The organism is Pseudomonas bijieensis (assembly GCF_013347965.1).
In the GTDB taxonomy this organism is placed as follows: Bacteria; Pseudomonadota; Gammaproteobacteria; order Pseudomonadales; family Pseudomonadaceae; genus Aquipseudomonas; species Aquipseudomonas bijieensis.
Window position 1 is genome coordinate 1,268,775 of the sequence record NZ_CP048810.1, and the last position, 57,671, is coordinate 1,326,445.

Genomic DNA, 57,671 nt, shown 5'->3' on the forward strand with positions numbered 1-57,671 from the left:
AGCTGGTGGCGACAACCACGCCGTTCTGCTCGACCCGGTGCCCGGTGAGGGTGATGTCGCCGGTGCTGGCCTGGATCAGGCCGCTGTTGATCACCGTGCCGGCGCTGCTGCCGGGCTTGAGAGATGTCGCGACCTCGTTGCCACGGGTAGTAGAACGCAGGTTGCCGCTGGTGCCCTGGCCGCGCCGGATATAAAAACTGTCACCCGCCGCCAGGGTGGTCTGGCCCTTGGAGGTGATGATGGAGCCGGCGTTCTCCACTTCGCTACCCAGCAGCAAGGCATAGCCGCCCCCGGCCGTGGAGGTGGCGGCACGATGGGTTTCGATCAGTGCGCCCTGCTGCACTTCGACCTTGCCGGCGGCGTCGGTGAAGGTCGGTTGGCTGCCGGTGGCATCGACGTACAAGCCACGCTTGCTGAATTGCTCATCGCTGACATTGGCCGCCACCGCCGCCAGGTTGCGCACGTTGACCTGGCTGCTGCCGCTGAAAATGATGCCGTTGCGGTTGACCAGCATCACCGTACCGTTGCCTTTGATCTGGCCCTGGATCTGGCTTGGCCGGGCCTGGGGGTCGTTGACCCGGTTGAGCACGGCCCAGTCCGATTGCTGCTGGAAATCCACCGTGGTATTGCGCCCGACGTTGAAGGTTTCCCAGTTGAGAATCGCCTTGTCGGCGGTCTGCTCGATGGTCACCGTGGTCTTGCCGCCGGCCTGGGTCTGCTGCGGTCCCTTGGCGTTGTGCCAACCCTGGGTCAGGCTGTTGTCGACCTTGAGCCCTCCCTCGCCCAAGCCGTCCGGCACGGTCTGCACCTGCCCGAACGCCGCTTGGCGTCCCGCGGCCTGGGCCGCCTGCTGGGCCGCGATGGCGGCCACGGTGTTGTTGAGATTGGTCAACGACCGCTGCAACTGCGCATTGGCCCGTTGCTGCTGCGCCAGGGGCGGCGGCATGCCTGGCTGCGCCGTCGTGGGCCGCCCCGCGCCACCGGCCTGGGACGCCCCCTTGGCGGCAAACCAGGCCGAACTGAACGCCGTGGCCGCGTGGGCATTGCCGGCCACCATCAGCAGGGCAATGGCCTGGGCCAGCGGTTTGAGCCGCAACATCGACAACTGGTCATCGCGACGTGGAGCATTCAGGTTCGTCTGGGGTTTGCAGCGCAGCATCCTACTCATCCTTTCGGGTTCGCTCTAAGGGGCGCAACGCAGTGCCATCAAGCTGCCAGCGTTGGTTATAGGGGATAGGCGGTTACAGAGGGGCGGGACCGAACGCTTGTCATGAAAATTTCATGTGGCTGTGTCGGTACGGATGTCAGGCAAAGATCGCAACGACTTGCGCCGTTGCTGATCGATGTTTTGAGTTGCTCCCAGCATGGTTTTACAGCGGACGACCTATGCCATTGCATACGTTAGGGTTACCGATGCTTAAGGGGTTGGCAGCCGTCAGGAAAGTGGTGCGGATTGCGGTTTTCCAGGCGGCTGGTAACGGCACCAGACGGTTGGCGGTGATAGCCGCGTCGTTATTGATGGTAAGGAAAGCGTTGTAGTGACGGGTAAAGAAGTTACGCACCTGTGTGCTCTGGGCGACGTCGGCATAGCACTGGCTAAAGATCACGTTGGTGAAGCCAAGAATGGGGTAGCCGGTGATTGGGAAAGGCACCACGCTTGGGTCATTTGGGCTGGTAGTCGCGGAGAATACCGGCACCCAGGCGTTTGGATTCGAGCGATTAGCGGTGGCAGGAACAGCGATTGCGGCTATAGCTGCCGAAATATTCGCTGGCGCAGGAGAAACACCGGCAACCCGGGCCACTTTTGTGGCGTCATCCAGGCCAGCCAAGGTCGATGCCGCATACGCCGGGCTCATGTAAGTGATAGCACCTTGAGTCGCGCTCACTGCATACATGGCTCCTTCACTATGAACGGCCGATAGAGCACCGGCCGGCGGCCCACCGCTGTAACTGGAGGCAAAGTTGGTGGTGACGGAGAAGGTGCCTGTTTCCGCGCACTTGGCGTTCAGGAAGCGGGTGAATAGCTCCGTGGTTCCGCTGCTCTCGGCACGGTAAACCACAGTGATTGGACCTTTACGGCCAGAGCCGGTGATCTGGCTCCAATCGATCAGACGACCGGAGAATACACCGCACAACTGGTTGACACTCAAGTCGATGCCTGCCGCGCCGGCCTTGTTGAACGGAATGGCGATTGAAGTGGCAGCCGAAGGCACCTGGATCAATGGACCCCAGGCCGCGCCATGAGCGAAGGCATAAGTGTCCAACTCGACGGGTCTGAGCTTTGAGTCACTGGCGACCCAATGCACGTTCTTGGTGGTAATCCCACCCACGAACTTGCTGTAATCGTTATTCAGAAAAGCGATCTTGCCCGCACCGCTGCCCACACCGATGTAGGGAGCGAAACCAGCGGTCAACACTCCGGCTGTCTGGTAAAGCGGCTGAGGCAAGGTCGTTCCACCGCCATTGATATCCGCCATTGCCAACGGCGCGCATAGGCCGCTGCACAACACTGCAACCGTTCGGAAAAAATGCTTGGGCATGACAAGACTCCTGTCTTGAAATGCTGCGCCCTATCCGAGTCGTTCGGGCTGTAGCGCAGCTGAAAGGGGCGAAACGAGCACCATTAACTACGAGGAAATCAGCAACGGCTTGCGCCGTTGCTGATTGGTATTGCGTGTCGCTCAGGCGTGGTGTGTTACAGCGGACGACCGATACCGTTGCAGACGTTTGTGTTACCGATGCTTTGCGCGCTGGAAGTGGTCAGGAAGCTGCCACGGATGGCGGATTTCCAAGCACCTGGCAGTGGTACAAAGCGGTTAGCGGTGATAGCCGCATCGTTGCTGCTGGCCGCAGTGGCGTTGTAGTGACGGGTGAAGAAGTCACGCACCTGCGTGGATTGGGCAGCGTTGGCATAGCACTGGCTGAAGATCACGTTGGTGAAGCCCAGGATCGGATAGCCGGTGGTTGGGTAAGCCACGACGCTCGGATCGTTAGGGTTGGTGGTTGCAGCGAACACCGGCACCCAGGCGTTCGGGTTGGCGCGGTTGGCGGCGGCTGGTACTGGAACAGCAGCGATGGCAGTCGAAACGTTAGCTGGGGCTGGGGAAACACCGGCAACACGGGCGACCTTAGTGGCGTCGTCCAAGCCGGCCAAGGTGGTGGCGGCGTAGTCCGGGCTCATGTAGGTGATACGACCCTGAGCAGCGTTCACAGCAGTCATCACAGCCTGGCTGCCAGTGGCGGAAACGGCACCGGAGGGCAGCCCGCCGCTGAAACTGGACGCGAAGTTGGTGGTGATTGCGAACTTAGCGTTGTTAGGTTCAGCGCACTTGGCGTTCAGGAAACGAGTGAACAGCTCAGTGGTACCGCTGCTCTCAGCACGATAAACCACGGTAATTGCGCCAGTACGGCCCGAACCGGTGATCTGGCTCCAGTCGTTCAGACGGCCGGAGAACACGCCACACAACTGATCAACGCTCAAGTTGACGTTAGCAGTGCCGGTCTTGTTGAAAGGAACGGCAACCGAAGTGGCGACCGAAGGCACCTGGATCAACGGACCCCAGGCAGTACCATGATTGGCAACGTAGCCATCCAATTCAGCCTGGCTGAGCTTCGAATCGCTGCCTGCCCAGTGCACTTTCTTGCCGCTGGTGTCGCCAGGCACCAACTTGGTGTAGTCGTTGTTCAGGAAAGCCAGTTTGCCGTTACCGCTGCCCACACCGATGTAAGGGGCAAAACCGGTGGTGAGTACACCAGCAGTCTGGTACAGCGGCTGAGGCAAGGTAGCACCACCGCCATTGACATCAGCCATGGCGGCCTGAGCGGCGCAGAGGCCGGCGAGGGTCAGGGATACCGCGAGAACGTTGCGCTTAAACATGAAGAATCTCCTTTCATCGTGTTCGTACGTAGGTTGGGTGACGCGTGCTTGCCGTCATGGCGCTCGGTCCTGTGCCGATGGCGATGGGGTGAGGCCATGGGTTAGAAATTCGCAGTTTCCGGTGACAGATAAAGGAAAAAACCTCGGGAGCTGAGGGCTGTTTTTCGGGTTTTTTCCTCGGGTGTTCGAGGGCTCTGGACCGTGGGTTCAGGCGGATTTTTCGAGGGGATGGCAAGGGCTGGTCGTGGAGGTGGCGGCGGACGGTTGGCGGGCGGCGGAAGATGACAGAACGAGGAACCCGAGTTTGGCAACGGGAAGGCTCGGGAGGTGTTGCATCCCTGCAAAATAACTGGCTGCTTTTTGTGGCGAGGGAGCTTGCTCCCGCTGGGTTGCGAAGCGACCCCAAACAGGTCGAACGCGCTTCGCCTGATGTACCGAGGTGTCAGGTTTTGGGGCTGCTGCGCAGCCCAGCGGGAGCAAGCTCCCTCGCCACGGTTTTTGCGCGGCGGCTATTGCACCAACTGGTTGATCTCGATAATCGGCAACAACACCGCCATGACGATCACCAGCACCACGCCGCCCATGACCACAATCATCAACGGCTCCAGCAGCGCGGTCATGCCCATGGCCCGGCGTTCGATGTCTCGGGACAGGGTTTGCGCGGCGCGTTCGAGCATCGGTGGCAGGCAGCCGGTTTTCTCGCCACTGGCGATCAGGTGGATCAGCACCGGCGGGAAGACTTTTTCCACCCGCAACGCTGCGGCCAGGTTGACCCCTTCGCGGACCTTGGCCGTGGCATCGCTGACACTCAGGCTCAGGCGGTCGTTGGACAGCGTCTGGCGCGCCGCCTCCAGGGCCCGCAGCAACGGCACCCCGGCGCCGCCAAGAATCGCCAGGGTCGAGGCAAAGCGCGCGGTGTTGAGGCCCAGCACGAAACGCCCGATCAGCGGCAGGCGCAACACCCTTGCGTGCCAGCTCAAGCGTGCCTGCGGGTTGCGCAAATACATCCGCCAACCCCAGAACCCACCGGCCAAAATGCCGAAACACAGCCAGCCCCAGGCACGGATGAAGTCACTGGCGGTCAGCATCGCCACGGTCAATCCGGGCAGGTCCTGCCGAGCCTGGGAAAACGCGCTGACCACCTGCGGCACGACGTAGCTGAGGAGGAAAATCACAATGGCGATCGACACCAACCCCACTACACCCGGATAGATGAACGCCGTGAGGATCTTGCCCCGCAGGTTGTTGCGCTCCTCGATGTAATCCGCCAATCGCTCCATGACCTGGGCCAGGTCGCCGGACTCCTCTCCGGCGGCAATCAACGCCCGGTAGATTTCCGGAAAATCCCGTGGCCGCGCAGCCAAGGCTTCGGCCAGACGCATGCCGCTGCGCACATCGGCGCGCACTGCGCTGAGGGTCTGGGCGATGTGCTTGCGCTCGGCCTGCTCCACCGTGGCGCTCAACGCCGCCTCCAACGGCAGGCTCGCCCCCAGCAGGCTCGCCAGTTGCCGGGTGGCCCAGGCCAGGTCGTTGTCCGATAGCTTGGCGCTGAATAGTCCACCGCCATTGGCCTGCGTCGTGTTGCGCTCCAACTGCACCTGCAACGCGGTCAATCCGCGACTGCGTAACAGGTTGAAAGCGGCTCCCTGGCTGTCGGCTTCCAAGTGTCCGGATTCGATCTTGCCCTGGGCGTCGGCGGCCTCGAAACGGTAGCGATTCATCAGGCGTCCCGTGTCACGCGCAGGATTTCTTCAGGGGCGGTGGCGCCGCTGCGCACCCAGCGCTCACCGTCCTCGCGCATGCTGAACATGCCGGCCTGGCGAGCGGCGGCGCGCAGGGCCTGCTCCCCTGCCCCCTGGTGGATCAGCGTGCGGATGTCGTCGTCGATGCAGAACAGTTCGTGGATGCCGGTGCGCCCGCTGTAGCCGGTCTGGTTGCAGCTCGGGCAGCCCACCGGACGCCACGTGCCAGGCGTGGCCGGATCGGGCTGTTTGCACTGCGGGCAGAGCCTGCGGACCAGGCGCTGGGCCAGTACGCCGAGCATCGACGAGGCCAGCAGGAACGGCTCGACGCCCATGTCGATCAGGCGGTTGATGGCCGACACCGCATCGTTAGTGTGCAGCGTGGCCAGCACCAAGTGACCGGTGAGGGACGCCTGCACGGCGATTTGCGCGGTCTCCAGGTCGCGGATTTCACCGATCATGATGATGTCCGGGTCCTGGCGCAGGATCGCGCGCAGGGCCAGGGCGAAAGTCATGTCGATCTTGGCGTTGACCTGGATCTGGCTGATACCCGGCAGGTCGTACTCCACCGGGTCTTCCACGGTGAGGATGTTGTGCACGCTGGCGTCCAGCCGGGCCAGGGCGGCGTAGAGGCTGGTGGTCTTGCCACTGCCGGTGGGGCCGGTGACCAGCACGATGCCGTGGGGCTGGCGGATCAGGTGGTCGAGCTTGCCCAGCACGTCCGGGTCCATGCCCAGGGTTTCCAGTTGCAGGCGCCCGGCCTGCTTGTCCAGCAGGCGCATCACCACCCGTTCGCCATGGCCGGTGGGCACCGTCGAAACCCGGATGTCGATCGGACGTCCGGCCACGCGCAAGGCAATGCGGCCGTCCTGGGGCAGGCGTTTTTCGGCGATGTCGAGCTGGGCCATGATCTTGATCCGCGACACCAGCGCGCCGTGCAGGGCCTTGCGTGGCGAAACCACGTCGCGCAGGGTGCCGTCGACCCGATAGCGCACCACCGAATGGCTTTCGTAGGGTTCGATGTGAATGTCGCTGGCCTCGTCCCGTGCGGCCTGGGTCAGCAAGGCGTTGATCATGCGGATCACTGGCGCGCCGTCCTGGGTGTCCAGCAGGTCGGTGATTTCCGGGATGTCCTGCATCAGCCGGTCGAGATCGACTTCGTTTTCCGCCGCGCCCACCACGGCGGCGGCACTGCCGGTGTCGGCGTAGGCGCTGTTGAGCAGTCCGTCGAGCTCCTCGTCGCGCACCCGCTCCAGCCGCACCTCGCCAAACTGGCGACGCACTTCACTGATGGACCAGCCCGGAGTGGAGGGACATACCATTAGCACCGCGCCTTCGGCGGACTGACGCAGCACCAGGCGCTGGGCCTTGGCCCAGGCGTATGGGAGGGGTGTTCATGCCGACGCCTCCTCTATGACTGACATGCACCCCGTGGCGAGGGAGCTTGCTCCCGCTGGGTTGCGCAGCGACCCCAAACAGGTTGAATACGATCTGCCTGACGCACCGAGGCGCCAGGTTTCGGGTCTGCTGCGCAGCCCAGCGGGAGCAAGCTCCCTCGCCACGGTACTCATTGTCCAACCGGCTCCGTTGCCGGCACCGCCTTGATCACCGACCTGGGCGCTTGCAGACTCACGGGCGCCGCCCCCCGGGATCGCCCGGGCCGAGGCTGGCAGTTGCGGCGCCTGCATGTCCGGCAACGCCCAGCTGCGATCCGGTTGCAGCAGGCCCTGGGCGCGGCGCATGAAGTCGTAGCGGTTGAGGGTGATGCCACGGCCCGCCGCCGTGTCGCGGATGATGTAAGGCCGCAGGAACACCATCAGGTTGGTCTTGGTGATCTGTCGCCGCTCATTGCGAAACAGCGCACCGATACCGGGGATGGTCGACAGCCACGGCACCGCGTCGTTGCTCTGGCTGTAGCCATCCTGCAGCAACCCGCCAAGGACCATGATCTGCCCGTCGTCCAACAGGATGCTGGTGTCGATGGCACGCTTGTTGGTGACAATCCCCGTGGTGCTCGAGGCGCGGTTGTCGACGCTACTGACTTCCTGATAGATATCGAGCTTGACCGTACCGCCCTCGGAAATCTGCGGCCGGACATTGAGCTTCAAGCCCACCTCCTCGCGGGTCACGGTCTGGAACGGGTTGTTGCTGGTACCACCGCCACCGGTGACGTAGCTGCCGCTGACGAAGGGAATGGTCTGGCCGACAAAAATGCTCGCCGCTTCGTTGTCCAGGGTCAGCAGGTTTGGCGTCGACAGCACGTTGGTGCCGCCCTTGCTCTTCAGCGCCCGGGCCAGGACCTTGAGGTCGAGGATCTTGCCGATGCCGGGAATGTCCACCGTGCCATTCACCACACCAAGGTTCAGGCCCTGGGGCAACACGTCGATGCTGGTCTTGCCGTTGAGGTTGAGCCCGGTACCACCAAGGTTGACCCCGCCGATCACCCCGCTGCCACCGAGGTTGCCGGTCTGCCATTGCACGCCGAATTCGCTGGCGTCGTCCTCGCCAACCTCGACGATCAGGCTCTCGATCACCACCTGGGCGCGGCGCTGGTCCAGCAGGTCGATGACTTCCCGCAGGTTGCGGTACAGCGGGTCCGGCGCCGAGATCAGCAAGGTGTTGGTGGTGGCATCGGCCTGAATGGTCACGCCGCCAGCGCTGAAGGCGGTGCCCTGTTCGTTATTCGTCGAAGTGGTGGTGGAACCGTTGCTGCCCTGGGTGTAACCGTTGCCGCTGGATGATGCACTGCCGCTGGTGGTGGTGCTACTGGTGCCATCGCCACTGCTGCCCTGCCCGCTCTGGCCATTGGTGTTGCCACCCATGCCACTGAGCACCGAGCGCGAGTTGTCGTTGCCCTCGCCTTCGCTTTCCCCGGTGAGCAAGCCGCGCAGGGCCTGGGCCAGTTTGCCGGCCTGGGCGTTGCGCAGGTACACCACATGCAGGTTGCTCGGGTTGTTCTGGGCGTTATCGAGCTTGTAGATCAGGTTGCGCGCCAGTTCCGTACGCTCGGGGCTCCCCGCGCGAATGATGATGGAATTGGAGCGCGGGTCGCCGATCACGTTGATCTTCTGGGTCTGGTCACCGCCTTGGGTCTCCAGCAGGTCAGAGACCATTTGCGCGATGTCGACGGCGATGCCGTTGTGGACCGGTACCACGTCGGTGTCGATGGCACTCGGGGTGTCGATGCCTTCGATGAGCTGCGCCACCCGTGACAGGTTCTCGGCGTAGTCGGTGACGACAATGGTGTTGTTGCCCGGGTAGGCATTGATCGGGTTGTTCGGCGACACGATCGGGCGCAGCACCGGGATCAGGTTCACCGCGTTTTCGTATTGCAGGCGGAAGGTGCGGGTCAGCATGCCGTTGCCGGCCGGTTTGTCGGCGCTGTAGATCGGCCCGCCCAGCAGCTTGGCGTCGGCCTCTGGCACCACTTGGGCGACGCCGCCGACATCCACCACGCTGAAGCCTTGCATGCGCAACGCCGCCAACAGCATGTCGTAGGCCTGGTGAGCCGGGACCTGGCCTTCGGAAACCAGCGTCAGGTTGCCCTTGACCCGCGGGTCCACCAGGAACTGCTGGCCGGTGGAGCGGGACAAGGCCCGCACCACTGCCTGGATATCCGCCTCGACGAAATTCAGCGTCACCGGTTGGTCACCCAGGGGCGTGCGTACCGGCGCACTGCTGCGTGGCTCTCGGGCACGGGCGGTGAGATCGACCTGATGCCGCACCGCTGGCTTGCGTTCACGCAGGTCCTGGGCCCGCTGGCGATCCAGCAGTGCATCGCCACTGCGTTGGGTACTGCCCAGCGGAATGCCCAGTTCGCTGTCCACCAGCAACGATGGCTGCGACGCGGGCGGCGCGCTGTTGCACGCACCCAACGCCAGCAACAACAACGGTGCAGCCTTGCGCCAATGACGTGGGTATCTGGCCCCTTTCATGAAGCTTCCTTAGCGCCTTGCGCCTGATCCATGCGAACGGTTCCGGACAGTGTGCCGGCGGTGTTGTCGGGGTTAGCGAGGTGGTCGGAATCGGTCGGGGTACGCTGCAAGCGGGCCTCGATCACTTCCAGGGAGAATTGCCGCGGGTTGCCCAACAGCCAGCTGATCACAGCCTCGGCGGGGGCCTTGTCGAACGTGAGCTGCCAGGCATTGGGGAGCTCGGTGCCGAGCGTTTGCAGTTGGTAGTGCTGGCTCAAGCCACTGGCGTCCAGGCTCTGGCGCAAGGCGGCTTCGAGGGGCTGGCCTGGTGCAGGCCCAGCGACGTCACGCAACAGCACTTCGAGGGCTTCGGCCTGTGAACGCAGCTTCGGGGTTTCGGCTTGCCAATAGGCGATGGTCTTGAGCGGCGGCTGGATCAGGGCGAGCCAGACCAGGCAACCGCCCAACACCAACGCAGCCAGGGCCACGGCGGCTTGTTCGCGCACGGCAAGTCCCTGCCAGAACGTGCGCAATCGCGTGCGAACGGTTTGCCAGCGCCCCCACGCCAGCGCCAGGGAGTGCTTATTCATCATCGGCGTCCGGATTCTCGTCGGGGGCGTCCTGACTGTCCTGGCCGACCGTTGCCGCTCGCAGGGTCCAGCCCTGGTCGATGGCAACGACGTCGATGCCAGCCTGGGCCAGGGGAATTTTCCAATCCTCTTCGGCGGTGGTTTTCTGCGCCTCGGCCACGACATTCAGGCGCAATTCACCGTTCTCGAACACCAGTGCCTGGACATTGCCGCTCATGAAAGGCATGGCGCTGCCCGCCTGTTGCACCAGGCTGGAGAAGCGTTGGGCCGGGTCGCTCGCCGCACCGCTCTGGCGCGCAGCGATTTGCTGGCGCGCCTGTTGCAACGGGTTGAGGATCACCGGCAGCTCGGGAAACGCCTGCTTCACCCGTTGGCTCATCTGCACCTTGAGCCGTTGGCCCTGGGCCGCTTCGCGGGCGGCGTAGAGGTTCAGCCCGACCACCCAGACCGCCAGCGCTGTCGCGCAGATTGCCGCCGCCCGGCCCCAACCGCCGCGCTCGACTGCATTGCGTGAAAGACCGGCATGCAAGCCCCAGCCCGGCGCCGGACCAGTCCAGCGCTGGGTGTCGGCCAAGGTACTGATCGACGGTTGCGGCGGCGCCTCTGCGACCCAATGCAACCCGGCCCCAATTTCCAGCAGCCATTCATCCAGCGCCTCTTCCTGCAACGGTTGCACCACAGCGTACTGAAGATCATGGCGCACCAGCAGGTGGCCGTCCTCGATACAGGCCACCGGCCCCGACAGCACCGGCAAGGCGTAGGCCGCCGGATAGAGGCCGCGCAGCTTCATGCCGGCCTGGTGCGCAAGCCGGCCCAGGTGGGCGAGCGACTCACGGTCCAGCCAGGCGATTTGTACCTGCCCGTCGGTCCCACGCGGACTATGCGCCACTTGCATCTGCTCGCTGGCACCGAGCATCAGGGCCTGGGCCGCGCACGTCACCGCTGCGGTGATCCTGGCCGCTGGCAACAGTGGCAACTCCAGGCGGGTCAGCAAACTGTCGCGGGGATGAAGGAAGCATTCCACCGAAATATTCTTGGCGCCTTGGCCCAATGCTCGCAGGCTGCCGCGGCCCTGTTCGCGGACCTGGCCCTGACGATCCAGCCAGGCGAAGGCCATCTCGCTGTCGAGATCCAGGCTGCCCAGCGGTGCCAGGGCGATGCGCAAGCGCGTCATACGCCCACCCTTGACCAAATTACCTGGGGCAAGCGGTCCTCGGTACGTTGCAGCAAAGCTTCCAGTTCAACCCGCCGCTGACCGCTGCGCGCCTGGCCGCGCAGGCGGAACCAGTCGCTGGTGATGCCGACCTTGACGCTGGCAGTGTCCAGTTCCGGCATGCGCAGGCGATTGACGAAATCGCCGCGATTGATAAACCAGTGACCGCCGTCGCGCTCCCGGACCAGCGCCTCGGCCCGTTGCAGCGACAACCCCGGCACGTAGGCGGCCAGCACCGGAGCACTGGCGGTGTTGCCATTGAGCCAAGTGTTGGTCGGCAGGATCGTCACGTAAGGCGCCAGTGTTTCCAGCAACCGCGCCGTGACGCCCTTGACGCTGCGCAGGTCTTGCAAGGTGCGCAGCATCGGGCGCGTCGGCGCCAGCGCCCTGTTGGCGGCCTGGGGCGAGGTGTCCCGGCCGCTGTCGAAGGTATTGCCCTTTGGCGCTTGTTCCACCCGCTGCGGATTCAACAGGCGCGGATAAGCCTCGACGACCCTTTCGACGATGCGCCTGCGGACCGTCGCAGCAACCCCAAGCTGCTCGCACAAGCGTTCGAAGGCGCGCACTTGTTCCTCATCCACCTGTTCATTGGCGACGAGGTTGCGCAGGTTGAACTTGCCTTGCTCATCTTCCAGCTGGCCTTCGAACGGCGTGTCGATCTGGCCTGATTCCGGCATCACGATAGGTTTCGCCCAGGGTTGGCCGAAGCGCGTCAGTGGATCGCGCTGACGGGCGTCCCAGAGCAACTGGCGACTCAGTTGCAGGCCGCCCTGCAACCGCGCTGTACCCTGGACGCGCAACTGCTCGGCCTCCAGGCTGCGGGTGAACAGGGTCTGGCGGGTCAGCATGCCGCCAGCGATGACCGCTACCACAGCGGCAATCAGCAAGGCACTGATGACCGCCATGCCGCGCTGCTTCGCCGCGAGGGGCGAATCCGTTCGCATCACGGCCCTTACAACTGCCAGGAGCCAATGTCGGCATTCACGCCGTCGCCGTCAGGCTGGCCGTCGGCCCCCAGGGAAAAGATGTCGACTTCGCCGTTGGCGCCGGGGTTGAGGTAGTTATAAGGACGGCCCCATGGGTCGTTGGGCAAGCGCTCCAGATAAGAGCGCCAGGTGCTGTTTTTCGCATCGGCCGGCTTTTCCACCAGCACCTTGAGGCCCTGGTTCATGCTCGGGTAACTGCCGTGGTCCAGGCGATACAGCTTCAAGGCTTGCATCAGGCCGCCAATGTCCTGTTTCGCCGCCGTTGCCCGGGCCTGGTCGGGACGATCGAGGACCTTGGGCACCACCATCGCCGCCAGAATGCCGAGAATCACCACCACGACCATGATTTCGATCAGGGTGAACCCCAGTTGCCCGCGAGGGCCTTGGGAACGGGCGTTGTAACGGGCGATCTGCATCTCGACGGTCCTTCGCTGGATTCGATTCGAGGCGCAGTGTTGCAAGAAAATATGTCAGTGATATTGAAATTGCTCAGGAGCTTGCGTCGTCAATCGGTCATGAACGTGGACTAGCCTTGAGGGCTGCCTTCGCCCATCGAGCCCGCGCCATGCCACGCCCTGCGCTACAAGCCGGCTTCACCCTGATCGAAGTGCTGGTGGCCCTGGCGATCATCGCCGTGGCCATGTCGGCCGCTGTGCGCGTGGCCGCAGTGATGACCCAGAGCAACGGCCTGCTGCGCGACAAATCCATCGCCTTGTTGGCCGCCCGCAGCCAACTGGCACAGTTGCGCTTGGAAGGACGGTTTGCCCAGGGTTCGAAAGTGTTCGAGTGTGACCAGGGGCGACTGTTGCTGCGTTGCGAACAGAACCTGCGCCCGGCGGAAAATGGTCGGATGTTGCGGGTTGAGCTGACCGTGTCGGACCGCAGTCGCGAAGCACCACCGTTGGCGCGATTGGAGACGTTGGTCAGCCGAGAGAAACCTTGAGCGGTGTGGGCTAACACATCCTCTGTGGCGAGAGGTTTATCTGTGGGAGCAAGGCTTGTGTGGGAGCAAGGCTTGCCCGCGATACAGGCGCCTCATTTCTTCGGAGACTGCGTCGTCTTCATCGCGGGCAAACCTTGCTCCCACAGGGAAGGCAAACTCACTGAGTCCGGCAACCGGGCGAGGACCAGCCGGGTCTGCTCGTTACCCCGCTCGATCACCACCGCCTGTGCCTCGATCGCCACCAACCGTACCCCTTGGGCCACGCGTTCACCGACCAGGAAACTGCGCGGCGGTCCGTCGTTGAGGCTGAGGATCGCCACGGGTGCGCGAGTGCCGGCCATCACGCCGCTGACCTTGATGTCCACCGGTGCCGGCTGGTTGGAGAACCATTGCAGCGCCGGGTTATCGGAACGCTCGGCCAGGCGTTGCGGGGCGACATCCGGCGTGCGCGACTCGGCCGATGTCAGCAGCAGCGAAGACCAGGTCGCCACCCCGGCCAACGCCGCCAACAGGCCCACCGCCTGAACGATTTGCGCCGGGGACACACGCTCGATGAACGCCATGGCCTGAATCTCCTTTTTGATTCCAGCCTGCAGCGTACGCGCCAATTCTCTCCGTTTTATTTCACATCCCTATCATCTTCACCGTGCAGGATGACTCTCACGCAAAGGAGCGCCCATGAACCTCGGCAAGCAACGCGGTTTCACCCTGATCGAACTGATGGTGGTGCTGGTGATCATCGGCATCGCCAGCGCCGCTGTGAGCCTGAGTATCAAGCCGGATCCGTTGAAGTTGCTGCGTCAGGATGGCGAACGGCTGGTGCAGCTGTTGCAACTGGCCCAGACCGAAGCGCGCACCGACGGGCGGCCGATTACCTGGCGCTGGGACGCCAAGGGCTTTGGCTTCAGTCGCCGCTCCGATCAAGGCGCCGGGTTGGATCGCTTCAAGGACGACCCGCAACTGCATCCACGGCGCTGGCAGAGCCCATCGATGGAGGTTCGCGTGGAGCCCAGGCAACGGGTGGTGTTGAATGCCGAATGGATCGGCGAACCCTTGCAGATCCGTCTGTCGGACGGCCAGAACAGTCTCACTGTGCAACGCAGTGCCGCCGGGCGGGTGCAACTCCAATGAGCACGCGGCAGACGGGTTTCACCTTGCTGGAAGTGATGGTGGCGATCCTGCTGATGGCGGTGGTCAGCCTGATCGCCTGGCGCGGGCTGGACAGCGTGACCCGTGCCGACAGCCACTTGCAGGCCAGTACCGAACAGACTGAAGCCTTACTGCGGGTGTTGAACCAACTGGAACGCGACGTCGCCTTGCGCGCCAGCATCGAACTGAGTGAACCGGTAAAACCCGACGTCGACGACCAGCCCTCGACCGCCCCGCCCGCCCTCACCGTGCGCAGCACTGAAGGCCGGGGGTTTCGCCTGGATGTGATCCGCGTGGCGGCGGCCCGGGAAGGCGAGTTGCAGCGAGTGCGCTGGTGGCTCAAAGGCGACACGCTTTACCGCGCCCAGGGCCAGGCTCGCGATCGCTACCCATTGCCAGCACCCGGCCCGGGCGTGGCCGTGCTCAGTGACGTCAGCGACGCCGGGCTACGGTTCTGGGACACGGAAAAAGGTTGGCGCAAGCTCAGCGGCAACCGTCAGGAAAACCCGATGGGCATCGAGGTCAGCCTGACCCGCCAGACACCTCAAGGCGTCGAGGAATATCGGCAAGTACTAGGGCCACTGGAATAAGCCAAACAACACAGTCCCTTGTGGGAGCGAGCTTGCTCGGGATAGCGGTGGGTCTGTTAGAGGTGATCTCGGATGTGCCGGCCCCATCGCGAGCAGGCTCGCTCCCACAGGGTTATTGGATGACCTCAATATTTCGGCACAACACAGGCCCTCTGTGGGAGCGAGCCTGCTCGCGATAGCGGTGGGTCTGCTGGAGGTGATGTCGAATGTGCCGGCCCCATCGCGAGCAGGCTCGCTCCCACAGGGTTATTGGATGACCTCAATATTTCGGCACAACACAGGCCCTCTGTGGGAGCGAGCTTGCTCGGGATAGCGGTGGGTCTGTTAGAGGTGATCTCGGATGTGCCGGCCCCATCGCGAGCAGGCTCGCTCCCACAGGGTTATTGGATGACCTCAATATTTCGGCACAACACAGGCCCTCTGTGGGAGCGAGCCTGCTCGCGATGAGGCCCGCCCAGGCGCCGCCGGCCTCAGCTCAGCACCACCACCCCACCTGGCAATTCCGTGCATTTGGCGCCGTAGGCATCGCGGATCAACAGCGCCACGCCCGCCAGCTGGTCGAGGCGAAACCGCGCCTGGACCTTGCGCTGGCCCAGTTCGCGATTGAGCAGCAACAACATACCGGGCCGATAGCGATTGATTTCATCGATGACGCTGGCCAGGGTCGCGTCGTTGAACACCAGCACCTGTTCGCGCCAGGCGACGGCCGCCGACACATCGGCACGCTTGGGAGCGCCCACCCGGCCAGGGTCGTAAGTCAGTTGCATGCCCGGCTCCAGGCGAAACCGCTGGCCTTGCACTTCAACCTGCACCACGCCCTCCAGGCAGGTGGCGCAAACACTCTGGTCGGTGTAGCGAATGTTGAAGCGTGCCCGGGCGGCGCTGATCCAACCGGTGCCGGCCTGGACGCTGACCACCTGCGCACTGCGTCCCTGCACTTCAATCTCACCACTGAACAATTGCAACCCTTGTCCGCCATCGGCCAGCGGGCGACGGCTGAGGCGGGTCTGGGTGTTGAGTTCCAGGCTGACGCCCTCGGCCAACTCTACCCGGCGCTGCTCACCCACCTCAGTGATGTAATCGGCCCCCAGCCCGGAAACACCGCCGGGCACCGTGGCGCGGATCAACAGGAAACCGGCCGACGCCGCGATTGCGCCGCCCAGCAACGCCCGCCGCCCGAAATGCCGGGGTGCCTGCAATGCCGCTGCGGCGGGTTGCAGCCCATGCCACAGCGCCTTGGCCTGTTCGAAAGCCTGCGCGTGTTCGGGACTTTGCCCGCACCACAGGCGCAAGGCCCGGGCATCGGCCACTGTGGCGCGTCCCGAGGTCAGCAGGATCAGCCAGTCTCGGGCCTCGCTGGCCAATCGGGCCTGGGGCGTGGCGTCAGGGGAAGCGATGCTGAAGATGTTCAAGCGCACACACACTCACGAAAGGGTCGGGTCTCTACTCTCAAGACGGTTTTCCCGCGCCGGGACCGAACCGCTGAATGACTTTTCTTTCCAGGCGCAGGGCGCAGTGCCCCAGCGCAGCCTTGATTTCTTTCTCCACCATGCGGGTGGAGATACCAAAGCGCTGGGAGATTTCCAGGTGCGGCGCCTCTTCCAGGCGGGCGGCGATAAAGATCCTGCGACGGCGCGCCGGCAGTTCGTACAAGGCCTTGAGCAGGATCTGCAACTCCTTCTGCCCACCCACCACCCGGGCCGGGTCCAGCGCTTCATCAGAGACCTGCAGCAGCTCCTCGATTTCATCGCCCGTGAGCAGGCGCGCGTCGGCCTGTCGACGGTCGGCGGCGATGTTCAGGGCCATGCGATACAAATAGGCGTTGGGCTGGGCGATCTCCTGCGTATCGACCATGCGATCGACCCGCAGATAGGTTTCATGCAACACATCGTTGGCCAGCTCTTCGGAGCCCAGACGCCTGCGCAGGCGCACCTTGAAATCCTCATAAGAGGTGAGAAACAACTTCACCAACGGGCTGCGACCGGAGTCTTTCATCGCCCGGACACCCCTTCCCCTGCTGTGCATTCCATGCTTCTTCCTGATGAGTCGGGTAACAAAAGCAGGGTCACCGGCTGGCGCAACGAACTGGGCGCCGGGCGGTCGATCCTGAGGTTTTGCAAACTGTTGACCAAGGCCTTGTCCCGCATCAGATCGCCCGTGGAACTGACCAGGCGGCTGTGCTGGACCACACCGTCCCGGCCGATCCACACTTGCAGCACCGCCCGAAAACTGCCCGGGCGGGTCAACGGTGAACGACACAAGTTGCGCTGGATGACCGCCTGGATGGCTGCCGCGTAGTTGCTGTCACTCAAGCCCGGAGTAACACCGGGAGGCAGCGGCACCTCACGGACCCGCACCGGCTGCAACGTGAACGCATCCGCCCGGGCATAGTGCGCCGCCAGCCCAGTGCCGCTGAGCAACACCCGCAACCCTTCCGAGGGTGTGAACTGCCCCTGGACGCCCAGCGTATGACGCTGGCTCGACAACTGGTGGTCCACCAGCACCGCCATGCCCGTCGCACGGCTGAACTGCTCCAGCGCCGTGGTCAGTTCCTGGGGCGCGATGTCCAGGTCCACCAGGCCGACCGCCTGGATCGGCGCGGCCAACAGACACAACAACACCATCAGCCAGCGCAAGGGCGCCCTGGTCAATCCACGCCCGCGTCCGCCCCCGGCTCTGCCCTGCTGCACGACTGACGTATCCGTTGAAAACCGTCATCCTGAGGGGTGTTTATGAATGTCGTATGACAACTGATACAAATCCTCAAGGCCGCACTAGACTGATGCCCAGACAACGAACCGTCCGCTGCGGCGGCCAGGAGGTCGATGATGAAACAGTGGATGACGATGACGGCAGGCCTCGGCCTGCTCATGGCCCTGCCCTGGGCCCAGGGTGAAGAGGCCCCGGCGTGTATCGAGGTGACTGTCGGTGGCTACAAGACCCCCGACTACAACTGCCTGAGCCGACAGATGGGCAACGACCCCCAGGCCGCGAAGGCGGCGCAACAGGCCCAGGAGGCCATGAACGTGCCGGTCAATGAACGCGCGCCGAACAGCATCGGCCTGGCCACCCCGGCGGCCACGGGGGTGCGCATGGGCAATACCTTTGGTACCTCGGTCAAACCCCAGCGGCCGCCGGTTCCGGCTAACAACTCGCCGTTGCCCAATGGAAATAAATAGAGGCAAACGACAGACCTGCTCTGTGGGAGCAAAGCTTGCTCGCGATCCAGGCGAAACGGTCCGCCAGACTCACCTCATCATCGTTCATCGCGGGCAAGCCTTGCTCCCACAGTTGGCTCTCGCGGATCAACCACCCGGACTCTGGCGAAAACTCACCGCCAGTCGATTCCAGCTGTTGATGGTGCTGATCGCCAGGGTTAGGTCCACCAGTTCCTCCTCGCTGAAACAGGCCCGGGCCTGGGCATAGACGTCATCGGGCACCTGGCTTTCAGCCAACAGCGTCACCGCCTCGGTCCAGGCCAGGGCAGCGCGTTCGCGGGCCGTGAAAAAGCCACTGTCACGCCATACCGCCACCGCGTAGAGCCGCCGCTCGGTCTCGCCCTGGCGGCGCGCCTCCACCGAGTGCATGTCGGTGCAGAAGGCGCAGCCATTGAGTTGCGAAGCGCGGATCTTGATCAGGTGCAACAGCCCCGGTTCGATAGTCAGGCGACTGGTCAGGGCTTCCAGGCCGATCATGGCTCTCATCGCCCCAGGGGACGCAGTGTAGTAATCCAGACGCGGGCTCATGGCGGGCTCCGTGGCATTCGAGACCTTCACGGTAGGCCCCGGGACCGATCAATGACAGGTCCAATTCGCCGAAAAAACCGGGGACAAGTCCAATGGGCGGGATTTTCCCCACGCAACTTCTACGCAGTCGCACAATGCGGGTAACCTTGCGCCTTTGACGCTGGCCGCCAACAATCGCCCAGGAGCTCGCGGGTATGGAACTTCATGTTGTCATCAACGGCCGCAAGGACCTCTCGGGCCAGTTGTATCAACAATTGCGCAGCGCCATCGAGAGCGGTCGCCTGGCGGCCGGCACACAACTGCCACCCAGCCGCTTGCTCGCCGAGCAACTGGGTGTCTCGCGCAAGACCGTCTCCGACACCTACGCCCAACTGACCTACGAAAACTTCCTCACCGGCATCATCGGCAAAGGCACTTACGTCAATGCGCGACCGGCCAGGATCGTGCGCAAACAGAGCCACCGCGAGCTGGCCGGTGCCGACGTTGTCGAAGCCTGGCGCACCATGCCGGACCTGATGCGCCATCCCACCCTCGAAGGTGCATTGCGCTACGATTTCATCGGTGGCGCCACCGGCAAGGGTCAGTTTCCGCTGGACGACTGGCGGCGCTGCACCGCCCACGCGCTGCGCCAGATTGCCAGTGCCAAAGGCTTCTATAGCCAGCCCGAAGGCCTGCCGTCGCTGCGCAATGCCATTGCCCGGCACATCGCATTTTCTCGCGGGGTCAATTGCCAGGACGACGACGTGGTGGTGTGCAACGGCGCGCAACAGGCCCTGGACCTGATCTCGCGGGTGTTGACCCGTCCCGGCAGCCTGGTAGCCATGGAAGATCCGGGCTATCCGCCGGCACGGTTGCTGTTCGGCTCCCAGGGCGCCACGGTGGTCGGGGTGCCGGTGGACGAGCAAGGCCTGCGCGTGGACCTGATCCCCGATGGCACGCGGCTGATTTATGTAACACCCTCGCACCAGTTTCCCTTGGGCATGCCCATGAGCCAGGCCCGCCGCGAGGCTTTGCTGGCGCGGGCCTATGAGCTGGGGGCGATCATCATCGAAGACGACTACGACAGCGAGTTTCGCTACGAAGGCCGACCCGCCGATTCGTTGCAGAGCATGGATGAACGCGGGATCGTCGCGTACGTCGGCACTTTCTCCAAGACCTTGTTGCCGGAACTGCGGCTCGGCTATGCGATCCTGCCGCCAGCGATCCTTGAAGCGGTGATCCTGGCCAAGCGCCTCACCGACCAGCACACCTCCACCCTGCCCCAGTGGGCACTGGCGAAGTTCATCGCCGAGGGGTGCCTGCTCAAGCACATTCGCCGCTGCCACACCCTGTACGCTGGCCGCCGCGAGCGAATCCTGGCACGCATGGCCGGGGACTTGTCGCCCTGGTTCGACGCCGTGCCCACCACAGCGGGCTTTCACATGGCGGTGTTGTGCAAGGTCCCGGTGGACCTGGCGCTGGTGATCGAGCTGGCGAAAAAAGCCGAAGTCGGGCTCTACAGCCTCGCTGGTTTTTTCAATGAAGCGCCCGTGCGACCGGGCCTGTTCTTCGGCTTCGGCGCTATCGAAACCCTGGACATCGACATCGCCCTGGACCGCTTGCGCGACATTCTGCAGCAGGTGGCCTGAGGATTGGACTGGGCATTTATCCGCCCATTGGCTGTTTGAGCCGTGCGCCACCGGGCCTATCCTGCACGGGTGTGATTGATGTTGAGCAAACCCCTCCGACTTGATTCAGGAGCCTGAACAATGTCTCGCCAAGTGATCAATACCGTACAGGTGCAAGCCGCCGCCGGTCGCTCGGAAGAACTGGGCCGGCAGTTGCAGCAAATCGTCGAAACCCTGCGTGCACAGCCGGGGTGCGATGCGTACATGGTCGACCGTTGCCCGGACGATGGCGACCGCTGGAACGTCAGCGCCCGCTGGCAATCGGAAGCGGCCATGCAGGCCCATTTCAACTGCCCGGAAGTGCAAGGCTTCATCAGCCTGATCGACAATCGCCTGGCCCGAAGCGTGGATTTCAATAGTTTTCCGGTTGTCTGAGACTCACAACTTCATTCCTGCCTAGCCAAGTTGTGGCGAGGGGGATTTATCCCCGCTGGGCTGCGCAGCAGCCCCAAAATCTTCCTATCGGCGACGGATCTGGCGAGTGCTGCGCACTCGAACGGGGATAAATCCCCCCTCGCCACAAAAAGCTCGCCTGCTCACATCCATTTGTAGCCCAGCCAATTGGTCTACCCACCTTCCGAAAGATTGGACGTTTGCTCGCCCCACCTCTGGGCTTAGGGTGAATCCATCGCCGCGACAGCGCGAAATCACTCGAAACCACACAGGTCGTACCTTCATGAAAACACTTTGTCTGATCGCCATCCTCAGCCTGCTGCCCATTACCCAGACCTACGCCCACGAAGCGGCGCCTTCGGAGAAGGTCCAGGTGTTGCAGGAGCAGATGCTGAAAAACGTTCCCGGTAAAAAAGCCATGATGCTGACCGTCAACTATGCCCCCGGCCAGGCGTCCATCGCCCACAAACATGAAGGCACGGCCATGGCCTATGTGCTCGAAGGCGCTATCACCTCCCAGGTCAAGGGCGAGTCGGCGACGACCTACAAGGCCGGGGAGTTCTGGTACGAAGCGGCGGGGTCCGAGCACCTGGTTTCGAAGAATGCCAGCGCGAGCCAACCGGCGAAGCTGCTGGTGTTCATGGTGATGGGTGAGGATGAAGCGGTGTTGATTCCGCTGAAAAACTAACCAGCCACACCGCTGCGCCTCTGTGGGAGCAAAGCTTGCTCGCGATAGCAGTCGGTCAGTTACATCAATACTGTTGATCCAACGCTATCGCGAGCAAGCTTTGCTCCCACAGAGTATTTTTACCTAAGGAGCAACCGCACCAATAAAAAAACCCCGCATCTCTCAATGCGGGGCTTTTTCATTCAACACCGGATCAGTTGGCCGTCAAGACCGCCTGACCACTCATCGCAACGTCCAGCAGTTCGCGGTTGGCGACCGCGTACATGGCGTAGTCAGTGGCGCTGGCGGCACGGATGTCCACCAGCATGGCACGCCAGCGCTCGACCATGTCGTGATGCTGCTCGAGCCACAGCGCCAGGCGGGTTTCCACGTCCTGGGCGCCATCCCCCTCTTGCAGGACCGAGATGGTGATCGCCCGTTGCTGCCAGTCGACGTCATCGCGGAACGCTTCACGGGCCAGTGCCTGCCAGTTGTTTTCCACCGGCAAGGCGCTGATCTGTTGCAGGTACCAGGTAATGTCCAGGGCGCTGCCCACGGCGAAGTAGGCCTTGGCCACATCGGCGGCGTTCTGCCCAGTCACGTCGGACGCCTCGATGATCGGCAGCAAGGTGTACAGGTGCGTGGTGCCGGCGACCATGCGCGCCAGCAACTCTGGCACGCCGGCGGCGACGTAGGCCTGGTAGCGGGTCTGCCAGCCTTCGCGGGTCGGGCCTTCCAGCAATTCGTCGAGCTTGAGGCCCAACGCCGCCAGGTGCGGACCGAAGTGCGCGACGTCACGGGCAGCGTTCTGCTCGTTGCGACGGCTGCGCAAGAACCAGCGCGTGGCGCGACGCCCCAGGCGCATCAGCTCGTCCATCAGCTCCAGTTGCACATCAGCGGAAACCTGGTGGTCCAGGGCTTCGATCTGGCGGAACCAGTGCGGGAGATGGAAGATATCGCGCACGATCACATAAGCACCCGCCACGTTCGCCGGGCTCATGCCCGTAGACTCCTTGAGCCGCTGAACGAAGGTGATGCCCATGTGGTTGACCAGGTCGTTGGCGATCTGGGTACTGACGATCTCGCGCTTCAGGCGGTGGCGACGCATGGCTTCGGAGAACTTGCTCACCAGCGTCGGCGGGAACGCGGTCTCCATGTCACGGGTCAGGTAATCGTCGTCCGGCACCAGGGAGTTGAGCAGCGCTTCCTTGAGGTCGATCTTGCTGTAGGAGATCAGCACCGACAGTTCGGCACGGGTCAGGCCGTGGCCCGCCGCGACACGTTCGGCCAGCTGTTCTTCGGTCGGCAGGAACTCGATGGCGCGGTCCAGCTTGCCCCGGGCTTCCAGGTCGTTCATCAGGCGCTTGTATTCGGCGATCCGCACGAAGGCACGGCGCGCCGCCAGGGACAGGGCCTGGGTCTGCTTGTAGTTGTTGCCCAACACCAGGCCACCGACTTCGTCGGTCATGCTCGCCAGCAACTGGTTGCGTTGCTTGTCGGTCATGTCACCGGCCTGCACCACTTCGTTGAGCAGGATCTTGATGTTCACTTCGTGGTCGGAGCAGTCCACGCCGCCCGCGTTGTCGATGAAGTCGGTGTTGGAACCGCCGCCATTGAGGCCGAATTCGACGCGACCCAGTTGGGTCATGCCCAGGTTACCGCCCTCGCCCACGACCTTGCAGCGCAGTTCGTTGCCGTTCACCCGCAGTGCATCGTTGGCCTTGTCGCCGACATCGGCGTGGCTTTCAGTGCTGGCCTTGACGTAGGTACCGATACCGCCGTTCCACAACAGGTCCACCGGCGCCTTGAGCAAGGCGTTAAGCAGCTCGGTCGGAGTCAGCTTGTCAGCCTGGATGTCGAAGCGTTCCTTCATCTGTGGCGAGATGGCGATGCTTTTCGCGCTGCGCGAGAAGATGCCGCCGCCTTCGGACATGATGCTGGTGTCGTAGTCGGTCCAGGCCGAACGCGGCAGGTCGAACAGGCGCTTGCGCTCGGCGAAGCTGCTGGCCGGCTCCGGGTTCGGGTCGATGAAGATGTGCAGGTGGTTGAAAGCCGCGACCAGTTGCAGCTTGTCGGACATCAACAAGCCGTTGCCGAACACGTCGCCGGCCATGTCGCCAACGCCCACCACGGTGATGCTGTCTTCCTGGACATTGATGCCACGCTCGCGGAAGTGACGTTGCACGCCCACCCACGCGCCCTTGGCGGTGATGCCCATTTTCTTGTGGTCGTAGCCGGCCGAACCGCCGGAGGCGAACGCATCGCCCAGCCAGAAGCCGTAGTCGATGGCGATGCCGTTGGCGATGTCGGAGAAGGTCGCAGTGCCCTTGTCCGCCGCCACCACCAGGTACGGGTCATCGTCGTCATGCCGCACGACGTTGGCCGGTGGTACCAGTGCGCCGTCCTTGAGGTTGTCGGTGATGTCCAACAGGCCCGAGATGAAGATGCGGTAGCAGGCGATGCCCTCGGCCGCGATCTCGTCCCGGCTGCCGCCCAGCGGCAGGCGACGTGGCAGGAAACCACCCTTGGCGCCCACCGGCACGATCACCGAGTTCTTCACTTGCTGGGCTTTTACCAGGCCCAGCACTTCGGTGCGGTAGTCCTCTTCACGGTCGGACCAGCGCAGGCCACCGCGGGCAACGTTGCCAAAGCGCAGGTGCACGCCTTCGACCCGTGGCGAGTAGACGAAGATCTCGAACTTGGGCACCGGTTTCGGCAGTTCTGGGATCAGGTGCGGGTTGAACTTGAAGCTGAAGTAGGACTTGTTCTGGCCGTTGGCATCGGTCTGGTAGAAGTTGGTCCGCAGGGTGGCCTTGATCAGGTCCAGGTAGCGACGCAGGATGCGGTCTTCGTTGAGCACCTGGACGTCGTCCAGGGCCGAGAGGATCGCTTGTTCCAGGCGCAGTTGCTTGTCTTCCAGGTCGTCGCCGCTGAGTTTGCGCGCCAGGTAGAAGCGGGTCTTGAACAACCGGGTCAATTCGCGAGCGATGTCGGTGTGGTTGTTCAGGGTACTGGCGATGTAACCCAGGTCGAAGCCCAGGCGGATCTGCTTCAGGTAACGGGCGTAGGCACGCAGCAACGCCACGTCGCGCCATGGCAGGCCGGCGGTCAGCACCAGGCGGTTGAACGCATCGTTCTCGGCATCGCCACGCACGATGTGGACGAAGGCGTCCTGCAAGGTGTCGTTGAGTTGCTGGATGTCCAGGTCCAGGCCTTCGGCGGCGGTGAACGCGAAATCATGAATCCAGAACTCGCGACCATTGGTGTGGCGCAGGCGGTACGGGAACTCGCCCAGCACGCGCAGGCCGAGGTTTTCCAGGATCGGCAGCACGTCGGACAACGCCAGTGGCGTGTCGGCGTGATACAGCTTGCAGTGCAGCTCGCGCTGGCCGGATACCTGGCCCAGCGGCTGGTAGAAGCTCATCACCAGCGGATTTTTTTCGCTCAGGCTCAGCAGGTGCTGCATGTCGACCACGGCCGAGTGCGCGGCAAAACGCTCACGGTAGCCGGCCGGGAAGCCTTTCGGGAAATCCGACAGCACGTTGGTGCCCTGGGCTTCGCCGAAGCTCTCGACGACGAGGCTGGCGTAGTCGTCCTTCCAGCTGCGGCAAGCCTGCACGACTTCTTTTTCCAGCAGCAACGGGTCGATGTCGATGCGGTTCTTCGGGTCCACCCGCAGGATCAACTGCACGCGGGCCAGCACGGACTCGGAGAAGAAGGTCCAGAACTCGCAGTCCGAGGCCTTCAGGCGATCCATCAGCACTTGCTGGATCTTCTGGCGCACTTCGGTGGAATAGATGTCACGTGGCACGTAGGCCAGGCAGTAGCAGAAACGGCCATACGGGTCTTTGCGCAGGAACACGCGGATCTTGTTGCGTTCCTGGATCTGCACGATGGACATGACGGTGCTGAACAGCTCGTCCACCGGGGTCTGGAACAGGTCGTCACGGGGCAGCACTTCGACCACCTGGGCGAGTTCCTTGCCCAGGTGCGCCTTGGCCTGGAAGCCCGAACGACGCTCGATTTCCGCGACCTTGCGGCGGATGTACGGGATGACCCGCACGCTCTCGCCATACACCGAAGAGGTGTACAGGCCCATGAAGCGACATTCCTTGATGACCTTGCCGTCGGCGTCGATCTCACGGATCGACACGTAGTCCGGGTAGGCCGGACGGTGCACGCGGCTCGGGTGCGCGGCCTTGGCGAACGACAGCAGCGTCGGTTCGCGCAGGTAATTGACGGCGTAGTCTTCGATGCGCAGGTCTTCGGCAGTCAGGCCGGCGCGCAGCAATTTGGTCAGGCCCAGGAACGAATCGGGGTTGTACTCGATGTGGCCGCCGTCGGCCTCGTCGCGAACCACGAACTCTTCATAGCCCAGGAAAGTGAAGTGGTTACCCACCAGCCATTCCAGGAAGCTCTTGATCTCGCTCTTTTCCTCAGCGTCGATGGCGTAGGCGCTGCTGTCCAGGCTGTCGAGGATTTCCTGGACCTTGGCTTTCATCGGTTCGAAGTCAGCCACGGCCACGCGCACTTCGCCCAGCACTTGCTCAAGTTCCTTGCTCAGGACGTTGAGTTCGGCGGCGTTGGCGCAACGGTCGATCTCCAGGTACATCAACGACTCTTGCAGGATGCCGTCGCCCTGGGTGCCTTTTGGCAGGATTTCCAGCAACTCGCCCTTGCTGCCGCGACGCACGCTCAGCACGGTGGTTTGCAGGGTGTGGATGCTGTAGCCGCGACGGTTCAACTCGGTGCGGACCGAGTCCACCAGGAACGGCAAGTCGTGGTGCAGCACTTCCACGGCCGTGTGGGTCGACTGCCAGCCATGGCGTTCGTAATCGGGGTTGTAGACGCGCACCTGCGGTTGCGTGTGATCGAAGCGCTCAAGCAGGCGCCAGGCAGACAGGGTGCAGCCGGCAAGGTCGGACAACCGGCGCTGGGTAAGTTCATCGAGGGAAATGATGCCGAAGAATTGTTCAGCGAACAGCGCCACTTGTGGCAGTGCCTGTTCACTGATGTGCTGCGCCAGTGCCGCTTGCAGTTGGTGCTGGAAGTCGGCTTTGCTGGCTGCGGTGAAGAACGCCATCTGTGGTACTCCGCTTGGGCTTGTTATTGATTGAAGCGTCGCGTGCAACCCCACCCCTGCGGGGCTGTCGGCCATCCCGTTCCTGATTCTCGGGCAGAGGAAACAGGATGACAGGTGGGTGAAGCTGGACGGGACCTGCAGGTCACATCCTTTTCCATGTAATTTCATGTCATGGACACCTGCAAAACACACCCTGGGGTGGCCTTTGCAGGTGCACATCCGTTGCGCAGCTTAACGAGTGCGACAACCTGCCTGCTTGCAGCGCTGCGACATATTCGGTCATCGGCTAGCGGTACGCCTCGAACAACCCTAGCAGCCCGAGGGACAAACGGCACCTGGCAGCGTGAAATCGTCCGGGATCCAGGTAACCCAGCAGAAATTCTTCCAGGCTGGCAAAATCCCCTTTTTCGTACCCGCAGGGCTCATCGAGCCAGGAGCCATCACCATGCAAATGACCACCACCCTTCTGATCGCCAACCCATGCGACGACGAAGAGGACAACATGGCCATGCTCTGCTGCCATAGCGCCCAGGGCGAAATGTTCCTGATGACGCGCTACCCCGATGAAGACGAACTGGAAATCGCCCTTGACGGCGAGCCTTCGACACTTGACGGCGTGAAGGTGACGCTGAGCCCGACCCTGCTGAAGATCGAAATCGCCGCGGCGGACGCCGATGCGCTGAATGGGGATGACGTGCTGGAGATCACTCACAACACCGATGTGGCGGATTTGGCGGAGGTGGAACTGACGTTGCAGAACATCCTCAAGGGAACGGGGACCTATGTAAGCCAGCTCTGACTCCCAAGGCGACCGCTCCCTGTGGCGAGGGGATTTATCCCCGCTGGGCTGCGCAGCAGCCCTAAAGCAGTGAATTCAATCTTCCTGGCACGCTGAGTTGCCCGGTTCGAGGGCCGCTTCGCAGCCCAACGGGGATAAATCCCCTGGCCACAGGATCAGTGCGCCAGCTCTTATTCGTCTTTCTGCACGAGATTGCCATCGGCGTCATAGACCAGATACTCGTCACTGTTACTCGGATCCCTCACGTAGTAACGGGCCTCATTGCCGTTATCCGGCACCTTCATGCTGGTGTAGGATCCCAGTTCCTTGGTCACCTTGTTGTCCTGGCTGATCAAGACCAGCCCGGAACCACCACCGGCCGGGATGGCCGCGGCGTAACGGGTCTGGAACGCGCTGATCTGGACGTAATCCAGCGGGACCTGCAATCTGCCCGCCAGGTCGATGGCTCCGTAGCTACCCTCGCGTCCCACCACCGCCATGCCATTGGAAAACGGCGTCACCTCGTCATACGGCAACTTGATGGGTAGCCGCTCACCCTGGCGGTCGATAAAAGCGAATTTCCTGCTTTTAGCGTCCTGCACCAACAGCGGTTGTTGCCCGACAAACCGGCCTATCACGTTGTCACCCTGCAGGTTGATCCGTTTACCGTCCAGGTCGAAAACGTCCTGACGACTCCGGTCGGCAGAGCTGGCGTAGAGCAAACCCTCGCTGTGCTCGATGCCTGAGAACTGCGCCGGCAGGATTTCCTTGCCGTCCAGGGTATAGGCGCCGTAGAGGCCTTCCATGACATCGGTTCGTTTGCCGAGACGGGCGATGAATACGTTGCCAGTCACGGTGGGGTTGACGAATTTCATCGGCAATATGAAACGATGCCCCTTGGCATCGTAGAGCCCATAAGGTCCGTTGGTTTCCCGCTCCACCAACAGCAGGCCATTGCTCAACGCCTCGGTGATGTATTCGAACGGCAGGTCCACGAGCTTGTTGCTGCCGGCAGGAAAATAGGCGAGCTGGCTGCGCAACGCCTGCCACTCCGAATTCGGGTCGCTGGACTTTTCCGGGGAAAACAACGTGTAGGTATCGGCCATCTGGCTATCTTGCACCTGCACCCAACGGGGCTTGATCAACCACTGGCCGGCCTGGTCGATGAAGCCGTAGCGCTCGGCGTTCCGGTCCAGGGCGATGTAACGCGTTTGTGCTGCAAGGACGTTGTCGACCTGGGTGAACTCCACGGAGTTGTCTTCCATCGGATCGAGCACATGGATGACGATACGTTGCGGGGTGGCCTCGAATTGATAGTCGACCTCGGTGTTTTTCAACGGCCCCACCTGAGCGGCCAGCGCCTCGGTCAGGCGCTCCAGTTGCTGTTGTACCGCCTGGCCGGTCTTGAGCTGCTCGAGATCGTCCTTGGTCTGGAGCAGCGCGTTGTAATAACCCTGCAACGCCGCGATATCGCCATCGGAGGGAAACGCCCGGGAGTTGTTACCGTGGCTGTAGAGCGCCCTGCCCGCATCATCCAGCCCCTGAACCACGAAGGTCGACAATTTCGGTGTACTCAACCGCACGGACGCGCTGTCATCACCCAGGGCAGTGAGCTGGAAGGACTGACCGTCGTCCAGGGTCACTTTCGGGTGATCCTTGTCCAGCACCACTTTCTTGAACGCCGGATAGCTGCGGTAAGCGACCGTCAGGCCGAGACTCGCCAAGGGTTTGTTGACCGAGAGCGGGAAAGTGTCATGGGACGAGATCACGTCGTCGGACTCGACCTTGGGCGGCGCCTTGAGATCGGCGAAGGTTTTTTCGCTGCCATCGCGAAACCGCAGGCGCTGCGGCAGGTACTGCTCGGCCGCCGGCTCATCCGGCGTAGCGGCGCGTTTCCAGAGCGGATCAAGGCTGCTGGTGTCGAGCCTCACTTCGGAACCGTCGGCGAATAACCTCTGGGCAAAACGCAGGCCCTGGATCGTCGCCAGTTCAGCTTTCAGTTGCGCACTGGTGAATGGGACAAACAGCGGCTCGTATTGCAATGGCTGCTCGTCAGCAGGCTCAGTCGTCGACAGGGTCAGACTCAGTTGGGCGTCACTGATCAGTTCCAGGGACCTGAGGGTTTCACCGGTGTCCTGAATCAAGTAATTGAGGCGTTTTTCCACCTCGGGCGGTGCCAGCGTGCCGATGTCTTCCATACCCCCTTCGTTCAGTTGCTCGGCGGCGAAACCTTCATCTGCCGGCGCCCCGCTGTGGCGAAACAGGTAGTAGGACGCACAGCCCACCACCAACAAGGTCACACTCAGTATCGACAGCAATCGCAAACGAGGCTGGGTAAAGTTCATAGTGATTTCGGCAGTCAAGGCGCTGAGGAAGGCAGGCAGCTAACCACACAGCCTGGCCCGCTGCAAATCGCCTGGATGGCCCAGCCCTGATGGATCGTCGCCCCTGTTCGACTGAAGCGAACCACCGCCGGTCGTGCCTCTGACACGTCGCCCTTGACGACCGACCGCATTCTGATGTTTCCTGAAACCGGTTTCAGAGCCACTAATAAATCCAATAAGCAGGTTTCAATCCGTGAATTCTTTCTCCGCCGCCCAGCGCAGCCGCGTAACCATGCTTGACGTCGCCGAACGTGCCGGGGTTTCCAAGGCCAGTGTCTCGCGTTTCATCGGCGAGGACCGCGCCCTGCTCTCCGAGGCTATTGCCCGGCGTATCGAGCAGGCCATCAGCGAGCTGGGCTACCGCCCCAACCAGATGGCCCGCGGCCTCAAGCGTGGGCGCACACGCCTGATCGGCATGTTGGTGGCCGATATCCGCAACCCTTATTCGATTGCCGTGATGCATGGCGTGGAAACCGCCTGCCGGCGCCATGGCTACAGCCTGGTGGTGTGCAACACCGACCGCGATGACGAGCAGGAACGCCAGCACCTGGCGTTGCTGCGCGCCTACAACATCGAAGGGCTGATCGTGAACACCCTGGGGCATCACCGCGACGAACTGTTTGAACTGCGCAGCGAAATGCCTCTGGTGCTGGTGGATCGCAAGGTCGATCGGCTCGACAGCGATCTGGTCGGCCTCGACAACCCGGCCGCCATCGAGATGGCCCTCGATCACCTCGAACAACGGGGCTACCGTGATCTTTTGCTGGTGACCGAGCCGTTCGATGGCACCAGTTCGCGAATCGAGCGGGTCGAGAGTTTCAAGGCCGGCATCGAGCGACGCCCTGCCCTGACCGGCGCCGTGGTGGAAACCTGCGACCAATTGACCGCACGCATCAAGGCCTTCCTGGACCAGCCGAGCCAAGGCCCCAAGGCACTGTTCTGTGCCAATGGCATTGCCGCGCTGACCGCCACGACGATATTGCGCGACCTGGGTTGCCACTTGTTCGACGACGTAGGCCTGATCGCCCTCGATGACCTGGATTGGTACCCACTGGTGGGCAGCGGCATCACCGCCCTGGCCCAACCGACGGCCGAGATCGGCGCCAGCGCGTTCGAGTGTTTGCTCAAGCGTTTGCGCGGCGATAACGGGCCGGTGCGAACCCTGGATTTTGCGGCGCGGCTGATCGAGCGTGGGTCGACGCGGGGAAATGGTCGGTGATGAGCCCCTATCGCGAGCAGGCTCGCTCCCACACTGGATCTGCGCCACTGGAAGTCCCCTATGGGAGCGAGCCTGCTCGCGATAGCCCCCTCAGGCACAACCTTTTTTTTGGACAAAACTGAAACCGGTTTCAGAGGTATAAAAACAATGCACAACCCACCCGTCTCCATCAGCCTTTCCAGCTACGGCGCCGACATGGTACGGCAACACGGCCAAGGCAGCTTCATCGACCTGCTGGCCGCCGCCGGGGCCTCGCGCATTGAATGGCGCGAAGAATTGCTCACCACCGAACAACCCGCCGAGCTGGCCGCTCGCGCCCGTGCCCAGGGACTGCAGAGTATTTTCTCGTCGCCGCTGGAGCTGTGGCTCGCCGGCCAGTCCAGGCCCAACCCCGCCCTGGCCGTTGCCCTGCAACGCTGCGAAGCATTCGGCTCGGCGTGGCTGAAAGTCTCTCTCGGGCACTTCACCGACTCCAATGACCTGTCGGCACTGGCCCACGTACTTGCCACGAGCCCGGTGCAGTTGTTGGTGGAAAACGACCAGACCTTGCAAGGTGGGCGGATCGAACCGTTGCAACGTTTCTTCACCGCCGTAGAGCAGCAGACATTGCCCATCGGCATGACCTTCGACATCGGCAACTGGCAATGGCAGGACCAATCGGCCGCCGTGGCCGCCCGACAGCTCGGACGGTATGTCGCTTATGTGCATTGCAAGGCCGTGGCCAGGCGCGCCGACGGCAAACTGGTCGCGGTGCCTCCAGCCATGACCGACCTGCACCTGTGGGAACAGTTGCTCAAACACATGCCCGCCGGTGTAATGCGCGCCGCCGAATACCCGCTGCAAGGCGATGACTTGATGCAATTGACCGCTGGCCATGTCGCCACCCTTGCCCACCTCGGGCAATCGCGCCGGGAGCCTGCCCATGCCTGAGTTCGATGTGTTGTCGTTCGGCGAAACCATGGCGATGCTGGTGGCCGACCAGTGCGGTGACCTGGCCAGTGTCGAGCAGTTCCACAAGCGCATCGCCGGGGCCGACAGCAACGTGGCCATCGGTCTGTCGCGACTGGGCTTCAAAGTGGCGTGGCTGAGCCGGGTCGGTGCTGACTCCCTGGGACGCTTCGTGGTGCAGACGCTGGAAAACGAAGGCCTGGATTGTCGCCACGTGACGGTCGATCCAGCCCACCCCACCGGGTTCCAGTTCAAATCCCGTAGCGACGATGGCAGCGACCCGCAAGTCGAGTATTTCCGTCGCGGTTCGGCGGCCAGTCATCTATCGATCGACGCCATCGCGCCAGCGCTGCTTGACGCCCGTCACTTGCACGCCACCGGCATCGTCCCGGCGCTGTCGGACATGGCCCGCGAGATGTCCTTTGAACTGATGAGCCGCATGCGCGAGGCCGGTCGCAGCCTGTCGTTCGACCCCAACCTGAGGCCGAGCCTGTGGGGCAGCGAGTCGACGATGATCACTGAAATCAATCGCCTCGCCGCCCTCGCCCACTGGGTCCTGCCGGGGCTCGGCGAAGGCCGGCTGCTGACCGGCTTCGACGACCCGGCCGACATCGCCGCGTTCTACCTGGACCAAGGCGCCGAAATCGTCGTGATCAAGCTCGGCGCGGACGGTGCCTATTACCGCACGCCGCTGGACCAGGGCGTCGTCCCCGGCGTACCGGTGGCCCAGGTGGTAGACACCGTCGGCGCCGGTGATGGCTTCGCCGTCGGCTTGATCAGTGCATTGCTCGAAGGCCACGCCATTACCGAGGCCGTGCGGCGCGCCAACTGGATAGGCAGCCGCGCGGTGCAAAACCGTGGGGATATGGAAGGGTTGCCGACGCGCCTTGAGTTATTGGCTGAATTTGAAACCGCTGATCGCGAGCAAGCTCGCTCCCACATGGGATTGAGTTAACGCCTGTGGGAGCGAGCTTGCTCGCGATGGAAACCACCACACACCTGCTGCAACAAAAACAACAAGCTCAGGAGTCAACGACATGCAAACGCTCAACCTCGCCACCCGCCGCTGGTGGTACATCATGCCCATCGTCTTCATCACCTACAGCCTGGCCTACCTGGACCGGGCCAACTATGGATTCGCCGCCGCCTCGGGCATGGCCGAGGATCTGATGATCACCCCGGGGCTCTCGTCGCTGCTGGGCGCGCTGTTTTTCCTCGGCTACTTTTTCTTCCAGGTCCCGGGGGCGATCTACGCACAGAAGCACAGCGTGAAGAAGCTGATCTTCGTCAGCCTGATCCTCTGGGGCTCGCTGGCGACCCTGACGGGCGTGGTCGCCAATGCCTACTGGCTAATCGTGATCCGCTTCATGCTTGGGGTGGTCGAGGCCGCGGTGATGCCGGCGATGCTGGTGTACCTTTGCCACTGGTTCACCCGGGCCGAACGCTCGCGTGCCAATACCTTCCTGATCCTCGGCAACCCGGTGACCATGCTGTGGATGTCCGTGGTCTCGGGTTACCTGGTGCAGCAGTTCGACTGGCGCTGGATGTTCATCATCGAGGGCCTGCCGGCAGTGCTCTGGGCCTTTATCTGGTGGCGCCTGGCCGATGACCGTCCGGCCCAGGCCAAGTGGCTCAGCGACCAGGAAAAGCACGATCTGGAAAGTGCCCTGGCGGCCGAACAGGTCGGCATCAAGGCAGTGAAGAACTACGCCGAGGCCTTCCGCTCGCCCAAGGTGATCATCCTGGCGTTGCAGTTTTTCTGCTGGAGCATCGGCGTCTACGGGTTTGTGCTGTGGTTGCCGTCGATCCTCAAGGCCGGCCTGCAGATGAACATGGTCGAGGCCGGGTGGCTGTCGTCCCTGCCGTACCTGGCGGCGGTAATCGCCATGCTGGTGGTGTCCTGGGCCTCGGACAAGGTCCAGAAGCGCAAACGTTTCGTCTGGCCGCCGCTGCTGGTCGCCGCCATCGCGTTCTACGCCTCCTACCTGCTGGGGGCCGAGCACTTCTGGTGGTCCTATGGCTTGCTGGTGGTCGCCGGTGCTTGCATGTATGCGCCGTACGGTCCGTTCTTCGCCATCGTTCCGGAAATCCTCCCGGCCAATGTCGCTGGCGGCGCCATGGCGTTGATCAACAGCATGGGCGCGCTGGGCTCGTTCGGCGGTTCGTACCTGGTGGGCTACCTCAACGGCACTACCGGTTCCCCCGGCATGTCCTTCCTGCTGATGAGCGGCGCGTTGTTGCTCTCGGTGGTGCTGACCCTCGCCCTCAAGCCCGGCGCCAGCGACCGGACCGCCTCCCACCCCGCGACGCCACACCCGGCGCCCGCCCGTTCCTGAATCGAGACCCGCCCCATGAAAAAGCACGTGGTGTTGTACAAAACGCTGTCAGCTCAGTTGATGGCTCGCCTGCAAGCCCAGGCCCAAGTCACGCACATCGAACGCCTCGATGCCCAGGGCCTGGCGCAACTGCGCGAGACCCTCCCCACGGCCCATGGCCTGCTGGGCGCCAGCCTCAGGCTGGATGCGGCGCTGCTCGACCTGGCGCCAAACCTGCAAGCCATCGCCAGCGTCTCGGTGGGGGTCGATAACTACGACATCGACTACCTCACCGAACGCCGGATCCTGCTCAGCAACACGCCGGACGTGCTGACCGAAACCACTGCGGACACCGGTTTCGCATTGATCCTGGCAACCGCCAGGCGCGTGGTGGAGCTGGCCAACCTGGTCCGCGAAGGTGGCTGGCAACAGAGCATCGGCCCCCGGCATTTCGGCACCGATGTCCATGGCAAGACCCTGGGCATCATCGGCATGGGGCGCATCGGCGAAGCCCTGGCCCAGCGCGGGCACTTCGGCTTCGGCATGCCAGTGCTCTACCACAGCCACTCCCCCAAACCCGCGGTCGAGCAGCGGTTCGGCGCCCGTTATTGCAGCCTCGAAACGCTGTTGCGGCAGGCGGATTTCATCTGCCTGACCTTGCCGCTCACAGCCGAGACCCACGGGCTGATCGGCGCCCAAGCGTTCGCGCAGATGCGTCCCGAGAGTATCTTCATCAACATCTCCCGGGGCAAAGTGGTGGATGAAGCGGCACTGATCGAGGCCCTGCGCAACCAGCAGATCCGTGGCGCGGGGCTGGATGTGTTCGAGCGCGAACCCTTGAGTGCGGATTCGCCGCTGTTGCAGATGGACAACGTGGTCGCGACGCCGCACATGGGCTCGGCCACCCACGAGACCCGGGAAGCGATGGCGCGTTGTGCGGTGGACAATCTGTTGGCGGCGTTGGCGGGGGAACGGCCGGTGAATCTGGTGAATGCGGGGGCGTGGCGGGGCTGACATAGGCCGCCTTTTAATATGCCATCGCAAGCAAGATCGCGATGGCAACTGCGTTCATTTGAATGTGCACGCAACACAAACTTTCCGAGCACACCCGCCTTGAAACACCGCTGTCAGATTATCTTTTTGATCCTTACTTAAAATAATATAAACATCCCAAACGGCGAGAATAGTAGAGAGAAACCACACTTTCAACAAAACAGTTACATTCCTACACCCCCCTCCTACTCAACGGCAAGAACGAACCTACGTCAGCCTCGGAAGTCGCGCAATAGCCTTCACCCCACCCCAATGCTATTAATTAATCACTTGCGAACAAACGCAAGTTGGGCGCTCGCCTCGCGACGCCCATTAACTACATTGGAGTAAATCGACATGGGTAGGAAACGCTCTGAAATAAATAACACCTTCTTTGGCCTACCGCAGGCATTAGGCCTTTCTAAAGACCTCCTCGCAACAGAGGCCGATTTTTTTACGTCGCTGACCATCTAAGCCAGTGACCGATTAATTATCGGCGAACAGATGCCGGAAGGATCTCCTTTCGGCATCCTTTAATGGAGATCCATATGTCAGAACGAGAACTATCACCCACCGAAGCGCTATTCAATATCATGTCCACGCTGCATACACTGGGCCTCAGTGCAGTAACACGGTATACGACACCATCCAAGCTAGTAGCAACGGCCGAGCTGTTTGATGACAACGATAACCTCGTTGAGTCGGGAGCAGGCAAGGGACCAGATTCACTAATAGGCGCACTGGCAGAAAGCATTGAACACTTCAGCACGTTCCAGCCTCTTACTGGTGCTCCTATACGATACCGTTCCGACAAAATAGCTACCCAAAAAGCAGTTACAGAAGATGGAATTTTTACCAGCCTGCCTCACACAGAAAATTTAATCGAATGCTTTCGACTTACCTCGCTCAACAACAATGAAGAACTATTCGCGCCGTGCGTCCTTCTATGCCCTAAAACGACGCAAAACATCCACAAAGATTCGAATTCCGCACTGCGCTTTCTATCTCGCTACTCATCAAACTCAGGAATTGCTTTTGGTTGCACAGAGAACGAAGCACTATTACATGGTGCCCACGAAACAATCGAGAGGCATATCCTGTCTCTTTTCTACATGACTGTCTGTGGCCTCGGTCCGGCAATGGAACTATACACACCTTCTGCCGCGTTGCTTCAAAACAGCGCTGAGGAGCCACCCCGCTGCCTTGGCGTCAGCGAACAGACTGCAAGTGATCATTATCAAGGACGTGCTGTCAGTTTATTTTGCAGTGGCTTTTCCCAAAGCGGGCCCTGGAGCTCACCATCTTTCACCCATTGGCTCCGGATGCTCGCTTGAAATCCATACTGCAATCCAAAGGGCAGTTACTGAACAATTCCAGTCCGAGGACTTATATGATGCCGCTGAAGAATCCATAGATAGAGAAACCTTTGATCTACTATCTAAATCAAGACACCTGAAACACTTGATTGACTTCGCACCCGTCACAACAGCAACACTCCCTACAATTGACGCCCCTGCACACATCAACTCTACAACAGTTTCCGCACAACTAGAAACGCTGCAAAAAAACCTATCAAACACTGGAATGAAAATATTCCGCCGAACCGTAGCCCGCTTTTCAAGCAACAGCATCGTCACTCAAATTTATATTCCAGGACTTGAGCGCTTCAATATCATTAGAAACGGTCGCTTGGTGGTGCCACAGTACGTATTACGCGGTTGAATTATCGAACACAAAGCAACCAGGAGCGAGTACATGCATAGTATCCGGGCAATGATAAAAAACGCCTATAAAACACACACAAGACTTCTAGCAATGACTATAGCCACAATCATTGCACTCAAACTCATCACACTTGCCCCTCCACTGTTACTCGGAACCATCATCGACACCCTGCAAGGCAACAGAAACCCAGCATCCAACACTCTGCTCGCACTGACGACAGGTCTGATTGTCGCGGGGTGCATTCATGCCATCATCACTCCTCTGCAGCTCCATGCGCTATCTAAGTTGGTACAAAGCATTATCATGAACGCTTCCATTGAGTGGATCACCGAACTCATAGGCAAAGAGTTTTCGTTATTCAACTCTTGGAGAATCGGCCACTTCATAAAATCGGTCGAGCGCGGAATTACTGCACACGAACAACTACTCACTTTCCTTGTGACCATTGCGCTTCCCGTACTATTGGAATTCATAGTTGTTGGGACTGCTTTTATTTATATAGGTGGCGGTGAAATCTTTTTGAGCATGACGGCGCTCGGAGTTATCTATCTGGCTGCCACCCATCAAATTATCAAATGGCGGAGAAAGTACATCGATGCAGTCAATGAACAGGAAGATGAGTTAAGTGCCCACCTCTACAACACCCTCAACGCTGGAAAAATCATAAAACTGGAAAGAGCCATACCTACTGCCCTGCGCCCGTTGAACGCGGCGTTCGGACGTTATGCCAACGCTGCGGTGACTACGGCATCATCTGGCGGCCTACTGACCACCGCCAAGATACTGTTCGTAAGCCTTTCCACTGGGGGATTGCTCTACTGGGGCGTCGTGGACCAACTTTCGGGTCATCCCAGTATCAGTGTCGGACAGCTGGTTGCCATTTTTTCAATCGCGGGGAGTTATCTGCTCAGTATTTCAACCTTGACTGAAGGGTATCGTGTTCTTGATCAGTTCCTTGCAGACCAGCGTCAATTTCAGGGCCTGCTATCACTCCCGGATTTCGATCGCAGCAATCGGCTGGCCTGGGTTGATTTCCAGCGGCCCTCGGTTCTGGAACTCGGCCCCTGCGAAGTGGCAGGAACGGGACCGCTTCGCCTGTCGATCAAGCGCTCCCTGGCATTTGCTCAAGGGCAGTCAGTGGCTGTTACGGGCCCTAGCGGCGCAGGCAAAACCACTTTTTTGGAAGTTCTCGCCGGGCTTGATGCCTCAAAGCGAGACCAACTAAGTATCGACTCGGTACCGGTCTCACTTTTGTCCGGTCAAGCTCACTTGGACGCCTTGAGATACTGCCCCCAACAACCGCGGTTTCTGGAAGGCTCTTTTGAACAATCGGTTCTGTTCGGAGGCAGCGCATCGCCGATTTTGTCTAGAGCCATACGGCAATTGGAACTGGATGAGATCGTGACAACACGGCAGGTCAGCGAGAATGCATCGAATATCTCCGGAGGCGAAGCCAAACGCCTATCCCTGCTGCGCCTGATCAACAAGCCCGGAAAATTCAATATGTTCGACGAGCCAAGCGCATCCATCGAACCCAGGCTGACCACGCCTCTTTGGGACCTGTTATTCGACGTTTTTGCCGGGCAGGGGTTGATATGTGTCACCCATGACGTTGACCACCTGCATCGGTTTGACCGAGTCATTGTGATGCATGACGGGGCAATTGTGGAGGATGGTCCATGGCGGGAGCTGGTCGACAGGCCAGCAGTCAAGCTTCTGGTGGATGAGATTCGGACGCAGAACTAGCGAAATAAGGTGCTGGATCTGCTGCCGTCATCGTCGGATCGCCGCCGAAGCAGGCTCGCTCCCAAGGTTTTGCGGTTTGCCCAGTATTTAAGGAATGACACAAGTCCCTTGTGGCGAGGGAGCTTGCTCCCGTTCGACTGGGCAGCAGTCGCAGGCCCGGCGGGCGCGGTATGTATGGGGAACCGCGCCGGCTCTGTTTGGGGCTGCTGCGCAGCCCAGCGGGAGCAAGCTCCCTCGCCACGGGGGCTATGTCGACTGACGGGTTTCGATGTTGTCCAGTGCACGGTTCGCCAGCAGGCTGCCCAGTTCGATCAGTTGCTGAATGCCCAGGAGGAAATGCCGGCGTGAACCGTCCAGGTCGAAAGCCAGATCATTGGCCAGGGCATTGGCCGAAGCCAGGGTTTCGCTGAGGTTGGCAAGCAAGCTTTCGGTGTCGATGTCTTTGTTGACGGTGAAGAGTTGGCCGGGGGCAGGTTCTGCTTCGGGTTTGCCCGGTTTGGGGTTTAGGTAATGGTCGAGGACTCGGTCGGTGACTTCGTCGTGTTTTGGGGACTTGGTTTTTGGACGCGGTGAGGCCGGATCGGTGTCCGGGGGATTGGGGGTAGCTTTGAACATAAATAGAACCTCATGTGGGATAGGAGAACCACCACCTCGCTACCAAACGAGGGTGGCGGCCATACGAAGGTTGGTAGACCGGCCCACATGAACTCCGGCGCGCTCGAGAGCGCCCTACGCATGGCCACCATCAATACAAATGCTGAGATGCACTTGTAACAAGTGACGCTTGCGTCATGTGGAGAGCCGGGCTACCAAACCCGATCGCTGATTCATCAGCAACCCGGAAACGATAGAACCTGCCCCCCAAGCGCACAAGCCGGCGGATTCTGGCGCAGTTGTAGGCAATGGCGCAAGACCACGTAGCCTGTTCCAGAGCACTCCTACGTCCGGATAAACACCCCCCCATTTTGTGTGTACTTTGCAACTCAAGCGGGAGCAAACTCACCCCCACAATGCTTCCAAGCCGATCACAATTCACACGGCCGATCAAAATCCCGTTAGTCGCCACCCCCCGCCATGCATTAAAGTAACGCCCCCAGCCCCGGCGTTATCCGAACGCCTGGGCCACCCTTTCCAGGAACAGTCATCGATGGAACATCGTGAAGCGCTGCTGGCGCTGCGAACCTTTCTTTCAACGCAGATTCTCGGCCAGGAAAAACTCATCGAGCGCCTGCTCATCGCCCTGCTCGCCGACGGCCACATGCTGGTGGAAGGCGCGCCTGGGCTGGCCAAGACCAAGGCCATCAAAGAGCTGGCCGAGGGCATCGAAGCGCAATTCCATCGCATCCAGTTCACCCCCGACCTGCTGCCCGCCGACATCACCGGCACGGAAATCTATCGCCCGGAGACCGGCAGCTTCGTGTTCCAGCAAGGGCCGATCTTTCACAACCTGGTGCTGGCGGACGAAATCAACCGCGCCCCGGCCAAGGTCCAGTCGGCCTTGCTCGAAGCCATGGCCGAGCGCCAGGTCAGCGTCGGGCGCAGTACCTATGAACTGTCGCCACTGTTCCTGGTGATGGCCACGCAGAACCCGATCGAGCAGGAAGGCACCTACCCGCTGCCCGAAGCCCAGCTCGACCGGTTCCTGATGCACGTCAAGATCGGCTTTCCCGATGCCACGGTGGAACGCCGCATTCTCCAGCAGGCCCGGGGTGAAGCGCTGAACGGCGAGACCAAGCCCGAACGCCGCGTGAGCCAGCAGGCGATTTTCTCGGCGCGCAAGGAAATCCTCGGTTTGTACATGGCCGACGCCGTGGAGGAGTACCTGGTGCAACTGATCATGGCCACCCGCAACCCGGCCAAGTTCGATCCGGAAATGGCCGAGTGGATCGCCTACGGCGCCAGCCCGCGGGGCTCCATTGCCCTGGACCGCTGCGCCCGTGCCCATGCCTGGCTGGCCGGACGCGACTTTGTCAGCCCGGAAGATATCCAGGCCGTGCTGTTCGACGTGCTGCGCCATCGCATCATCCTGTCGTTCGAAGCCGAAGCCGCCGGCATCGACCAGGACCGGGTCGTGCAGCGGATTCTCGACGTCGTCGCTGTCGCTTGAGCATGAGTCATGAATAACCCACTGACGCCCGCACCGGGCATCCGCGTCAGCCTTTCGGAGCTGATCGAGATGCGCCATCGCGTGCGCGAGGTGCAGTTGTTCTCGACACCGGGCCAGCGCAGCCCGTTGATCGGCCTGCATCACTCCAAGCTGCGCGGACGCGGGGTGGACTTCGACCAGGTACGGGTCTACCAGGCCGGCGACGATGTGCGCACCATTGACTGGCGTGTCACCGCCCGGACCCAGGAGCCGCATACCAAACTGTTCCACGAAGAACGCGAGCGACCGATCTTCATCATGATCGAGCAAAGCCACCGGCTGTTCTTCGGCTCGGGGCTGATGTTCAAATCGGTGCTCGCCGCCCAGGCCGCCAGCCTGATCGGCTGGGCCGCGCTGGGACACAATGACCGGGTCGGCGGCCTGGTGTTCGGCAATAACACCCATTACGAGGTCAAACCGCGGCGCAGCAAACAGAGCCTGTTGCAATTGCTCAACCGGCTGGTGCGGGTCAATCAGTCACTGCACACCGAGGGCGAGCCGGACCGCGACTCGTTCGGCATCGCCCTGCGCCGGGCCCGGGAAGTGCTGCGGCCCGGCAGCCTGGTGATCGTGATTTGCGACGAGCGTGCGTTGTCCGACAGCGCCGAGCAGCAACTGAGCCTGCTGTCTCGCCATTGCGACCTGCTGCTGTTGCCGTTGTCGGACCCACTGGACCATGCCCTGCCCGCCGCCGGCCTGTTGCGTTTCGCCCAACGTGGTTCACAGTTGGAGCTCGACACCCTGAATTTCGAACTGCGCCAGGCCTATCGCGCCCAGGCCGAGGCGCGCCAGGAGCGCTGGGAACTGCTGACGCAGAAACTGCGGATCCTGATGATGCCCTTGAGTACCCAGGGCGACATGGTCGAACAACTGCGTGAATACCTGAACCCCAAGCGGGCCGGGAAAAGCCGATGAGCAATCTGGATCAATTGCAGCCGCTGATGGCACCGCCCCCCATTGGTTTCTGGCCGCCCGCGCCAGGCTGGTGGTTGCTGCTGGTGGTATTGCCGTTGCTGGGTCTGGGGCTGTGGCAATTGCGCCGGTTCATTCCGACCCAGCGCACCACCGTCCGTAGCGAACAACCCCTGGACCCGGTGCGCCTGGCCGCCCTGGCCGAACTCGCCCGGCTGCCCAAGCCCTACGACGGCGCACCGGCCGGTGCCTGGCTGCAACAGCTCAACGGACTGCTCAAGCGCCTGTGTCGCAACCATTATCCCTACAGCCAGAGCCACACCCTCAACGGGCGTAAATGGCTGGCCTTCCTGGATAACCGTTGCCCGGCCGCCGGCCTGACGCGCTGGATGGTACTGGTGGAAGGCGCCTACAAGCCCGAATGCAAGCTCGATGACAAAGCCATCGCCGGCCTGACCCAGGCGGTCGAAATCTGGATCCGCAAACATGTTTGAGTTCGCCTGGCCGTGGGTGTTCGCCCTGTTGCCGCTGCCCTGGCTGATGCGCCTGGTGCTGCCGGCGGCCGACAGTGGCGAGCCGGCGCTCAAGGTCAGCTTCCTTGGGGACCTGGAAGGCCTGGTGGGCCGTCGAGCCCGGGCCAATCTGCCGACCTGGCGGCAACAGGCGCCCTTTATCCTGCTTTGGCTGCTGTTGCTGATCGCCGCGGCACGACCGCAGTGGCTGGGGGAGCCGTTGCCCATTGCCGCCAGCGGCCGTGATCTGTTGGTGGCGGTGGATGTCTCGGGCTCCATGGACTTTCCCGACATGCAGTGGAAAGACGAAGAAGTCAGTCGCCTCGCGCTGGTCCAGCATATGCTCGGGGACTTTCTCGAAGGGCGCGAAGGTGACCGGGTCGGCCTGATCCTGTTCGGCAGCCAGGCCTACTTGCAGGCACCGCTGACTTTCGACCGGCGCACCGTGCGCCATTGGCTCGATGAGGCGCGCATCGGCATTGCCGGCAAGAATACCGCCATCGGCGACGCCATTGGCCTGGCCCTCAAGCGCCTGCGCCAGCGGCCGGCCCACAGTCGCGTACTGATCCTGGTTACCGACGGTGCCAACAACGGCGGCGAAATCGATCCGCTGACCGCCGCGCGTCTGGCCGCCGATGAAGGCGTGAAAATCTACCCGATCGGCATCGGTGCCGACCCGGAACAAAGCGGCACGGCAGGCTTTCTCGGTGTCAACCCGAGCCTGGACCTCGACGAAGCGACCCTCAAGGACATTGCCCAGGCTACCGGCGGCCGCTATTTTCGGGCCCAGGACGGTGAGCAATTGTTGGCGATCAAGACCACCCTCGACCAGCTCGAACCGGTGACCCAGCAACCGACCCAGGCCCGCCCGGCCCTGGCGCTGTATCACTGGCCCCTGGCCGTGGCCCTGCTGCTGAGCATGTTGCTGGTGGCCCGGGCGCGCTGGCCGGACAATCCGTTGCAGCGCCTGTTCAACCAGCCGCTGTTCCAGCCGGCCCAACACACCGAGTGGCGCCAGCGGCTCAAGCGCCTGCGCTTGCGGAGGCGTCGATGATCGCCCTCTGGCCACACTGGCTGCGCCCCTGGTTCGTGTTGCTGCTGCCGTTGCTGGGCTGGTTGCTCTGGCAACTGTGGCATCGACAGAAACGGGTGGGCCGCTGGCAGATGATCCTGCCGCCGGCCTTCCATGCCGTGCTGCTCAGCGGTGGCAGCGGCCGTGAAAGCCGGTTGCCATGGATTGCCCTGGGCCTGGGTTGGCTGTTGATCGTGCTGGCGTTGCTGGGGCCGAGCTGGGCGCGGGTCGAACAGACCAGCCAGAAACCCGCCGACCCGCTGGTGGTGGTACTGGAACTGACCCCGGAAATGCTCGCCACCGATGTCCCGCCCACGCGCCTGGAACAAGCCCGGCGCAAGGTCCTGGACCTGCTGCACAACCGCAGCGATGCCCAGACCGCGATCATCGTCTATGCCGGCAGCGCCCACACGCTGGTGCCGCTGTCCGACGACCTGTCCACCAGCGCCAACCTGCTCGAAGCCCTCGCCCCGTCGATCATGCCCCAAGGCGGTCATCGTGCCGACCTGGCGGTCCACAAGGCCATGGCCCTGCTAGATCAGGGTGAGCTCGGCCACGGCCGGATCCTGCTGATCGGCTCGTCGCTGAACGAGCAGGAACGTGCAGGCATTCGCCAGGTACTGGATGGTTCCGCCACCCAATGGCTGATGCTGGGTATCGGTACCCGGGAAGGCGCACCGGTGGCCCAGGAAGATGGCAGTTACCTCAAGGATGCCCAGGGTGCGATCCTGGTGCCACGGTTGGACAGCCCGGCCCTCAAGGCCTTCGCCAACGAGTTGGACGGCCGCTACCGGCCGGCGCGGCTGGACGATAGCGACCTGCGTGGCCTGGGCCTGCTGGACGGTCCTCGCCACCTGCGCAGCGATGGGCAAACGTTGCGCCTGGACACCTGGGCCGACCAGGGCTATTGGCTGCTCCTGCCCCTGTTGCTGCTAGCCGCCTGCGCCGGGCGGCGAGGCTGGCTGTTCTGCCTGCCGTTGCTGTTCGTGTTGCCGCAGACTGGCCACGCCTTCGAATTCCAGGACCTGTGGTTGCGCGCCGACCAACAGGGCCAGCACTTACTCAAGCAAAAACGCCCCGCCGAGGCCGCCGCGCATTTCGAGGACAGCCAGTGGCAAGGTGTTGCCCTGTACGAAGCTGGCCAATACAGCGAAGCCGCCCGGCGCTTCGCCGAAGGCAACGACGCCCGCGCGCACTACAATCGTGGCAACGCCCTGGCCCGCAGCGGTGAACTGGAAGCAGCGCTGGATGCCTATGAGCAAGCCCTGGAGTTGCAGCCCGACCTGCGCCCTGCCCAGACCAACAGGGCTCTGGTGCAGAGCCTGTTGAACGAGCAGGCACCGCCGGCGCAAGAACCCAAGCCCGACGAAAGCAAGGAACCGGGCCCCGCCGAGCAAGCGCCGGATGCCGATTCACCCAGCCAGTCTTCCGAACCGGGGCAGCCCTCCTCCGAGGCAACCGCGACGCCGGACGAATCCCAGCCCCCGCGAACGGCACAACCGCCCACCGCCCAGGATGTACCGGGCAGCGAGCTACCGGACGAGCAGACCACCACCCCGCCGCTGCGCCCCGCCGCCGGCCAGCGCAATGAAGAAGAACAACGCCAGGCCCTGGAACAATGGCTGCGCCAGATCCCGGACAATCCTGGCGAGCTGCTCAGGCGTAAATTCTGGTATGAACAGCAAAGCCATCAGGCCCAGGGAAAAACCCCATGACCCGCTTCACCGCCTACCTACTCATCTTGCTGCTCTGGGCCTCTGGAACCCAGGCTGCACAGCTGACTGCCAGTGTCGATCGCAGCCGCCTGAACTCCGGGGAAACGGTGGAACTGACCCTGGAATCCAACGATGCCACGTTGTTCGGCAAACCCGACCTCGGCCCGCTCCAGGCCCTGTTCGACGTGCGCGGCACCCGCCAGGTCAACCAGTTGACGACCCTCGACGGTGAGAACCGCGCCACCACCCGCTGGATCATTACCCTGCTGCCACGCCAGAGCGGCACCGTGATCATTCCCCCGCTGCAACTGGGCGAGGTGACCAGCCAGCCGATCACCTTGCAAGTGATCGAAAGCGAAACCCGCAACGCATCGGGGACCCTGGCGCCGGTGTTCATCGAGGCCAGTCTCGACCAGACCCACGTGTACGTGCAGGCCCAGGCGATCCTGACCCTGCGCATCTACCATTCGGTGTCGCTGTACGACGACAGCAGCCTGACGCCGTTGCACATCCCCGATGCTCGCACCGAACAACTGGGCGAATCGCGCACTTATGAAAAGGTCATCAACGATGTGCGCCACGGCGTGATCGAACTGCGCTACGGCATCTACCCGCAGCGCAGCGGTGAACTGACGATTCCGGCCCAGACCTTCAGCGCCACCCTGGTCGAGCCGGTGGCCCAGGACGCGGTGCCTTCGGGGCCGAAACCCGGCCAACTGATGCGCGTCAGTTCCGAGCAACTGCGGCTGACCGTCAACCCCAAGCCCGCCAGCTACCCAGCCGATGTGCCCTGGCTGCCAGCACGCAGTCTGTCCTTGAGCGAGAGCTGGAGCCCCGAACCGACTCACAGCCAGGTCGGCGATTCCCTGACCCGCAGCCTGACCCTGGAAGCCGAAGGCCTGGCCAGTGCCCAGTTGCCGCCCCTCCCGGCCACCGAGATCAATGGCTTGCGGCGCTATCCGGACCAGCCGGTACTCAGCAGCCGCAGCAGTGAACGCGGGCTGGTGGGCAGCCGCGAAGACCGCGAGGCGCTGGTGCCCAACCGCAGCGGCACCATCGAATTGCCACCGGTGGAAGTGGTCTGGTGGAACACCCTGGAAGACCACCTGGACCGCACCAGCCTGCCGGCGCGGACCCTGCAAGTGGCGAACAACCCAAACCTGATGGTGGATACGCCGGCGGGTACGGCGCAGATCGTGACGACGGTCGACAGCGAGACCCTGTGGTATTGGCAACTGAGCACTTTCATCCTGGCTTGCACGACACTGCTCGGCTTTGGCTTGTGGTGGCGCGCCCGTTGGCAACCGGCCATCCTGCGCTCGACCCAGGCCGGGCCGAGCCCGCGCACTCTGCTGGACGACCTCAAGCGCGCCTGCCTGGCCAACGATCCACACGCCACCCGCCAGGCCCTGGACGCCTGGGCCCGGCAGCAACCGGAAACCCTGGCCGACATGGCCGCGCGGTTCGTGCCGTTGTCCGACGCCCTCGACGGCCTCAACGGCGCGCTCTACAGCGAAACCGGCCAGCATTGGCAAGGCGAAGACCTGTGGCGGGCCATTCGCACCATCCCGCCCACCGAAGGGGCGCTGGATTCGGCCGGTGATTCGGGATTGCCGCCGCTTTATCCTAAATAAACCGCTCCTTTTTTGTAGCTTTCGAGCTTTTGAGCTTTCGAGCTTTTGAGCTTTTGAGCTTTTGAGCTTTTGAGCTTTTGTGGCGAGGGAGCTTGCTCCCGCTCGATTGCGCAGCAATCGCAAAACAAGGGCCGCTGCGCAGCCCAGCGGGAGCAAGCTCCCTCGCCACAGGATTGCGCTGCAGCAGATACCTCGAAGTTGAACAAGTCCTCCCCCCCCAGTTTCCCAGTAAACTCTGCTTCTTTTAGCCGCCCTCCTCTTCACCGCGGCCATCATCTGTTTCCTGGAGTTTACCTTGCGTCTGTTTCACACCTCCGACTGGCACCTGGGGCAAAACCTGCACGGCCAGGAGCGCGATTTCGAACACGCCTGTTTCCTCGACTGGCTGCTGCGTCAGCTGACCCACGAAAAACCCGACGTACTGCTGATCGCCGGGGATATCTTCGACACCGTCAACCCACCGGTCAAAGCCCAGGAGCGGCTGTACGATTTCATCGTCAGCGCCCATGAACAAAACGCCAACCTGACCATCGTGATGATCGCCGGCAACCATGACTCCGGCTCGCGGATCGAGTTGCCGGCGCCGCTGATGCGCCGCTTGCGCACCCACGCCCTGGGCCGGGTGTTGTGGCTGGACGACGGTCAATTGGATGTCGAGCGCCTGCTGCTGCCATTGCCCGACGCCAAGGGCAAGGTCAAGGCGTGGTGCCTGGCCCTGCCGTTCCTGCGGCCCGCCGAAGTCACCGGCGCGCAACTGGGTGACGACTACCTGCGCGGTATCGGCCAGGTCCATGAATGGCTGATCGCCGCCGCCAACAGCAAGCGCAAGAAAGGCCAGGCCCTGATCGCCATCAGTCACGCACACATGGCCGGCGGTTCGGTGTCCGAGGATTCCGAACGCAGCCTGATCATCGGCAACGCCGAGGCCCTGCCCGCCAGCCTGTTCGGCCCCACCATCAGCTACGTCGCCCTCGGCCACTTGCACAAGCCGCAGAAGGTCAACGGTGAAGAACGGATCCGCTACAGTGGCTCGCCGATCCCGCTGTCATTCTCGGAGATCGGCTATCAGCATCAGATCCTCGACATCACCCTGGACGGCGACACCCTGGTCAAGGTCGAGCCACGCCTGATTCCCCGGGCCGTCAACCTGCAACGCCTGGGTCCGGCACCGCTGGCCGAGATCCTGGCGCAGCTCAAGGACCTGCCCGACATCGACCTGCTAGCCGACATCCATCGTCAACCCTGGCTGGAAGTGCGGGTGCGCCTCGACGAACCGCAACCCGACCTGCGTCACCAGGTTGAAACCGCGTTGCAAGGCAAGGCCGTACGCCTGGTACGGATCGCTGCCGAATACGCCGGCAACGGTGGCACCGGCAGTGCCGATGACGGCGGCGCGCTGGTGGAGCTGGATCAGCTCAGCCCGCAGGAGCTGTTCAGCCGCGCCTGGCTGGACACCTACGGCAACGAAGTGGACGAACAGACCCTCAAGGATTTTGCCGTGCTGTTGCAAGACGTGCAGATGGAGAGCGAGCAACCATGAAGATTCTCGCGATCCGCCTCAAGAACCTGGCGTCCCTGGCCGGGCCTTTTGAAATCGATTTCACCGCCGAACCCTTGGCCAGCGCCGGCCTGTTCGCCATCACCGGCCCCACCGGTGCCGGCAAGAGCACCCTGCTCGACGCCTTGTGCCTGGCGCTGTTCGGCGCCGTGCCACGTCTCAATAACACCGGACGCGACGCCAAGGTGCCGGACGTCGATGGCGAAATCGCCACAGGCGACCCGCGCACGCTATTGCGCCGTGGTACCGGCGATGGTTATGCCGAAGTGGATTTTCGCGGCATCGACGGGCGCCGCTATCGGGCCCGCTGGGAAGCCAATCGCGCCCGGGAAAAGGCCGGTGGCAAGTTGCAAGCCAGCCGCCAGAGCCTGCGGGACCTGGACAACGATCAACTGCTGGCGAGCCAGAAAGGCGAGTACAAGGCCCAGCTCGAAGCCGCCCTGGGCCTGAATTTCGAACAGTTCACCCGCGCCGTGCTGCTGGCCCAGAGCGAGTTCAGCGCGTTCCTCAAGGCCGATGACAACGATCGCAGCGAACTGCTGGAAAAACTCACCGACACCGCCCTGTACACCCGCCTCGGCCGCCGTGCCTTCGACAAGGCCAAGCAAGCCAAGGAAACCCACAAGCAGTTGCAGGACCAGGCTACCGGCGTGACACCGCTGGCCCCGGAGGCCCGGGCCGAGCTGGACCAGCGCTTCAACGACGCCCAGCAACAACTCAAGGCCCAACAGGCACAACTCAAGCAGTTGGAGTTGCAACACACCTGGCTCAAGGACCTGCGCCAGTTGCAGGACGAACAGACCAGCGCCGCCGAGCAGCTGCAACAGGCCCAGGTCGATTGGGATGCGCTGGCCGACGAACGCCTGAAATTGACGCGCCTGGAACAACTGGCGCCCCAGCGGCATCAGTTCATTCGTCAGACGGAACTGACCCGCCAGCTCGAACCGTTGGCGGTGCAGATCCAGCAACTCACCCAGCAGCAGATCGACTTGCAGGCACAGCAGACCACGCTGGAGAAGGACCTGGCCAATGCGCAACTGGCACTGACCACCGCTCGCCAGCACAGCAGCGACAGCGCGCCGTTGCTGCGTCAGGCCTTCGACGAGCAAAGTACCCTCACCCGCCTCGCCAGGGACGTCAGCCAGAGCGCCGAGCGCCAGGAACAGGCGCAACAAGCTTGCAGCGAAGGCCAACGCACGATTGACAGCCTGCTCGAACAGCAAAGGCTGGTGGCCGAGCGCTTGCAGCGGATCGCCGGCGAACTTGAACAAAGCACGCACCTGGCACCGCTGAGCGATGCCTGGAACGCCTATCGCGATCGCCTCCAACAACTGATGCTGATCGGCAATCGCTTGAACAAGGGCCAGGCCGAACTCACCGCCCTGGAACAAAGCGCCGCGCGCGCCTTCGAGGCGCTGGCAAACCAGCGACAAAACCTCGAAGTGCTCTATAAAGAAGCCGGCGCTGAACCGGAAGCGGTGGCCGAACAGATCCAGTTGCTCGGCAACCTGCTGCAAGACAACCGCAAGCAACTACGCGCCTTCGAAGACCTGACCCGGTTGTGGGCCAGTCAGCAAGAGTTGGACAAACGCGGGGCCGAGCTTGAGCAGCGCCAGCAACGAGCGCTGCAGGAACGTGACCGGCTGGTGCGTGAAGGCGGCGAAGCCAAGGCCGAACTGACCATTGCCGAACAGACCCTGACCGTCACCCGGGAACTGCTGGAGCGTCAGCGCCTGGCCCGCAGTGAAAGCGTCGAGCAACTGCGCGCGCAGTTGCAGGACGAGCAACCGTGCCCGGTGTGCGGCAGCGTCGAGCATCCTTACCATCAGCCCGAAGCCCTGCTGCAAAGCCTCGGGCGCTTCGATGAAACCGAAGAGGCCAACGCCCGCAAGGTCGTCGACCTGCTCAATGAAAAAGTCATCGACCTGCGGGCCCAATACAGTGGCGTCATCGCCCAACTCAAGGAGCTCAAGCAGCAGCAGGAACAACTCGCCGCCCAGCAACAAAGCCTGGCGCCCAGCCTTGAAGCCCACCCGCTGTCGACGCAATTGCTGGCCCAGGATTCGAACAAACGCGACGCCTGGCTGGCGCAGCAGAACAGCCAGTTGCACCAGCACATCAACCAGGACGAACAACGGCAAACCGCCCTGCTGACCCTGCAACAGGACGCCGCGCGCCTGGCGCAGCAACTGCGCAATGCCGAAACGGCCAGCCAGCAGGCATCACAGCAACTGAGCAATCAGCAGCAGGAACTGGCCCGTGATCGCCAGCGCCTGGACGATGAATTGCATCACTTCAGCGCTTTGTTGCCAGCAGACACGTTGCAAGCCTTGCGCACCGAGCCCGCCGCCACCTTCATGCAGCTCGATCAGCAAATCGCCCAACGCCTGGAGCAATTGGAACAGCAGCGTGACGAATTCGGCGAACAACTCCAGCGTCAGCAAACCCTGGAGAAGGAACAGGACCGCCAGCAGACCCGCGTGCAGCAATTGGAATCGGCGCAGCAGCAATTCAAGGCCCTGACCGAACAACATCACGCTTGCCAGGAAAAACTCACACACCTGCTGGGCTCATACGCCAGCGCCGAACAGTGGCAGCAACAACTCGATCAGGCCCTGGAACAGGCTCGTCTTGGCGAAGCAGCGGCCAATCAACAGCTGCAGCAATTGCGCAACAACCTCGTGCAACTGGCCGCCGAACTCAAGGCCCGGCAGGAACAGGCCCAGTCCCTGGACAGCGAACTCCAGGCCCTGGCAACGGGCATCGCGCAATGGCGCACGACCCATCCCGAACTGGACGACGCCTCCCTCGAGGCCCTGCTCAGCCTCGACGAACAGCACGTCAGCCAGTTGCGCCAACGCTTGCTCAACAGCGAGAAAGCCATCGAACAGGCCCGCGTACTGCTCACCGAACGCGAGCAGCGCCTGCAAAACCACCAGGCCCAGCACAACGGCAACCTGGCGCCCGAACAACTCGCCCAGGCCCTCGCCGACTTGCAGGCCCAATTCGCCGTCAGCGAACAGCGTTGCGCCGAATTGCGCGCCGACCAGGCCGAGGACCAGCGCCGACAGAATGCCAACCAGGCCCTGGCCCAGCAGATCGACCAGGCCTACACCGAGTACCAACGCTGGGCACGCCTGGATGCGCTGATCGGCTCGGCCACCGGCGACCGCTTCCGCAAGCTGGCCCAGGCCTACAACCTCGATTTGCTGGTGCACCACGCCAACGCCCAACTGCGGCAATTGGTGCGCCGCTATCGGCTCAAGCGCGGCGGCAGCATGCTCGGGCTGCTGGTGATGGACACGGAAATGGGCGATGAACTGCGCTCGGTGCATTCGTTGTCCGGCGGCGAGACTTTCCTGGTCTCCCTCGCCCTGGCGTTGGGCCTGGCCTCGATGGCGTCCAGCACCCTGAAGATCGAATCGCTGTTCATCGACGAAGGTTTTGGCAGCCTCGATCCTGAATCCCTGCAACTGGCGATGGACGCCCTCGACGGACTGCAGGCCCAAGGTCGCAAGGTCGCGGTGATTTCCCACGTGCAGGAAATGCACGAGCGGATCCCGGTACAGATCCAGGTCCGGCGCCAGGGCAACGGCTTGAGCACGGTGGAGGTGACATGAGCCACGCCACGCTCTATTCCTTCCGGCGCTGTCCCTACGCGATGCGGGCGCGCATGGCATTGCGCTATAGCGCGGTCGAGGTGGAGATTGTCGAGGTCAGCCTGAAGGCCAAGCCAGCCGAGATGCTCGCACTTTCCAGCAAAGGCACGGTGCCGGTGCTGCAGGTCGATGGTCGGGTGATCGATGAAAGCCTGGATATCATGCGCTGGGCCTTGGCGCAGCAGGACCCGGATAATTGGAGATTGTTCGGCGACCTCGAAGGCCAGGCGTTGACGGCAGCGTTGATCGAGGAAAACGACCAGGTGTTCAAGCTGCACTTGAATCGCTACAAATACCCCGAACGCCATCCCGAGTATCCGCAGGAACATTACCGCCGCGAGGGTGAAGACTTTCTGCGCCGCCTGGAGGCATTGCTTGCAACCCGGCCGTTTCTGGCGGCGGATCACCAGAGCCTGGCCGATGTGGCGCTGATGCCGTTCGTGCGCCAGTTCGCCCATGTCGACCGTGAATGGTTCGCCCAGGCGCCCTACCCGCGGCTACAGGACTGGTTGCAAAGGTTTCTGGAGTCCGAGCTGTTCATGGCGATAATGGCCAAGTAACTGCCCGCACACAGCCCTGTGGCGAGGGGCACTTCTGTGGGAGCAAGGCTTGCCCGCGATGCAGACGCCTCAGTCCCTGAAAAGAACCGCGTCATCGTTCATCGCGAGCAAGCTTTGCTCCCACAGAGAAAATCAACCTCCACTACGGGCAAGCCTTGCTCTCGCAAAATCTCTAAGCAGACCCACTCAGTCACTCAGCAAACTCAACAATCGCTCACGCGCCACTTCCAACTCAGCGGAATCCGGCTGAGCGGCTGAAACAATTGGAGTCGAGTAGAGAAACAGCAGCATCACTGCCAGACGCATCGCCATGGTGTCGATCCTTATCGGTAAAGGAGTCAATTTGTCAGCGCCAAATTTAAACACATGGCCAAGTGATATTACAGTAGGATTTCACTGGAAACGGCGAAGCCTGCGATCTTTTCTCTCCACCTGAACGTCAGGGAAGATGAAAAGATCGCAGGCTTCTGTCGTTGGGCGATATTTCAGTGTTGGGTCTTGTGGTCCAACGCGGCATAGAAGTTGGCGCTTTGTTGCAGGTATTTCTCGGTGTAGCTCTGGGTGCGGTTTCTTTTGTCGCTGATCTCGATGTTGGCACTGGCTGGCAGCGCCACGGTGGCGGAGATAGCGGAAGCGGCGATTACAGAGAAGAGATTCAGATTCATGGCGGTAGACCTCGGATTCAGTTGGCTGGCTTGCCCGGTTGGGCCGTGAAGCAAACTTACGCGCCGAGGCGTCTCGTCTTGAAATGCTTTGTAGTACTAGCGAATATCAGTCTCGTTGATACAACGGCGCGGGCCACGAAAAACGCGGCCTGCGGTCTATTGACGGACGATGAACTTCAGGTCGCTGGGGGCATCCACCGGCAATTTCTGCACGGTTTTACCCAGCAGGCCGGTCTTGGAATCGCGCTCGAGCACCACGATCTGGTTGCTCTTCTGGTTGGCGATCAGCAGGAACTTGCCACTCGGATCGAGACTGAACTCCCGAGGATGATCGCCTTCGACCGAGCGACGCTGAAGCTCTTTCAGCGTGCCGGCGACCGGGTCGATGGCGAACACCAGTATTTCATTGGTGGTGCCACGATTGCTGACGTAGAGAAACTTCCCGTCCCCGGAAGCATGCAGCGCGGCTGCCGCCCTACCCGGCTGAGGTTTGCCAGCCGCCAGGTCCACCAATTGGCGCTGGGTCAGGTGTCCGTCCTGGTAATCGAACACAGCCACTTGCGCGCTCATTTCCATGGTCAGCCAGGCATGCTTGCCATCGGCGCTGAACAGCAGGTGACGCGGGCCGCTGCCGGGTGGTAACTGCACGAAGGCAGGGGCGGCGGCGGTCAACGGTAGTTCGGGATTGGCCTTGGGGTCATAGCGGTAGATGAACACCTTGTCCGCCCCCAGGTCGTTGGCGAATACGTACTTGCCATCTGGAGAGGACACGGCGGCATGCACATGGGCCGACATCTGCCGCTCGGGATTGACCCGGCTCGGCTGATGGCTGCTCAACTGCACCGGGGGTGACAACTTGCCGTCAGAGGCCACCGGCAACACCGCCAGGGTGCCACCCGGGTCTTCCACCACCGAATAGTTGCTGACCAGCAAATGACGGCCATCGCCGCTGAGGCTGGAATGAGTCGGCTCGTTGCCCAGGGACTGCACCTGGTTGATCAGGCTCAGTTCGTGGGTCTTCGGGTCGATGGTGTAACTGCTGACCTTGCCCACCGGGTCTCTCTGGCCCGGACCGTTTTCGTTGACCACGAACAGCCGCGTCAGGTCGGGCGAGAGAGTCAACCACGAAGGGTTGTCCGTCTTGATGACTTGCAAGGGATTGGCATCGAGCTGGCCGGTGCGGCTGTCGAATTGCAAGCGGTAGATGCCCTGGCTCTGGCCGGCGGTGTAGGACCCCACCAGCAGTTGATGACGTTCGTTGGTATCGGCCTGAACGCCCATGGCACCCAAGCTGCCGGCCATCAACAGCGGCCAGAAACTACGCATCTTCATGTTCCTCATCCTCATCGTCGTGGCCGCTGGTCGCTTCCACGCACTCCAAGTGGTGGTCGCCCGAATCGCTGGTGATGATCCAGTGATTCTCGGCTTTGTCGAACGTCGCGGCCTGCATTTGCGTCGGCGTGAAACGCCAGTACTCGAGGGTACGGCCGTTCATGCACTCGACGTGCAATTGCTCCTGCTCGTCGAGGTAAAAATCGAACGCGTGCAACCTGTCGATAATCAGCATGTCGCAGGATTCGAGGGCGAGCAGGAGGGGGGCGGTTACGGCAGTCATGGTGATCAGTCGGTCATTGGGAAAGTTGCCATGATAACCCAATGTGGGAGTGGGCCTTGGGCCATAAGGTTCGAAAGCACTTTCGCCTGCCAGATCGCCATCGCGAGCAGGCTCGCTCCCACACTTGGATTTTCAGCGAACACAAACTCTGTATTCACTAGAGATCCCCTGTGGAAGCGAGCCTGCTCGCGATAGCTGCAGCTCATTCAACCCCGATGCAACTGCCTCACCGCGAAGGTCAGAGCGCCTCGCGCCCCGGCACCCCATCCACCAACCGCAGGATCCCCAACGGGTTGGCATTCTTCAGCGGCTCGGGCAACAGGCTGTCGGGATAGTTCTGGAAGCACACCGGACGCAGGAAACGATCGATCGCCAAAGTCCCCACCGAAGTACCACGAGCATCGGAGGTCGCCGGGTAAGGCCCGCCGTGAACCATCGAATCACACACTTCCACCCCGGTCGGATAACCGTTGAGCAGGATGCGACCGACCTTCTGTTCCAACAACGGCGTCAATTCGCTGAAGCGTTCGAAATCCGCCGGTTCGCCGATCATCGTTGCGGTCAGTTGACCGTGCAGGCCGTTCAGCGCGGCGGTCAGTTGCGCCTGGTCGGCGACTTCGACAAATACGGTGGTGGGGCCGAACACTTCTTCTTGCAGCGCTTCGTCACCCTTGATCAACAGACTGGCGTCGGCCTTGAACAGCTGCGGCTGGGCCTGGTTGCCCTGCTGCTCGCGCCCGGCCAGGCGTTCGATGCCCGGGTGAGCCAGCAGTTTTTGCAGGCCCTTGCCGTAGCTTTGCAGCGTGCCGGCGTTGAGCATGGTCTGGGGCGCCTGGTCGCCGATCAGCGCGGCGACCTGCTGGGTGAAGGCCGTGAATTGCGGCGAGCGAATACCAATCACCAGGCCCGGGTTGGTACAGAACTGACCGCAGCCCTGCACCACCGAAGCGGTCAGGTCGCGAGCGATACTTTCGGCGCGGGTCTCCAGCGCTTGCGGCAGCACGATCACTGGGTTGATGCTCGACATTTCGGCAAACACCGGAATCGGCTGTGGCCGCGCGGCCGCCATGTCGCACAAGGCACGCCCACCCTTGAGGGAGCCGGTGAAGCCCACGGCCTGGATCGCCGGATGCTTGACCAGCCACTCGCCGACGCCACCGCCGTAGATCATGTTGAACACACCGGCCGGCATCGCGGACTTTTCAGCCGCACGGATAATTGCATCGGCCACGTACTCGGCGGTCGCCATGTGCCCGCTATGGGCCTTGAATACCACCGGGCAACCGGCGGCCAGGGCCGACGCCGTGTCGCCACCGGCCGTGGAGAACGCCAGGGGGAAGTTGCTGGCGCCGAACACCGCCACCGGGCCCAGGCCGATGCGGTACTGACGCAGGTCCGGACGGGGCAACGGCGTGCGCTCCGGCAAGGCCCGGTCGATGCGCGCACCGTAGAAATCGCCACGGCGCAAGACCTTGGCGAACAGACGCATCTGGCCGCTGGTGCGACCGCGCTCGCCCTGGATCCGCGCCGCCGGCAATGCGGTTTCACGGCAGACTACGGCGACGAACTCATCGCCCAGGGCATCCAGTTCATCGGCAATGGCTTCGAGGAACTCGGCGCGACGCACCGCGCTCAGGCTGCGATAGGCCGGATAAGCAGCAGCGGCGGCCTTGGCGGCGGCGTCGACTTCTTCTGCCGTGGCCTGGATGAAATCATGGGGCAAGGCTTCGCCGGTGCTGGCGTCGACGCTCTGCAGGCGAGTCTGGCCGGCCGCACTGCGCGCCCCGCCGATGTAGTTGTGGCCAAGGATCTGGTTCATCGCAAGTCTCCTTTAAAGTGTGCCGATAGTACCCGGGTTGAACACCGCGTCCACCGGGGCAATGCCGTTGACCAGCGGCGCGCCGAACTCAGCCTGGCTGATTTCGAACACATCCCCCGGCTGCGTGCGGATGCCGTCGGCGAACGACAGGGTCGCGGTGCCGAAGAAGTGAACGTGGACATCCCCCGGGCGCAGGAACTGACTGTACTTGAAATGGTGGAATTCCAGGTTTTCCAGGCTGTGGCACATGTTCGCCTCGCCGCTGAGGAATTCGTTCTGCCACAGCACTTCGCCGTTGCGCAGGATACGACTGGTCCCGGACAGATGTTGAGGCAATTCACCCACGCGAAGTTCCGGGCCAAAACTGCAACTGCGCAATTTCGAATGGGCCAGGTACAGGTAATTCTTGCGCTCCATCACGTGGTCGGAAAACTCGTTGCCCACCGCAAAGCCCAGGCGATACGGCTTGCCGTCATGGCCGATGACATACAGGCCACTGATTTCCGGCTCCTCGCCCGCGTCTTCGGCGAACGGCGGCAGCGGGAACGGATGGCCCGGACGGACCACAATACTGCCGTCGCCCTTATAGAACCATTCCGGTTGCACACCGGCCTGCCCGGCCTCGGGCTTGCCGCCCTCCACACCCCACTTGAAGATGCGCATGGTGTCGGTCATGGTCGCTTCGTCGCCAGCCTGCTGGTGCATCTTGTCCCGGGCCGAGGCACTGCCCAGGTGGGTCAGGCCGGTGCCGCTGACCAGCAGGTGCGCCGGGTCCGGGTGGTCCAGTGGAGGCAGGATGCGCAGCTCAGCGAGCAACCGCGCGTAGTCATGGCTGGCGCCCAAGCCCAGGCTGTTGACCTGCTGCTCAAGCTTCACACCGGCCTTGATGGCCGCCAGCGCCAGGTCGCGCACGCTCCCGGCGCCCTGCACTTCCCGTACTTGCTGGCCGTCGACCACACCGACACGGCGCTCGCCGCCAGGCAATTCGAACTGAACTAAACGCATGGATTTTCTCCCTGTAAACAAAACTTGAATTCGGTGCGGTCCCCTGTGGGAGCGAGCCTGCTCGCGATGCGATCTCACAGTCGACATCATGG

At 62.3% G+C, this 57,671-nt stretch carries 49 protein-coding genes (1 of these 49 only partly in view); 25 read left to right on the forward strand and 24 right to left on the reverse strand.

The genetic code is table 11. The features are described from left to right. From GN234_RS05255 to gspG, 10 genes are all read right to left on the reverse strand, one after another. Positions 1 to 1,159, reverse strand: the beginning of a protein-coding gene (locus GN234_RS05255; RefSeq protein ID WP_176688016.1) for a filamentous hemagglutinin family protein. 11,408 nt of this gene lie to the left of the window's left edge; 1,159 of the gene's 12,567 nt are visible here — the first part of the coding sequence; the start codon lies at positions 1,157 to 1,159; the stop codon falls past the left edge of the window. Between the two features lie 211 nt (positions 1,160 to 1,370). Further along, positions 1,371 to 2,540 carry a substrate-binding domain-containing protein gene (locus GN234_RS05260; RefSeq protein ID WP_176688017.1) on the reverse strand — a complete coding sequence of 390 codons (1,170 nt, stop codon included), beginning with the start codon at positions 2,538 to 2,540 and terminating at the stop codon, positions 1,371 to 1,373. A gap of 155 nt (positions 2,541 to 2,695) precedes the next feature. Next, the gene (locus GN234_RS05265; RefSeq protein ID WP_109756206.1) at positions 2,696 to 3,877 is read right to left on the reverse strand and encodes a substrate-binding domain-containing protein; all 1,182 of its coding nucleotides are present in this window, start codon (positions 3,875 to 3,877) and stop codon (positions 2,696 to 2,698) included. Between the two features lie 509 nt (positions 3,878 to 4,386). Then, positions 4,387 to 5,598 carry a type II secretion system inner membrane protein GspF gene (gene gspF / locus GN234_RS05270; RefSeq protein WP_109756207.1) on the reverse strand — a complete coding sequence of 404 codons (1,212 nt, stop codon included), beginning with the start codon at positions 5,596 to 5,598 and terminating at the stop codon, positions 4,387 to 4,389. Beyond that, positions 5,598 to 6,977, reverse strand: coding sequence for a type II secretion system ATPase GspE (gspE, locus tag GN234_RS05275; protein ID WP_176689556.1), 1,380 nt, complete (start codon positions 6,975 to 6,977; stop codon positions 5,598 to 5,600). The genes gspF and gspE overlap by 1 nt, the downstream gene beginning before the upstream one ends. Positions 6,978 to 7,013: 36 nt before the next feature. Then, on the reverse strand, positions 7,014 to 9,554 hold the full coding sequence (gspD, locus tag GN234_RS05280; RefSeq protein WP_411828782.1) for a type II secretion system secretin GspD: 2,541 nt from the start codon (positions 9,552 to 9,554) through the stop codon (positions 7,014 to 7,016). Next, the gene (gene gspM, locus GN234_RS05285) at positions 9,551 to 10,123 is read right to left on the reverse strand and encodes a type II secretion system protein GspM (protein ID WP_163853953.1); all 573 of its coding nucleotides are present in this window, start codon (positions 10,121 to 10,123) and stop codon (positions 9,551 to 9,553) included. The genes gspD and gspM overlap by 4 nt, the downstream gene beginning before the upstream one ends. Beyond that, positions 10,116 to 11,297, reverse strand: a complete 1,182-nt coding sequence (gene gspL / locus GN234_RS05290; protein ID WP_176688018.1) for a type II secretion system protein GspL — start codon at positions 11,295 to 11,297, stop codon at positions 10,116 to 10,118. Before gspL ends, gspM begins: the two co-directional genes overlap by 8 nt. Beyond that, positions 11,294 to 12,280 (reverse strand): type II secretion system minor pseudopilin GspK, encoded by a 987-nt coding sequence (gene gspK, locus GN234_RS05295; protein WP_176688019.1) that lies wholly within the window; start codon positions 12,278 to 12,280, stop codon positions 11,294 to 11,296. Before gspK ends, gspL begins: the two co-directional genes overlap by 4 nt. Before the next feature lie 8 nt (positions 12,281 to 12,288). After that, a complete protein-coding gene (gene gspG, locus GN234_RS05300) occupies positions 12,289 to 12,738 on the reverse strand; it encodes a type II secretion system major pseudopilin GspG (protein WP_116832211.1) in 450 nt (149 codons plus the stop codon). Between the two features lie 149 nt (positions 12,739 to 12,887). On the opposite strand from gspG, the gene gspI reads away from it, so the two are divergent. Continuing rightward, the gene (gene gspI, locus GN234_RS05305; protein ID WP_116832210.1) at positions 12,888 to 13,265 is read left to right on the forward strand and encodes a type II secretion system minor pseudopilin GspI; all 378 of its coding nucleotides are present in this window, start codon (positions 12,888 to 12,890) and stop codon (positions 13,263 to 13,265) included. Positions 13,266 to 13,357: 92 nt separating this feature from the next. Here the strand turns inward: gspI and GN234_RS05310 are convergent, their stop codons facing one another. Continuing rightward, positions 13,358 to 13,828 carry a type II secretion system protein N gene (locus GN234_RS05310; RefSeq protein WP_176688020.1) on the reverse strand — a complete coding sequence of 157 codons (471 nt, stop codon included), beginning with the start codon at positions 13,826 to 13,828 and terminating at the stop codon, positions 13,358 to 13,360. 115 nt (positions 13,829 to 13,943) lie between these two features. Here GN234_RS05310 and gspH point away from each other — a divergent pair, with 115 nt between their 5' ends. Both gspH and GN234_RS05320 read left to right on the forward strand, forming a co-directional pair. Then, entirely contained in the window at positions 13,944 to 14,396 is a 453-nt protein-coding gene (gspH, locus tag GN234_RS05315) for a type II secretion system minor pseudopilin GspH (RefSeq protein WP_109756216.1), read from the forward strand. After that, entirely contained in the window at positions 14,393 to 15,004 is a 612-nt protein-coding gene (locus tag GN234_RS05320) for a type II secretion system protein GspJ (RefSeq protein ID WP_109756217.1), read from the forward strand. Before gspH ends, GN234_RS05320 begins: the two co-directional genes overlap by 4 nt. 470 nt (positions 15,005 to 15,474) lie before the next feature. Here GN234_RS05320 and GN234_RS05325 read toward each other — a convergent pair whose 3' ends face one another. The 3 genes from GN234_RS05325 to GN234_RS05335 are packed head-to-tail and all read right to left on the reverse strand — an operon-like array spanning position 15,475 to position 17,628. Then, entirely contained in the window at positions 15,475 to 16,416 is a 942-nt protein-coding gene (locus tag GN234_RS05325) for a FecR family protein (protein ID WP_134926618.1), read from the reverse strand. Between the two features lie 37 nt (positions 16,417 to 16,453). Further along, positions 16,454 to 16,999, reverse strand: a complete 546-nt coding sequence (locus GN234_RS05330; protein ID WP_134924030.1) for a sigma-70 family RNA polymerase sigma factor — start codon at positions 16,997 to 16,999, stop codon at positions 16,454 to 16,456. Continuing rightward, positions 16,996 to 17,628 carry a secretin and TonB N-terminal domain-containing protein gene (locus GN234_RS05335; RefSeq protein ID WP_176689557.1) on the reverse strand — a complete coding sequence of 211 codons (633 nt, stop codon included), beginning with the start codon at positions 17,626 to 17,628 and terminating at the stop codon, positions 16,996 to 16,998. Before GN234_RS05335 ends, GN234_RS05330 begins: the two co-directional genes overlap by 4 nt. 201 nt (positions 17,629 to 17,829) lie before the next feature. Here GN234_RS05335 and GN234_RS05340 point away from each other — a divergent pair, with 201 nt between their 5' ends. Then, the gene (locus tag GN234_RS05340; RefSeq protein ID WP_176688021.1) at positions 17,830 to 18,183 is read left to right on the forward strand and encodes a hypothetical protein; all 354 of its coding nucleotides are present in this window, start codon (positions 17,830 to 17,832) and stop codon (positions 18,181 to 18,183) included. 126 nt (positions 18,184 to 18,309) lie between these two features. Here GN234_RS05340 and GN234_RS05345 read toward each other — a convergent pair whose 3' ends face one another. Then, positions 18,310 to 18,750 carry a carboxymuconolactone decarboxylase family protein gene (locus GN234_RS05345; RefSeq protein WP_176688022.1) on the reverse strand — a complete coding sequence of 147 codons (441 nt, stop codon included), beginning with the start codon at positions 18,748 to 18,750 and terminating at the stop codon, positions 18,310 to 18,312. A 194-nt stretch (positions 18,751 to 18,944) separates the two neighbouring features. Between GN234_RS05345 and pdxR the strand changes: the two genes are divergently transcribed. The 3 genes from pdxR to GN234_RS05360 all read left to right on the forward strand — a co-directional run bounded on the left by pdxR (position 18,945) and on the right by GN234_RS05360 (position 21,498). Continuing rightward, positions 18,945 to 20,378, forward strand: coding sequence for a MocR-like pyridoxine biosynthesis transcription factor PdxR (gene pdxR / locus GN234_RS05350; RefSeq protein ID WP_109756083.1), 1,434 nt, complete (start codon positions 18,945 to 18,947; stop codon positions 20,376 to 20,378). A gap of 120 nt (positions 20,379 to 20,498) precedes the next feature. After that, entirely contained in the window at positions 20,499 to 20,792 is a 294-nt protein-coding gene (locus GN234_RS05355; RefSeq protein WP_092198295.1) for a putative quinol monooxygenase, read from the forward strand. Between the two features lie 301 nt (positions 20,793 to 21,093). Beyond that, entirely contained in the window at positions 21,094 to 21,498 is a 405-nt protein-coding gene (locus GN234_RS05360) for a cupin domain-containing protein (protein WP_163853965.1), read from the forward strand. Positions 21,499 to 21,691: 193 nt separating this feature from the next. Here the strand turns inward: GN234_RS05360 and GN234_RS05365 are convergent, their stop codons facing one another. Continuing rightward, on the reverse strand, positions 21,692 to 26,560 hold the full coding sequence (locus GN234_RS05365) for an NAD-glutamate dehydrogenase (RefSeq protein WP_109756081.1): 4,869 nt from the start codon (positions 26,558 to 26,560) through the stop codon (positions 21,692 to 21,694). 445 nt (positions 26,561 to 27,005) lie between these two features. Here GN234_RS05365 and GN234_RS05370 point away from each other — a divergent pair, with 445 nt between their 5' ends. Then, positions 27,006 to 27,359, forward strand: coding sequence for a hypothetical protein (locus tag GN234_RS05370; protein WP_109756080.1), 354 nt, complete (start codon positions 27,006 to 27,008; stop codon positions 27,357 to 27,359). 170 nt (positions 27,360 to 27,529) lie between these two features. Here GN234_RS05370 and GN234_RS05375 read toward each other — a convergent pair whose 3' ends face one another. Next, positions 27,530 to 29,683, reverse strand: coding sequence for a WG repeat-containing protein (locus GN234_RS05375; protein WP_176688023.1), 2,154 nt, complete (start codon positions 29,681 to 29,683; stop codon positions 27,530 to 27,532). Positions 29,684 to 29,915: 232 nt separating this feature from the next. Here GN234_RS05375 and GN234_RS05380 point away from each other — a divergent pair, with 232 nt between their 5' ends. The 8 genes from GN234_RS05380 (at position 29,916) to GN234_RS05415 (ending at position 38,707) form a co-directional block, all read left to right on the forward strand. Continuing rightward, positions 29,916 to 30,941: a LacI family DNA-binding transcriptional regulator gene (locus GN234_RS05380; RefSeq protein ID WP_176688024.1), complete on the forward strand. Its 1,026-nt coding sequence runs from the start codon at positions 29,916 to 29,918 to the stop codon at positions 30,939 to 30,941. A gap of 147 nt (positions 30,942 to 31,088) precedes the next feature. Further along, complete coding sequence (locus tag GN234_RS05385; protein WP_176688025.1) at positions 31,089 to 31,871, forward strand: sugar phosphate isomerase/epimerase family protein; 783 nt, start codon at positions 31,089 to 31,091, stop codon at positions 31,869 to 31,871. Next, entirely contained in the window at positions 31,864 to 32,844 is a 981-nt protein-coding gene (locus GN234_RS05390) for a sugar kinase (RefSeq protein WP_176688026.1), read from the forward strand. Before GN234_RS05385 ends, GN234_RS05390 begins: the two co-directional genes overlap by 8 nt. A gap of 82 nt (positions 32,845 to 32,926) precedes the next feature. Beyond that, entirely contained in the window at positions 32,927 to 34,225 is a 1,299-nt protein-coding gene (locus GN234_RS05395) for an MFS transporter (protein WP_176688027.1), read from the forward strand. A gap of 15 nt (positions 34,226 to 34,240) precedes the next feature. Then, positions 34,241 to 35,218 (forward strand): 2-hydroxyacid dehydrogenase, encoded by a 978-nt coding sequence (locus GN234_RS05400; RefSeq protein WP_176688028.1) that lies wholly within the window; start codon positions 34,241 to 34,243, stop codon positions 35,216 to 35,218. A 611-nt stretch (positions 35,219 to 35,829) separates the two neighbouring features. Next, positions 35,830 to 36,570 (forward strand): YcaO-like family protein, encoded by a 741-nt coding sequence (locus GN234_RS29990; protein ID WP_267904904.1) that lies wholly within the window; start codon positions 35,830 to 35,832, stop codon positions 36,568 to 36,570. Further along, positions 36,464 to 36,958: a YcaO-like family protein gene (locus GN234_RS30130; protein ID WP_267904890.1), complete on the forward strand. Its 495-nt coding sequence runs from the start codon at positions 36,464 to 36,466 to the stop codon at positions 36,956 to 36,958. The genes GN234_RS29990 and GN234_RS30130 overlap by 107 nt, the downstream gene beginning before the upstream one ends. 33 nt (positions 36,959 to 36,991) lie before the next feature. Then, entirely contained in the window at positions 36,992 to 38,707 is a 1,716-nt protein-coding gene (locus GN234_RS05415; RefSeq protein ID WP_176688031.1) for an ATP-binding cassette domain-containing protein, read from the forward strand. Positions 38,708 to 38,953: 246 nt separating this feature from the next. Here GN234_RS05415 and GN234_RS05420 read toward each other — a convergent pair whose 3' ends face one another. Next, on the reverse strand, positions 38,954 to 39,322 hold the full coding sequence (locus GN234_RS05420) for a DUF6124 family protein (RefSeq protein ID WP_176688032.1): 369 nt from the start codon (positions 39,320 to 39,322) through the stop codon (positions 38,954 to 38,956). 532 nt (positions 39,323 to 39,854) lie between these two features. On the opposite strand from GN234_RS05420, the gene GN234_RS05425 reads away from it, so the two are divergent. From GN234_RS05425 to GN234_RS05465, 9 genes are all read left to right on the forward strand, one after another. Then, positions 39,855 to 40,814 carry an AAA family ATPase gene (locus tag GN234_RS05425; RefSeq protein ID WP_109756072.1) on the forward strand — a complete coding sequence of 320 codons (960 nt, stop codon included), beginning with the start codon at positions 39,855 to 39,857 and terminating at the stop codon, positions 40,812 to 40,814. A gap of 9 nt (positions 40,815 to 40,823) precedes the next feature. Further along, entirely contained in the window at positions 40,824 to 41,768 is a 945-nt protein-coding gene (locus GN234_RS05430) for a DUF58 domain-containing protein (protein ID WP_109756071.1), read from the forward strand. Then, on the forward strand, positions 41,765 to 42,259 hold the full coding sequence (locus tag GN234_RS05435; protein WP_109756070.1) for a DUF4381 domain-containing protein: 495 nt from the start codon (positions 41,765 to 41,767) through the stop codon (positions 42,257 to 42,259). The genes GN234_RS05430 and GN234_RS05435 overlap by 4 nt, the downstream gene beginning before the upstream one ends. Then, positions 42,252 to 43,331, forward strand: a complete 1,080-nt coding sequence (locus tag GN234_RS05440) for a vWA domain-containing protein (RefSeq protein WP_109756069.1) — start codon at positions 42,252 to 42,254, stop codon at positions 43,329 to 43,331. The genes GN234_RS05435 and GN234_RS05440 overlap by 8 nt, the downstream gene beginning before the upstream one ends. After that, a complete protein-coding gene (locus tag GN234_RS05445) occupies positions 43,328 to 45,064 on the forward strand; it encodes a tetratricopeptide repeat protein (RefSeq protein ID WP_176688033.1) in 1,737 nt (578 codons plus the stop codon). Before GN234_RS05440 ends, GN234_RS05445 begins: the two co-directional genes overlap by 4 nt. After that, a complete protein-coding gene (locus GN234_RS05450; RefSeq protein WP_176688034.1) occupies positions 45,061 to 46,698 on the forward strand; it encodes a BatD family protein in 1,638 nt (545 codons plus the stop codon). Before GN234_RS05445 ends, GN234_RS05450 begins: the two co-directional genes overlap by 4 nt. A gap of 295 nt (positions 46,699 to 46,993) precedes the next feature. Then, positions 46,994 to 48,238 carry an exonuclease SbcCD subunit D C-terminal domain-containing protein gene (locus tag GN234_RS05455; RefSeq protein ID WP_176688035.1) on the forward strand — a complete coding sequence of 415 codons (1,245 nt, stop codon included), beginning with the start codon at positions 46,994 to 46,996 and terminating at the stop codon, positions 48,236 to 48,238. Continuing rightward, positions 48,235 to 51,876: an AAA family ATPase gene (locus tag GN234_RS05460; protein WP_176688036.1), complete on the forward strand. Its 3,642-nt coding sequence runs from the start codon at positions 48,235 to 48,237 to the stop codon at positions 51,874 to 51,876. The genes GN234_RS05455 and GN234_RS05460 overlap by 4 nt, the downstream gene beginning before the upstream one ends. Further along, on the forward strand, positions 51,873 to 52,475 hold the full coding sequence (locus tag GN234_RS05465) for a glutathione S-transferase (protein WP_176688037.1): 603 nt from the start codon (positions 51,873 to 51,875) through the stop codon (positions 52,473 to 52,475). The genes GN234_RS05460 and GN234_RS05465 overlap by 4 nt, the downstream gene beginning before the upstream one ends. Before the next feature lie 186 nt (positions 52,476 to 52,661). Here GN234_RS05465 and GN234_RS30135 read toward each other — a convergent pair whose 3' ends face one another. The 6 genes from GN234_RS30135 to araD1 all read right to left on the reverse strand — a co-directional run bounded on the left by GN234_RS30135 (position 52,662) and on the right by araD1 (position 57,579). Next, entirely contained in the window at positions 52,662 to 52,787 is a 126-nt protein-coding gene (locus GN234_RS30135; RefSeq protein ID WP_256594285.1) for a hypothetical protein, read from the reverse strand. A gap of 173 nt (positions 52,788 to 52,960) precedes the next feature. After that, positions 52,961 to 53,140, reverse strand: a complete 180-nt coding sequence (locus GN234_RS05470) for a hypothetical protein (RefSeq protein ID WP_109756063.1) — start codon at positions 53,138 to 53,140, stop codon at positions 52,961 to 52,963. 156 nt (positions 53,141 to 53,296) lie between these two features. Then, positions 53,297 to 54,472, reverse strand: coding sequence for a lactonase family protein (locus GN234_RS05475; RefSeq protein ID WP_176688038.1), 1,176 nt, complete (start codon positions 54,470 to 54,472; stop codon positions 53,297 to 53,299). Continuing rightward, on the reverse strand, positions 54,459 to 54,755 hold the full coding sequence (locus tag GN234_RS05480) for a DUF5629 family protein (protein WP_176688039.1): 297 nt from the start codon (positions 54,753 to 54,755) through the stop codon (positions 54,459 to 54,461). The genes GN234_RS05475 and GN234_RS05480 overlap by 14 nt, the downstream gene beginning before the upstream one ends. A gap of 238 nt (positions 54,756 to 54,993) precedes the next feature. Continuing rightward, on the reverse strand, positions 54,994 to 56,574 hold the full coding sequence (locus tag GN234_RS05485) for an aldehyde dehydrogenase (NADP(+)) (RefSeq protein WP_109756060.1): 1,581 nt from the start codon (positions 56,572 to 56,574) through the stop codon (positions 54,994 to 54,996). Between the two features lie 12 nt (positions 56,575 to 56,586). Further along, entirely contained in the window at positions 56,587 to 57,579 is a 993-nt protein-coding gene (araD1, locus tag GN234_RS05490) for an AraD1 family protein (protein ID WP_176688040.1), read from the reverse strand. Between the last annotated feature and the right edge of the window lie 92 nt (positions 57,580 to 57,671).

Excerpts from the sequence above, each read along its gene's own strand:
- GN234_RS05310 (WP_176688020.1), bottom strand. The coding sequence starts at position 13,828 with ATGGCGTTCATCGAGCGTGTGTCCCCGGCGCAAATCGTTCAGGCGGTG.
- GN234_RS05375 (WP_176688023.1), bottom strand. The coding sequence starts at position 29,683 with ATGAACTTTACCCAGCCTCGTTTGCGATTGCTGTCGATACTGAGTGTG.
- GN234_RS05335 (WP_176689557.1), bottom strand. The coding sequence starts at position 17,628 with ATGGTGTTGTTGTGTCTGTTGGCCGCGCCGATCCAGGCGGTCGGCCTG.
- GN234_RS05415 (WP_176688031.1), top strand. The coding sequence starts at position 36,992 with ATGCATAGTATCCGGGCAATGATAAAAAACGCCTATAAAACACACACA.
- GN234_RS05365 (WP_109756081.1), bottom strand. The coding sequence starts at position 26,560 with ATGGCGTTCTTCACCGCAGCCAGCAAAGCCGACTTCCAGCACCAACTG.
- GN234_RS05260 (WP_176688017.1), bottom strand. The coding sequence starts at position 2,540 with ATGCCCAAGCATTTTTTCCGAACGGTTGCAGTGTTGTGCAGCGGCCTA.
- GN234_RS05445 (WP_176688033.1), top strand. The coding sequence starts at position 43,328 with ATGATCGCCCTCTGGCCACACTGGCTGCGCCCCTGGTTCGTGTTGCTG.
- araD1 (WP_176688040.1), bottom strand. The coding sequence starts at position 57,579 with ATGCGTTTAGTTCAGTTCGAATTGCCTGGCGGCGAGCGCCGTGTCGGT.
- GN234_RS05370 (WP_109756080.1), top strand. The coding sequence starts at position 27,006 with ATGCAAATGACCACCACCCTTCTGATCGCCAACCCATGCGACGACGAA.
- GN234_RS05460 (WP_176688036.1), top strand. The coding sequence starts at position 48,235 with ATGAAGATTCTCGCGATCCGCCTCAAGAACCTGGCGTCCCTGGCCGGG.
- GN234_RS05330 (WP_134924030.1), bottom strand. The coding sequence starts at position 16,999 with ATGAAAGACTCCGGTCGCAGCCCGTTGGTGAAGTTGTTTCTCACCTCT.
- GN234_RS05395 (WP_176688027.1), top strand. The coding sequence starts at position 32,927 with ATGCAAACGCTCAACCTCGCCACCCGCCGCTGGTGGTACATCATGCCC.
- GN234_RS05265 (WP_109756206.1), bottom strand. The coding sequence starts at position 3,877 with ATGTTTAAGCGCAACGTTCTCGCGGTATCCCTGACCCTCGCCGGCCTC.
- gspF (WP_109756207.1), bottom strand. The coding sequence starts at position 5,598 with ATGAATCGCTACCGTTTCGAGGCCGCCGACGCCCAGGGCAAGATCGAA.
- GN234_RS05400 (WP_176688028.1), top strand. The coding sequence starts at position 34,241 with ATGAAAAAGCACGTGGTGTTGTACAAAACGCTGTCAGCTCAGTTGATG.
- GN234_RS05320 (WP_109756217.1), top strand. The coding sequence starts at position 14,393 with ATGAGCACGCGGCAGACGGGTTTCACCTTGCTGGAAGTGATGGTGGCG.
- GN234_RS05425 (WP_109756072.1), top strand. The coding sequence starts at position 39,855 with ATGGAACATCGTGAAGCGCTGCTGGCGCTGCGAACCTTTCTTTCAACG.
- GN234_RS05475 (WP_176688038.1), bottom strand. The coding sequence starts at position 54,472 with ATGAAGATGCGTAGTTTCTGGCCGCTGTTGATGGCCGGCAGCTTGGGT.
- GN234_RS05480 (WP_176688039.1), bottom strand. The coding sequence starts at position 54,755 with ATGACTGCCGTAACCGCCCCCCTCCTGCTCGCCCTCGAATCCTGCGAC.
- GN234_RS30135 (WP_256594285.1), bottom strand. The coding sequence starts at position 52,787 with ATGGCGATGCGTCTGGCAGTGATGCTGCTGTTTCTCTACTCGACTCCA.
- gspI (WP_116832210.1), top strand. The coding sequence starts at position 12,888 with ATGCCACGCCCTGCGCTACAAGCCGGCTTCACCCTGATCGAAGTGCTG.
- GN234_RS05355 (WP_092198295.1), top strand. The coding sequence starts at position 20,499 with ATGTCTCGCCAAGTGATCAATACCGTACAGGTGCAAGCCGCCGCCGGT.
- GN234_RS29990 (WP_267904904.1), top strand. The coding sequence starts at position 35,830 with ATGTCCACGCTGCATACACTGGGCCTCAGTGCAGTAACACGGTATACG.
- gspM (WP_163853953.1), bottom strand. The coding sequence starts at position 10,123 with ATGAATAAGCACTCCCTGGCGCTGGCGTGGGGGCGCTGGCAAACCGTT.
- GN234_RS05385 (WP_176688025.1), top strand. The coding sequence starts at position 31,089 with ATGCACAACCCACCCGTCTCCATCAGCCTTTCCAGCTACGGCGCCGAC.
- GN234_RS05470 (WP_109756063.1), bottom strand. The coding sequence starts at position 53,140 with ATGAATCTGAATCTCTTCTCTGTAATCGCCGCTTCCGCTATCTCCGCC.
- GN234_RS05465 (WP_176688037.1), top strand. The coding sequence starts at position 51,873 with ATGAGCCACGCCACGCTCTATTCCTTCCGGCGCTGTCCCTACGCGATG.
- GN234_RS05450 (WP_176688034.1), top strand. The coding sequence starts at position 45,061 with ATGACCCGCTTCACCGCCTACCTACTCATCTTGCTGCTCTGGGCCTCT.
- GN234_RS05485 (WP_109756060.1), bottom strand. The coding sequence starts at position 56,574 with ATGAACCAGATCCTTGGCCACAACTACATCGGCGGGGCGCGCAGTGCG.
- gspL (WP_176688018.1), bottom strand. The coding sequence starts at position 11,297 with ATGACGCGCTTGCGCATCGCCCTGGCACCGCTGGGCAGCCTGGATCTC.
- pdxR (WP_109756083.1), top strand. The coding sequence starts at position 18,945 with ATGGAACTTCATGTTGTCATCAACGGCCGCAAGGACCTCTCGGGCCAG.
- gspD (WP_411828782.1), bottom strand. The coding sequence starts at position 9,554 with ATGAAAGGGGCCAGATACCCACGTCATTGGCGCAAGGCTGCACCGTTG.
- GN234_RS05390 (WP_176688026.1), top strand. The coding sequence starts at position 31,864 with ATGCCTGAGTTCGATGTGTTGTCGTTCGGCGAAACCATGGCGATGCTG.
- gspK (WP_176688019.1), bottom strand. The coding sequence starts at position 12,280 with ATGCGAACGGATTCGCCCCTCGCGGCGAAGCAGCGCGGCATGGCGGTC.
- GN234_RS05340 (WP_176688021.1), top strand. The coding sequence starts at position 17,830 with ATGATGAAACAGTGGATGACGATGACGGCAGGCCTCGGCCTGCTCATG.
- GN234_RS05345 (WP_176688022.1), bottom strand. The coding sequence starts at position 18,750 with ATGAGCCCGCGTCTGGATTACTACACTGCGTCCCCTGGGGCGATGAGA.
- GN234_RS05435 (WP_109756070.1), top strand. The coding sequence starts at position 41,765 with ATGAGCAATCTGGATCAATTGCAGCCGCTGATGGCACCGCCCCCCATT.
- gspG (WP_116832211.1), bottom strand. The coding sequence starts at position 12,738 with ATGCAGATCGCCCGTTACAACGCCCGTTCCCAAGGCCCTCGCGGGCAA.
- GN234_RS05420 (WP_176688032.1), bottom strand. The coding sequence starts at position 39,322 with ATGTTCAAAGCTACCCCCAATCCCCCGGACACCGATCCGGCCTCACCG.
- GN234_RS05360 (WP_163853965.1), top strand. The coding sequence starts at position 21,094 with ATGAAAACACTTTGTCTGATCGCCATCCTCAGCCTGCTGCCCATTACC.
- gspH (WP_109756216.1), top strand. The coding sequence starts at position 13,944 with ATGAACCTCGGCAAGCAACGCGGTTTCACCCTGATCGAACTGATGGTG.
- GN234_RS05430 (WP_109756071.1), top strand. The coding sequence starts at position 40,824 with ATGAATAACCCACTGACGCCCGCACCGGGCATCCGCGTCAGCCTTTCG.
- GN234_RS05440 (WP_109756069.1), top strand. The coding sequence starts at position 42,252 with ATGTTTGAGTTCGCCTGGCCGTGGGTGTTCGCCCTGTTGCCGCTGCCC.